Here is a 57,671-nt window from a genome sequence, read left to right as displayed (position 1 = left end):
GGCGATACGGGCGAAAAGCACCCCAGGGGCGACGGCGATGGGGCTGCCGCGGTGCGAAACCGCAGCATGCACGCTCCGAACAACCGCGAAAAAAGCTCCGGAGGCGTTTTTCCGCTCCGACTGTTCCACCTGCCCCGGCGCTTTCGTCGCGCCGAGGAGCACACCCGCCGCGGTCGGCTTCACCGCTCCCACCCGGGCGCCTGTCGCGCCACCCGAGGCGCCGCCGAAGAGTCTCTTTCCCCTCCAGGCCTTCATCCACGCCTTTGTCCACGCCTTTGTCATCCACGTCTTCTTCGCGCAGGCCATTCCAAGATTCCTCCCCGTCACCCTCCGCCGGACTCAGGAGCACGTTCCAGAAATCCTCCGCATCCTCTCCTGGAACATTTCCTCCCCGTAACCCTCCGCCGTGCCGCCTCTCCGTCTCGTTTCCTCCGTACCGCACGGGGTTTCCGACGTCGCACATCCGTCTCCCCCGAGGAACGATTTTTTATCTACATAACACAGATTCGTCACTTTTCCAACATTGTTCGAGACGTCTTCCTTCTGTTATAAACACTATGGTGGAACATGTCGCATGCTCCGTGAGGAAGCGTGACGCCATGTCGGCCGGCATGCGTAAAAACGTCGCGGCGGGAATGCTCCCGGGCGAGAACGCCCAGCGGGGGCGCAGACAGCACCGGTGCTCCGCCGGAATGAGAGGAACACAGGAAAGAAAAGAGCGCAGGAAAGACCGGAACGCAGGCATGACAGACATTCAGGACAGGAGCAAAAGGAATTTCTGCGGAGAAAAAGCGAGGTGGTCGATTCGGGGCGGAACGAAAGACAATATGGCTTGATCCAAGATGAGGTGAGGCGGAGAGGGACAAAACAGGTCGGGAGAGCCAACGGAACAAAAGGTCACGACCTGAGCGGCGAAAACGACACGGAGCGAGACGGGAAAAGGCAAGAAAAGGCGGAACACGATTCGGCGCAAGGCACGACATGGCTTGATTCAAGGAGCCTCTGAAAAATGCCGTGCCGATCTCGGAAAAACGCGATGCATCGGGAAAACGCGATGTAATCGAAAATCGAGAGAGGGCGATTCCTACTTGATCAGGGTTTCCCCAAGATAGAACAAGGCGAGACGAAGAAGCACGAAACAGAGCGGAACGAGAAACGGCATGGCTTTATCCAAGATGAGATGAGATGAGACGAGATGACCCGAGGCAAAGTCGGGCGAGGCAAGGCGCGAGTTGACGCGACGACAAGGGCATCATGCAAAAGGAATCTCTGAATAAGGCTACGTCAGCCCCGCATGGCGCCTCGCAGAGCCTGATGCGACCCGAGTCAAGGGAAAAGCGAAAGGTCTTTATTCAGGGCTTTCAAAAATCTTACGAGAGGAGCGTGTACAATGAAACGGAGAAAGAGTCTGCGGAAGTCTCTTGCGGTGCTGCTCGGTACGGTGGCGGTGCTCCTGGCGGTGTCCGTCGCCTTTGGGGCGACCCTGGCGGAGATCAAAGCGCGGGGAACGCTCAACCTCGGTCTGGAGGACGAGGATTGGGGACGGTTCCACATGTGGAAGAACAACACCGCCTCGGGCTTCGACGTGGATCTGGCGGAGAAGATCGCCGCCGCGGCGGGCGTCTCCCTCAAGATCGTGCCGCTTCCCTGGGGTGACGGTGACGCGGGAAGCGTGAGCGGTGCCTGGAGCCCCGGCGGGTGGCCTCCCTTCGACGTGGATCTCATTCTCTCCGGTGTCACCATCACCCCCGAACGCGCCGCCTACGTGACCTTTTCAGAGCCGTATTTCACGTCAGGGCAGATGGTGCTCTTCCGGAAAGCGGCCCCCATCACCGACGCCGCCGCTCTGGCGGGGAAAAAACTCGGCGTCCAGCAGGCCACCACGAGCGAAAGTGTAGCGAGGGAGCGTTTCGGATCGAGCACGATCTTCATCTTCGCCGCCGTTCCGGAGATGCTCGACGCCCTGCGGGCGGGCGCTCTCGACGCGATTCTTCTCGACAGCCCCTTCGCCCTGACGGAGGCGAAGGAGGATGCGTCCCTGGCCGTGCTGGAGGAGCTGTTCTCCTCCGAGGAGTTCGGCGTCGTGCTCCCCAAAGACGTGGATCCGGCGCTCAAGGCCCTGGTGGATGAGGTGGTGCGACAGGAGAAGGACGCCCTGTGCGAGAAATGGTTTAAATAAGACGCCGAGGCACTGCAACGCAAAGTGCCGTGCCCTCCGGCAGGAGACGGCGAAGGAATGTCGCAACGTCGGAGACTGAGTCTCGTCTGCGGAGACACTTTCCCCCAAAAGGCGGAGAAACGAACGCCTCGGGGAGAAAAAGAGAGGGCGTGCGGAAGCGAGAGAAACCGGAGGAAACCGGAGTAGGAAGAGACGCAGGGACAGGGGCAAAGCCGACCGAGAAGCAATGTGGCTTCTCCCAAGCGTTACGGACACGGGCCCGGTCGGTCCGCACACCAGAAAAAGCGACGCGGAAGGGGCCCGGGGAAAACGGGTCCCTTTCGCGTCGTCAAGGGACACCCAGATTCCCGCACGAAGGGGACATCCATTTCCCGCGGATGTCCGCCAAACGCCATGAAAACCCTTTTGCGCGGGCCTGACGCACACAACTGACGCGCACAACTTTCGCATTCCATCATGACTACGCAGAAATGATTCCTGAATCTGTCGAAATTCCCCGATTCCACGCCCGCTTCGGGAAGGTCATGCGGCGAGAGCGGCTCGGATCAGCGCCTCCAGGGCGGCGTCGGGAAAGCCCCGGCTCCGGGCCGCGGAAAAGGAGCAGTGCAGAATGTCCTTCCAGGCGCCGCCGAGCAGGGAGGGCGCGAGTATCAGGGCCGCCCGCACGAGCGACGCGCTATAGTTTGGGTCCGTGGCCCACCGGAGGCGCGTGCCGTCCTTGCGGGGTACGCCCCAGGAGAGCCCCGCAAAGAAGAGCCAGCAGCAGTCCGCGTTGCGCGCCGCAAGAGGAAAGCACGTGGCGAGGAGCCGGGAGTAATCCGCCAGAAAATGCTCCAGCGATCCGTAGTGCCGGAACGCCGCCTCCACCCGCCGCTCCGCCCCGCCACTCCATTCCTTTGTGGCGCTGCTCCAACAGAGACCGCCCTCGGCCACCCAGCTCCGGGTGCATTTGATACCCGCCAGATTCCAGGTGCGGCGCATCGCCGCGGAACGGAATCCCCCGGTCTCGTGCCAGGTCTGCACCGCCGCGCCGAAGGCGTTGAGCGGCGCCCCCCGGTGAAGGGTACGGGCGCCGTTGCCGACGCGCACCGCCTCGAAGACCAGGCGGGGCATCTCCTCCGGAGAGTCGTCTCTCCGAGAGAGCGCTTCCGCGCTCTTTCGGGGATCCGTTCCCGAATCTCCCGCCGTCTTTGCCGACGCCGTTGCTTTCGTTACCGTCTCTCTCGGGGCCTTCACCACAGCCTCCGTTTCCGCTTTCGTTTCCGCATCTTCCACCGCCTTCGCCGCCGCTTTCGTTGCCGACGCCGTTGCTCCCGTTGTCGTCGCCTTCGTCACCATCACTCCCGTTACCGGAGCGAGGTGCCCGCGGGCTGAGGCGACGAGAGACGCGACACCGAGACCGGCGTTCTTTTCGTGCTGCCCTTTCTGACTGTTCCGCTGGTCCCGTTGCTGAGACATGCGAAAAAGCGACCGCGCTTCCACAGGCACGCCGACGAAGCCGCCCGAGAAGGTCATGCGCTTTGCCTCCCCGCCGACCTTCCCGAACGGGCTTCGCCCCGAAAGAGCGTGGCCCCCGCACGGGGCACCGCCGCCGAAGCCGTCTCGTCACTGCGAAACATCCCCGTCTCGAGCACCGCCTGCAGACGGCGGATCGCATCGGTGAGCGCGTCGAGGCGGCTCTCCATGCGCACCAACAGATAGGCCGCCACCACCACGGAAAATCCGTGCTGGACGAACTGTTGCAAAAGTTCCGTCATGTCTGCCTCCTCCCTCCTTGTCTCCCCCTGTTCCCGGGGCTTTCTTACAAGTCTTTTCTGCAAGTCTTTCCTGACGCTATTCCTGTGGTCCTTTTCCACACGCTATCCCTGTGGGCCTTTTCCATGGACTTTTTTCATACGCCTTCCAGATGAGCCTTCCATGAACCTTTTCTCCAGGCCTTCTCTCCGGCCCGCATAGATAGACGGGGCGGCGATGCCTGGCGCCGCACGAGCACCCGCCGCCCCGCACACGCTTCAAAGGAAACGCATTGAGATCTTTGGCCTTCAGATATGAGGAGCCTCTGAATAAGGCTGCGTCAGCCCTGCGGGGCGCCTCGCAGAGCCTGACGCGACCCGAGTCAAGGAAAAGCGCAAGGCCTTTATTCAGAGCTTCCCTAAGGAGCCTCTGAAACATGCCGTGCCGATTCCGGAAAAACGCGATGCACTCGAAAAGCGAGAGAGGGCGATTTCTGGGTGATCAGGGTTTCCCTAAAAACAGCCAGGACTCCCCGTTCATCGACTCAAAACCATCGACCTCAGGTCCCTCGACACAAACCAAGGAACTCTAAGCCCTAACCCCTTGGCGCCGGGCCAATTGCCCCGAACCCATCGACGCCTCTCTCCTCCGGGCCGCTCGATTCCAGGCCGCTAGGCCACCACTTCCGTGACGTTCCGGGACACGATCTCGGCACGGACGATCATGTCCGGCCCGACGAGAAACAGGTCACTGTCGATGATGGCCTGCATGACCGCCGTCACGTCTCCCTCGGTGAGATCCGTCCGGGGATTGGACAGGGAAAGAACCCACTCCTTTCCCGAGGACAGGCCGAAGATCATGCGCAACGTTCTGGTTTCCATGGAATGTCACCTCCTTTCGTTCGTCAGCTTCGTTCGTCAGCTTCGTTCGTTTCTTGGCTTGCTCGTTCCTTCCTTCCTTCCTTCCTTCCTTCTTTCTTTCCTTCTTTCCCTTTCCTGCCCTCCGCCGTTCCTCGGCGATGCGGCGCAGGACCGCGCCGAGGTTTCCGCTCCCCCTGCCCGCAGCCTGGAAACCGCACTGGAGCGGGGCACATCCCGGAGCCTCTCCCGGAACATTGAAATGCCTTCGGAAGGAAACACGGAAGCATTTCAGAAGGACCGGAAACGCCCGGAGCCGTCCGCGAAAAAAGCGGGCAACGGCGGCGGAGTTTCGGCGAGGCCCTTCACGGGAAGATCCGTCAGGCCGTCACCAGGTCCGTGTCCTGCTTCTGCACCTCCAGCCGGGGATAGAGACAGAGCCCGGCCAGGGCGTTCGCCACGGCGTCTACGTCGTCCGCGGAGGCCTCGGGGTCGATGCCCCGCCAGGAGAGGGTCTTGCTCTTCGGCTTGCCCCACTCGTCGCTGCCGGTCTGCACCTTGAGAATCAGCCGGCTGCCCTCGGAAAGAAAACTCGCCATGCCTTTCACCTCCTTTCTGATGCAAAAATGTGTCGGAACCGTGCGGAGCGTGCCGCGCTTCTTCGCGGAAGGCGCGGAAGCGCTCCGAAGAGCGGGCCTTCGGCGGTGCCGAATTCCCGTCTCCGTTCCACGAATTCAGCCTAAATGACATATTCAGTTCACGCAATACGCATAAATATGTCATTAAAAGGCATTCCCATTTCGTTTTTTCAGTTCTTCTTCCGGCTTTTCCCCGGCTTTTCCCCGGCTTTTCCGAAGTTTTTTGCAGGTTTTCCTTCGGGAAGCGCTGAAGAAGACCGTTCGCTTTCCCTTGACTCGGGTCACATCAGACTCTGCGAAGCACGTTCGGGGCTGACGCAGCCTTATTTAGAGGAAGCTCTGAGGAAGCCCTGAATAAAGACCTTTCGCTTTCCCTTGACTCGGGTCGCATCAGGCTCTGCGAAGCGCCCTGCGGGGCTGACGCAGCCTTATTCAGAGATTTCCAGAATAAAGGCCTTTCGCTTTCCCTTGACTCGGGTCGCATCAGGCTCTGCGAAGCACTTTCGGGACTGACGCAGCCTTATTCAGAGATGCCGCAGGTTTTTCTTCGGATTTTGCAGGTTTGCCCATCGATTTTTCAGAACTCGGAGTGTTCATGCACACGCACCAGAGGCGCACCCAGCGCCTGAGGAACCTCCGCCGGAGCACGCCATCCGGGGTGCGTGACCTGTTCCGATTTCTTTCCGACGCTTCCCTTGGTTCGGCTCCGCCCCGGTTCTTGCCCGGTTTTTTTCGTTCTTTCCGACGCGTTTCCTCCGCCTCCCGGAGAAGAAACAGCCCACCATCCCCGGTCCAAGGCAGTCCCGGCCTCGGCTCCGGCGCGGACATGCCCCCTCCACCGCACTTCCCCCGTCCTTTGGAAATGCACTGCGCCACCGTGAGCCAAAGCGCCCGAAGCGACAGGGTACTGGTTTGACAATCCACGCGAGAAATGCCATGATGCAGAAAATCCATTCCGGGAGGCGGAACCATGAGAGGCACCTTCAGGCTCAGGGACGAGTACGTTTACGCCATGCCGGTGCATTTTTCCGGGCATGCCTTCTATCCCGTGCGCACCGTCTACGGGGACATGACGGGCATCAGCCTTCAGTTTCGGACGGATCCGGAGGCGCTGCTCCCGATTCTTCCCGAGGATTTCGAGCTGCTGGAGCCCCTGGTGAACGTTCAGTTCTCGAACGCCCGGGACGTGGCGTGGATGGCCGGCGGTGAGTACCGGCTCATCCAGGTCACCACGCCGGTGCGCTACCTCGGAAACGGCGAGGGGCTCGTCGGGGAGTACGTGTTCGTCATCTGGGAGAACAAGGCCTGCCCCATCATCGGAGGGCGCGAGGAGGACGGCATGCCGAAGCTCTTCGCGGACATCGCCTGCGAGCGCCGCGTGGAGGATCGCTGGTTCACCGCCGCGAGCTACGAGAGCCGCACGTTCCTCACGCTGGAGATGACCCGTACCCGGGCACTTTCCGAGAGCGAGGTCGCCGCGGCGAATTCCCGGAGCAAGATGAACTATTTCGGCTGGCGCTATCTGCCCAACCTCGGCAGAGGAGGCGCCTCCCTGAGCCACGCCACGCTCTATCCCCAGGAGGCGCGCATGGCCCGCGCCTGGTCGGGAGAGGGACACTGCACCTGGACCAAACTCACCGCGGCGGAACATCCCCTGCAGTGGCCCATCATCGCCACCCTCGCGGATCTTCCCGTGAAGAGCCCCTTCACGGCGATGATGTTCAAGGGATCGGCGCAGCTCAACGTGGGCGATTCGAGAGCGCTCCCCTGACGCGGGGAATTCCGAAAAAAGGGACAGACAGACAGACAGAAAGAAAGAAAGAAAGAAAGAAACAGGGAAGGAGAGACGGAGAGAGGGAGAGAAAGGGAGAAAGAGAGAAAGAAACAGAGAGAAATAGAGAGAAAAAAAGGAAGAAAGGGAGAAAGAGATAAGGAATCTCTGAATAAGGCTATGTCAGCCTCGCAGAGTCTGATGCGGCCTGAGTCAAGGGAAAGCGAAAGGCCTTTATTCAGAGCTTCCATAAGAAAGAGAAAGAAACAGAGAGAAAAAGGAGAGAGAGAAAGAGAGAGAGAGAGAGAGAGAGAAAGAAAGAAAAAAAGAAAGAAAAAAAGAGAAAGAACGAGAGAAAAACAAAGAGAAACAGAGAGAAACAGAGAGAGAAAAAAAGAAAGAAGAAACGGAAAAACAAGACCCCGACGAAAGAAGCGCCAGAAGGGGTGACAATGCGGAGGAAAGGACCGGAGACAGAAGACGGGGAACGGGAAAGAGACAGGAGGCGGACCGGCAAGAAAGGATGGGGGACATGAGCGGATATTTCGAGAACAAGGTGGCGGTGGTCACGGGCGCCGCGTCGGGCCTTGGCCTGGGCATCACGGAAGCGCTGCTCGCCCGGGGAGCCCGGGCGGTGTTCATGGCCGACGTGAATGACGAGAACCTCGCCAGGGAGTCAAAACGCCTCCGGAGCGCCTTGGGTGGAACAGTGCTTGGAACAGTGATCCCCCGGCACACGGACGTCACCAAGCTCGACCAGGTGGAAGCTCTCGTTCGGGACGCGAAGGACTTTGACGGACATCTGGATTTCGTGTTCAACAACGCGGGCATGGGCATGACCCTGCCGACGGAGAAGATCACCTTCGACATCTGGAACTTCGTGGTGAACCTGAATCTCATGGGGGTCGTCCACGGCACCTATACGGCCATTCCGATCATGCGGGAGCAGGGATTCGGCCACATCGTCAACACCGGCTCCATCGCGGGGCGCATTCCCCTTCCCTATCAGGCGGTGTACGCCGCCACCAAGAGCGCGGTGATCAGCATGACGGAGAGCCTGCAGTACGAGCTGGAGGTGGAGGGACTCTCCTTCAGCGTCTTCTGCCCCGCCAACGTCCGCACCGCCATCTTCGGCGAGATGGCCCCTCCGCCGGACTCCATCAGTGTCGAGGAAGCGGTGGAGTACATCTTCGCCGAAATAGAGAAGAAGGCCATCGTGATCGTCCTGCCCGAAGCAGCCCGGGAGTTCGACCGGCTCTACCGGGAAGACTACGAGGAATTCCAGCGCCTCGCCCGGGAAATGGCAGCGGAGCGCCGGGAGAACTACCGCACGAAGGGGACCTACTGCTGAGAGCCTGCCCTTGCAACGGCGAAAGCCGAGGCGGAAAAGACGCATGAACAGGAGTCAGGGGGTAGGAAGACCCATGAAGGAAGAAAGAACGAAAGGCGAGGAGACGGCCGTGACGCCGGAGCGACGAAACGCGCATTCCTTCGTGCAGCCCGGGGGATCTCCGCCGCTTCTGCGACATCTCCCGTCGCTGCGGCGCCTGCGAGGGCTCTCGGACGCGACGGACCTTCCCCTCGAAGTGGTCATCCTCCTCGTAGGCGGGCTCGCCCTGACCCTCGCGGGGGCGCTGCTCTTTTCCGCCGCCTCCGGCGCGCTCCCCTGGTACGAGAACGGGCTGTACGGGCTGCTCCTCTTCTTCTTCGCCGTGCAGATCGTCACGCTTGGGAAAACGCCCTTCGGCGACGCCCGCCGGACAAAACCGCTGCTCGCGCTGGGAATCGCCGTCGCCTCCGTGGGCATCGTCACCTGCTTCGTTCCGGACCTGCTCGGCGAGATGCCCCGGATGCTGCTCGCCCTCTGCCTCGGCCCGGGGGGTGCCCTTTTGCTTCTGGAGATGCTCTTCTCCCGGGAAAAGTGCCGCGCCTGGCTGGAACAGGGGGGCGTCCTCCGGCGCCTCGTCGCCGCGGCGGGGGCGGTCTACGCGCTGTCGATTCTTTTGGGGCTGCTGGTCTGGAAGAAGGATCTGTTCGCCACGCCGCTGACGGCCCTCGTGGCGCTCGCCTTCGGCGGCGCGCTCTTTCTTCTCGCCTTCGTCCTCGAAAAGGTCTACCGCCTCTATCCCGAGGCGGGAATTCCCCGGAGCGGTCCGGGGGCGCTGCCGGCGGACCGGGCGCTGCTGCTCCTCACGGGGGTCTTCATGGTCCTTCTGGGGGTGCTCTTGATCCCCGTCAACCTGGGCCTGCTTCCCTTTTCGGGAAGCGCCCAGCTCGGTCTGCTGATGGTGCTCTTCGCCCTCCAGATGCTCGCCGCGGGAAGCACTCCCGTCGGGGCGTTTCCCAGGTCGCGGTTCATGATCATCCTGGGGCTCCTCTTCGCCGCCCCGGGCATCGTCTCCTGCATCGTTCCGGGCGTTCTCGTGCCGTTTCTCACCGTCCTCGTGGGGGTGTGCAACATCCTGGGAGGCGGGCTCACCCTGGGCAAGCTCTGCCTTTCCCTCCTGACGGCGCGAGGAGCGCCGCACGCCCCGGGGACGGGCATCTCTCCGGACAGGGGTCCGGACACGGGCACTTCCCAGGGCACCGACACATCCCCGGCGGCGGAGACTTCTCCGGGAACGGACGCCTCTCCGGACGCCGGCGCATCCCCGAAGGCGCACCTCTCCGCGCCCGGCCCCGTTCCGCCTCTTCTGGTGAAGCTCACCACCACCCAGGTGACGATGAACCTGCTCTCCATCCTGTTCGGCACGTCCATGCTCGTCTCGGGCGTCATCCCCGGATGGATTCTCGGCCCCGTCCTCGCCGCCAACGGCGGCGCCCTTCTCTACCTGCTGCACATCCTGACGCTTTTGGATCGAATGCGCTCAGGCCGCGCCGACACCCCCGCGGCCTGAGCGACCGACCTCCTGCCTCCGGCGCCGCTATCGCCGCGCACGGTGGCGTTTTCCTTCCCCGCGGCGGAAGCGACCGCCTGCTGCCCCTTGCGGAGGCGCGGAGGTGAGGCGCCCCAGACCTTCCGTGTCCGCCGCGCCTTCCACGCCTTACGCCTGCACCAGCCTGCATTCCGGCGAGAGGGCCCTCCGGGCCGCCTCCGCTCCGGCCCGGGCGAGGATCTCGCCCAGAAGCGGCGCAGCCCCCGCCCGGAAAAGAACACCCTGGGGCGCACCAGCGCCCGCTGCCATGGCGGGCCCCCGGGGCAGGGCCGCCGCAGTGCGTTCGTCCGCGGGCACGGGGGGCGGCGGCGGAAAGAGACCACCCCGGGAGAGCAGGTGGTGCTGCCCGATGAGAACCGGCGGCACCGCGTCCCAGGCGAGGTCGGCCCGTTCCGCCCGGGCGTACCAGTAGCAGAAGTCCTTCTCCCGGAAAGGCAGATCCTCTCCGCGCACCGCCCCGAGAGCGGGCCATCCGCCCAAGCGCTCCACCGCGTAATGCACCGCCGGGTCGTCAAAGTACACGGAGGTCCAGGTCCCCACCCCCCGGCAGGCGGCGAGCGCCCGGTGCCACGCCGCCCGAGCCCGGTCCTCCTCGCTGCCCCGGATCTGCTCCAGCAAATCCGCCGGACGGGGCATGAACTTGCAGCTCCGGATATGGGCCGTGAGGGCGGCGCGGATCTCCTCCAGGGTGCAGTCCGCCAGAGCGTTGAACATCACCGTCAGCGCGCCGTCCGGAGGCAGGGGGCGCCCGTACACTTCGGCGGTGCGCCCCAAAAGCGTCACGAACTCGCGGAAGTCCTCGGGAGTCATTTCCGCGTTCCTCCGGCCCCAAGAATGCGGTCCACCACGCCCGCCACCCAGGCGGCAAAGGCCTCTTCCCCCCCGGGCCGGGGGGGCTCTCTCTGGTCCCCCCGTCTGGTTTCTGGGTCTGGTTTCCTGAGTCTGGTTCTGGAGGCAGCAGGCGCACCACCCAAGGGCACATCCTGCCCGGGGTGGGGCATCTCCCGCCCGGAGTGAGGCACCTGTCGCACGACGTCGGGCGGGTCCTGCCCCGGAGAGGGCGCGTCGCGCACAACCCGGGGCAGCTCCCGCGCTCCTCCGCCTCTGGGGCACCGCAGCGGCGACAGCGGCGACAGCGGCGACGAAAATGCCGCAAAACGGGGCCTCTCCGTCTTCGCCGTCGCTTCCGCACTTCCCGCCGCGCCGCAGGAAACGCCGGGCCGCACCGCCCCGGGCGACGTTTCCGCCGCTTTCGGCTCCGCGCCCAAAGGAACGACGCCGCCTGCGGCTGTCCACGCCAACGTCTCCGGAAGGCTGAACGCGCCATCCTCGCCTGCGTTAGGGGTTTCGGCCGCATCTTGGCTTTCGGATATCTTTCTGCGTGCGATCACGGCTTCACTTTCGGTTGCCGTTTTATCTCCGTAGACCCAATAGAGATTGCTGATGCGGCAGCGTCCGGCCCTGCGGGGTTCGCGCACCACATACCCCCGCTCTTCCAGCACCCGCAGCCCCTCCACGACGGATCTTCGGGCGCACCCCGCCTTGGCGGCGATGGTGGCCAGCGAGGGGTAGCAGCGCCCGTCCCGGTCGGCAAAACGGCAGAGCGCCGCGTAGATGCTCTTCTGGTGGGCCGTGAGGGTCTCGTCGTCCAGCACGGCGTTTCCCACCCGGGAAAACCAGCCGCCCTGACGGGCCGCGTCGGGCCGGTCGCCCACCTCTCCGACCCGCCCGGCGCTTTCGCGGTCACCCGCCGCACTCACGGAAGCGCTCCTCTCCGTTCCGAAGAGGCCACGCGGAATGCCCACCCGGCGTCCGCCCTCTCCGCCCGAACCACTCCATTCGCTCCATTTGTTCCACCTGTTCCACCTGTTCCATTCGTTCCGGTTTGCGAATTCACGCCGCTTGCCGCACTCACTGCGGTTGCCGCATCCGATCCGGCTTCCGCCTCCATTTCAGCGATGCAGCCGGCGCGGGGTACCTCGGCGCGACGGCATGGAAACCCCCTCTCTCTTCCCCGGCGGGCGAGAAGCCGCGTCGGCGAAAGTTCCAGCACCTCGGCGATGCGGAACAGCAGCAGCACCGAGGGACGGCGCTCCCCCGTCTCGATGCGGGAGAGATTTCCCTGAGAGAGCGCACACTTTTCGGCCAGTTCCACCTGGCTCAATCCTGCTTTGATCCGGGCCCGCCGGATGTTCTCGGCCAGTGCGGACAGATGGGTGCGGCATTTCGTGTCGTCGAAAGACATGGACATCACCTCCGGAGGCATCGTATAATCCTTTTCGACATTTTTCAATACGCATAGACATGCTCTATGACAAAATATGTTTACGTTATGCCGAAAAAGAGTATACTGAACGGAGGAACATGGCCGCGCAAAGAAGACGCATGATGGACAGCGCACGGTGCGCCGTGACGTAAAGGAGGTGATCCGCGTGTCCTCAGTGGGAGAACGGATCCGCTATGCCCGGCGCAACGCCGGAATGGGACAGCAGGAACTCGCCCGGGCGCTGGGCACCACCCAGGCGAACGTGAGCCGCATGGAGCGGGGGGAGCGTCGCTTCACCCTGGAGATGCTCAAGGCCCTGGCAAACGTGCTGGGCTGCCCGCTTTCCTTTCTCGCGGGCGACGAGGACATCGCCCCGGCGCCACCGCCGGAACGGCGGGTGAGCGAGAGCGAGGCGCTCTTCGACGAGCTGGCCCGCAAACATCCCGAAGTGGGACTCCATCTGCGGAGTCTCGCCAAGGCACGGCACGAACTCACCGAGGAAGACTGGGATTTTCTGGTGACGCATCTCAAGCTGGCCCTCGGCTATGTGGACGCATCGCTCAAGGCCCGCCGGGCGGAGGGCAGCTTCTGATGTCCCCGTCCCTGACGGCGCTGCCCGACCGGCCGCCCCACGGAACGCACCGCATCGGGTGCACAGGGAAACGCCGCGGACTCGAGGAAATGCCGTCCAACGCGGCGACCGCGAAAAAACGGAATGGTCAGAATCCGGCTCTCTCCGAGGGCGGACGTTGCATCGACGAAACCGCCCTCCGGCGCGATGCGGCGGCTTGCCGGCGGGACCCAGCATTCCGGTGCGGAGGCACCCCATGACGTGGGCGGAGGTGACGGCGCGCAAGCTCTGGGTGCGCCTCGGCAGTCCGGAACCGCCCGTGGATGTGGGCGCGGTGTGCCGGACGCTCGGAGTCGAGATCTGGGTCGTCTCCTGCGGCAGCGCGCTCTTCGACGCTGTGTACACGCCGCGCACCCGGGACGGGCGGCGTCTCGTCACCGTGAACGGGGCACTGAGCCGGGAGCGACAGCGCTTCAGCGTGGCCCACGAGCTGGGGCACGCCCTGCTGGCGGGACACGCCGCCAGAGCGGCGGGGGCAGCGTGGAATCTGGAGCGATCGCCGCTCCGCGAGACCGAAGCCAACCGCTTCGCCGCGGAACTGCTCATGCCCAAGCTGCTTCTCGTCCGGGAACCGCGGCGCCTTGTTCCGCCCGTGAAGGAGCTGGCGGCGCGCTATCTCGTCTCCCGGGAGGCCATGCGAATCCGCCTGGTGCAGCTCGGCCTGATGCCGTCCTGCACCGACGGAGATACCAGTCCCCCCAAGGGGGCGGAAAGCCTCGGAAACACCGACGACTGGGACTTCCACTCCTGACAAGAGCGGGCATCGGGTCCTCGTGATTTCGGGACTTCTTGCTCCAGCCAAAAGGACCGTGCTATACTTTCTTTAGAAAAAGAGATGACGCAAGGGTGCTGTGAAACACGGGCGTTGTTTTTTCTTCTCCCTCCGGAGGCGCTGACGTTTTCGCCGGGGGAAAAACTCTGTTCAGGGGGGGCTGTTCATGGAAAAGGCGTTGCGGCACAGGCGGTTCGGTTTGCAATGGAAACTCGTCCTCTTCATGCTTCTGGCGGTGCTTCCGGTCACGGCGGTCCTCATCGGCGCAACGGCCTATCTGGAGCACAAAAACGCCCTTGGCGACGCGGAGACGCTTGCCCTGGCAAAAGCCACGGAGTACGCGGCGGATATGAAGGCCGCCCTCGAGGTTCCCCTCGACACCGTTCGGGCCCTCGCCTCGGCCATCGGAGGCTTGCAGGAGGCGGGGTATGCGACGCGAGAAATCGTGGACCTCATGCTCCGGCGCACCATCGAGGAAACGCCCGAGCTTTTCGCCCTCTGGAGCTGCTGGGAGCCCGACGCCTTCGACGGCAAGGACCGGGAGTTCGCCGGCACGGAAGGACACGACGCCTCGGGACGCTTCATTCCTCTGTGGATTCGCGCCGGCGGCGCCCTGGAGCGACGGGCCCTTGAAGGCTACGACCAGCCCGGCCCTGGGGACTACTATCTCAAGGCCCGAGAGCGTGCCCGGGAGACCATCGTCGAGCCCTTTACACGGTCCGCCGGAGGGCGAACGGTCCTCGTGACAAGCCTCGTCGTGCCGGTCCTCTCCGGCGGCAGAGTCATCGGCGCGGTGGGGGCGGACCTCGCCCTGGAGGACCTTCAGAAGATCACCAAAGAGATGCGCCTTTACGAAACGGGCTTTGGCAGGCTCGTCACCAATAACGGCATCGTGGCGAGCCACTCCGATACGACCAGGATCGGAAAGCCCACGGGAGAGCTGACCACGCCCCAGGGCGAGGAGTACCTCCGCAAACTCCGCGCCGGCGAGGCTTTCTTCGAAAAAGCCTGGTCGGAGGCGCTCAAGAAACAAACCCTGAAGGCCACGGTGCCCGTTCGGGCGGGACGAACGGACATTCCCTGGAGCTTCAGCGTCGTCCTCGCCGAGGAGGAGGTCATGGCCCGGGCGACGGGCCTTCTCAAAACGATCCTCTCCCTCGCGGCGGGGGGTATGCTCCTTCTCGTCTTCTTCGTCTGGTTCGTCGCCCGGCGTCTCGTGGGGCCGCTCCGCCGCGTGGCGGTCCTGGCGGAGCGAGCAAAACAGGGAGACCTCTCCATCCGCCTCGAGGACTTCGGCGTGGCGAGCCGGGACGAACTCGGCGAGATGGCCGTTGCCTTGGCAGAGATGATCGCCGCCCAACGGGGAACCATTGGGACCATCGAGGGGGAATCGGAGCGCCTCGCAACGGAGACAGAGACCTTCGCGAACATCGCCGAGGCCGTGAAGGAACTCATCGCAAAGGCGGAGGAGCGCAGCAACGAGGTCGCTTCACAGATGGAGAACCTCGCCGCGGCGGCCCAGGAGATCAACGCCTCCGTGGAAGAGGTGGCGAGCGGCGCCCAGGCGGCGGCTCAGCGGAGCACGGAGATCGCCGGCGAAGTAGACCGCTCCCACAAGGCGGGTGAAGAGGGGGCCGAGGCAGTCCTCGCAGTGGAGCAAAGCGTTCTGCGCCTGGCCGAGGAATCCAAGACGTCAGCGGAGCGCGTGCGAGGCCTTGGAGAGCGAGCCCGGCAGATCCAAGGATTCGTCGGCCAGATCTCGCAGATCGCAGACCAAACGAACTTGCTCGCTCTGAACGCCGCCATCGAGGCGGCCCGGGCGGGCGAGGCGGGGCGGGGCTTTGCGGTGGTCGCCGAAGAGGTGCGAAAATTGGCGGAGGAATCCAACGGCGCGGCCCGGCGCATCACCGATCTGGCCGGAGAGATCACAAAGGATCTGGATCAGGTTGTCTCCGCGGTGGAGCACAATGCCAAGGAATCCCGGGAGGCCGCCGCCCTGGCGGAGACGACCCGCAAAACCATCGGAGGAATCCTCGCCTCGCTGAGGCAGATCACCCTCGCCACCCAGGACCTTGCGGCGGTGTCGCAGGAACAAGCCGCATCGAGCGAGGAGATCGCGAGCACCGTGCAGAACATCGCCCTTCGGGTGGGAGAGGCCACAGCGGCGACAAAGGCCGTGAGCGCCGTGATGAATGACGTCATCGACGAAGCACAGCGCGTCGCCGCGGGAGCACAAGAGCTCACCTCCATTTCCAGCGAACTCAGGAGATCCCTGGAGGGGTTCTCCTTGAGCGAGAAAACGCCGGCTCTTCCGGGGCCTCGACGCTGAGGCAACCTGCGGAACACACGTCATTGCAGTCCATCCACAGAGCGAGGCGGGGGCGTGGCCGCCCCCGCCTCCTTTTTTTATCGCCCCTGTTTTTTATCGCCCCTGCACGGCGGATCTCCCGCAAAAAACCTTCCGCGGGCAGCGTCTTTTGCGCGGCGAGGACGCACCGCCGACCCCCCTCCTCACCAGGAGCACCTGGAGAACGAAGCATGCCAAAAACAAAAAAATGATGTACACTTATATTTGGATAACTTGACTTACCTGGTTGGACGAACGGTTGCGCTGACACAGACGCTCGACAAACGATAAACGACGCACGAGAAACACCGGCACGCGCACCGAAACGAAAAACAGCCGTTTCCTGAGGACCCGCCGGGAAAATGCGGGCCTGCCACAACACCGGGCGAGAACACCCGGCGAGGAAATTCGTAAAAAACACAGGGAAGGAGGAACCTCCATGACCGTGTTATTCCGTGTCCGTAAAGGAAATGCGTTGCCCCGGAGCAAACCCGGCACCCCGCTGCCGAACGCCGTTCATCTGGGCGCCGGGTGGAAACTGCCGACGGAGGGTGAACGGCGATTCCTCGCGACCCTGCTCCCCGCGTCGGGGAGTGCGCCGTCGCACCTGCGGCGGCGGCGCCCCAGCTTTCGGGGAATTCTTCGCCGCCTGGGGGGACTTTTGCCGCGACGCCCCTTTCTTCCCTCCCCCTCCCCAAGGGCGGAATGAGCACGGAACCGAGCGAAGGGGAAACGCCCGGACGGAGATGTTCCCCGGGCCGGGCGGAAACCTCCCGGGACGAAACAGAAACACTTCCGGGGCCGGACAAGGCCAAGCTCCAGGGCCGGAACAGGCGGACTCCCGGCTCTGAGCCCGCATTGCCGAAAGATGAGCCTCGGGCCTCATGTCATACGGGACATCTTGTGTTATACCGTTTTAAACAACGTGACACACGATGCGGTGATAAAATCCGCCGACGAGTCGATGATGCTTCGCCACAACAGGGAGAAAGAGCAGCGGCGAACACCACCATGCGGCGATGTTCTTCGCCGGGACAAGCCTCCTTCCCTTCGGTCGCATCTTTTCCCCGGAAGACGACCCCCTTTTCCGCCGCAGACGCTACTTGACATTGACAGCGTGTCAACGTTTATCCTTGTCCGAAAGGAGGGCGTGACTCCGGTCCCTTCTCCCATAAACCCGGAGACACGTTCTCTCAGGCCTGGCGGCATGCCCCCGGGAGAGCGTAACGGCGCAGGCAGCGCGACGACGCGATGCGGTGCGGTGCGGCACGACGCCCAAGAGAGAACCCCCGAAAGGACGATGCGTCATGAACGACGTGCTGAAACCCCGCAACAAGGAAACATGCGGCGACGGGGAAACGACGGACGACGCCGGGATGTTCGCGGAACAGCCGGCGAAACAGGCGAAAACAGACGCGGGTGAAGGAACGCCGGGCTCCCCGACCTTCGACATGTTCTCCGAAACTCCCGCAGACCTTCTCTTCGACCGGGCCTCCGGCACTCCTGCAGGCGAAAACGCCCCCGACGCCGGAGAGAGCGAGAAAAGCCGGGCCGAACTGTTTCTCGAGGCGGGCATCGACAAACTCCTCTCCGAAATGGACGTGGCCGCCGTCGAGAGCGACGGCACGGTCAAGCCCGTGGACGCCACCTTCGACGTGCAGGTCTCCAAGGACCGCCTCAAGGCACTGGTGGATCTCTACCCCGCCTCGGGAGGCGGCAAAACGCTGGATTATGCGGCCATCTGCGACCATCTCCTGGAAATGGGCATCAAGGAGATCGCCGAGGAGAGCCTCTCCGAGGGAGTGCACCTCTGCAACACCACCGGGGAGATCCAGCGCCGGGTGGTCGCCGCCGAGGGCATTCCCCCACAATTTCCCCGGGAGGCGCGCCTCGAAATTCTCTTTCCCCTGGAAGGACGCAGGCCGCCCCGCATGGAACACGCCGAGGCGAAGGTAGACTACCGGGACAAGGGAGAGATCTTCTCCGTCGAGACGGGGGAGCTGCTCGCCATCCTTGAACCCGCCATTCCGGGCGAACCGGGACGGGACATCTTCGGCAACGTCATCGAGGTCCCCGCCCCGCCCAAATCACCCCTCACCATGGGAGACGGCGTCGCCTCCGAGGACGGCAAATTCTTCACGGCCGCCACCACGGGGCAGCCCATGTTCCGGGGCAACCGCCTCCTGGTCAAGCCCGTGGTGGTGGTGCGCGGCGACGTGGATCTGAGCGTGGGCAACGTGCTCTTCGACGGCAGCATCATCGTCCGGGGCCACGTGCGCGAGGGATTTCTCGTCAGCGCCGGAGTGGACGTGGAGGTCTTCGGCAACGTGGAGTCCGCCTCCATCAAGGCCGGGCGGGACGTGCACATCCACGGGGGCATCCTGGGCGAGACAAGCGACATCGACGCCGGAGGCAAGGTGACCATGCGCTTCATGGAAGGCGGCATCGTTGCCGCCGACGAAGAAGTGATCGCCAAGTCCCATCTCATGCACGCCCGGGTCCACTCCGGCAAGAGCGTGATTCTCGAAGGACGGCGCGGCTCCGACAAGGGCGTCCTCGGCGGCTCCGTGGTGGCCCTGGAGCGGATCGACGTCGTCGCTGCGGGCACTCCCATGGGCACCCGCACCCTTCTTGCAACGGGCATCGACTTCCGCACCCGGGCGAGAATCGAGGCACTGGAGGCGCGCATCCGGGAACTTCAGGAAATGGCGGCGAAAATCTCCGAGGTGATGAAGCGCAGCGTCACCCGCTTCGTCAAGGACGGCCGCATCGTCCTTCCCCCGGACATCCAGACCAAGATGGAGCTGCTCATCCAGCACTACAACGCCTCCATCCGGGAGCTGCACCACCTGCAGGACGAGCGGACCGCCCTGCGGAACAGCATGGAACAAAAGATACGGGGCGGCGGCTACATCAAGGTGAAGCAGAAGCTGCACCCGGGCGTCATCGTGGAGATCCGCGGCACCCGCCGGGAGATCAAGGACGAGCTGCGCTTCGTCTCCTTCCGGTTCGACAGCGACACGGGCTCCATCGCCATGGGTTCGTACCGGTAGACACCGCAGTCCCCACAAGAGCGCAAGACCTCCGCGCAGGCACATTCAGGCAGCGCCCCCGTCCGACGACGGGGGCGCTGTTTTCGCGGAAAAGCCCTTGACCTTGACAGCGTGTCAGGGTTTAGCATGTCCAAAGAAATGGAGTGCATCGCACTGCCGGGCGGAGTGCGCACGCAAACACCCCGCACACAACCGACGACGAGGGAGAGATACTGCATGCAGCACAGCGAAGATCCACATTATGGAAACATGAGATTCGTGGCTGCGGGAATTTTTCTGGCGCTTTTTCTCTGCCTCGGGGTGGGAACACCGGATTGGCACAGCGTTTTCCGCACCGCTTCCGCCGAAGCGGCGGTGAAGTACGTCACGCAGGGCGGCGCGGGAGCACGGGACGGATCGAGCTGGGGCAACGCCTTCGGCGAGGCGGAGCTCCCCGCCGCCATTCAGGGCGCCACGGCGGGGGACGAGTTCTGGATCGCCAAGGGCGCCTACCGCCCCTCGGTGACAAACGACGCCGACGCCACCTTCGAGCTTGTGGAGGGCGTGGCGCTCTACGGCGGCTTTTCCGGCACCGAAACTGCCAGCGCGGACCGGAACTGGAGCGCCAACGTCACGGTTCTCACGGGTGACCTGGCGAACGACGATGTGGGCAAAGTGAACGGCGTCACCCTCAGCGCCGGCCAGATACGGGGCATCAACAGCAAAACCGTGGTCACGGCGGACAGCAGCATCACGGACAGCACCGTACTCGACGGTCTCACCGTCACCGCCGGAAGAAACACCGCGGGAGAGGGCGGCGGCATGGTCAACACGGACGGCAGCCCCAAAATCACCAATTGCACCTTCGCGGGAAACACCACTCTCCTGGCCTACGGCGGCGGCATCTTCAACGACGGAGGCAGCCCCACCATCACCGACTGCACCTTCTCAGGGAACAGCGCCCTCTACGGCGGCGGCATGGTCACGGACGGCGGCAGCCCCAAAATCACCGACTGCACCTTCGAGGAAAACACCTCCACAACCCTCGGCGGCGGCATGCTCAGCATGAACAGCACCGTCACCGTCGCGGGCTGCATCTTCACGGGGAACAGCGCCTTCTACGGCGGGGGCGGCATGGTCAACGCGAGCAGCACCGTCACCGCCACGGACTGTGTCTTTTCGCAAAACTCCGCTCCTGTGGCTGACGGCGGCGGCATGGTCAATCTGAGCTGCACCGTCGTCACCGTCACGGACTGCACCTTCTCAGGAAACAGCGCCATGAGCAGTGGTGGCGGCATGATCAACTCGGACAGCACCGTCACGATAACGGGCTCCGTCTTTTCACGAAATTCCGCTTCTGAGATGGACGGCGGCGGCATGGTCAACATGAACGGCACCGTCGTCACCGTCACGGACTGCACCTTCTCAGGAAACACCGCCATGAGCGGTGGCGGCGGCATGGTCAACGACAGCAGCGACGCCGTCGTCACAAACTGCACCTTCTCCGGAAACACCGCGACCGACTATGGCGGTGCCGGGATGGTCAACCTCAGCAGCAACCCCATCGTCACCAACTGCACCTTCTCGGGGAACAGCGCCACCACCTGCGACGGCGGCGGCATGGTCAACGACAGCAGCGACGCCGTCGTCACAAACTGCACCTTCTCCGGAAACACCGCGAGCGAGGGCGCCGGCATGGCCAACACGGACAGCAGTCCCACGATCGCCAATTGCATCTTCTGGAACGCCTCCGCCGCGGACGAAATCTCCGAGACGGGCTCCGGCTCCGCAACCGTGACCCACAGCGTGGTCCGGGGTGGCTACGTGGGCACGGACATCATCACCATCGACCCGAATCTCGGCCCCCTGGCGTGGCACGGCGGCGTCACCGAGACGATGGCCCTCCCCGCAGGCAGCTCCGCCCTCGATGCGGGGCTGGGCACGGGAGTGCACACCATCGGCGGAACCACTGTCACCGTCCTCTCCGCGGACCAGCGCGGCGTCTTCCGCCCCCAGGGCGCGGGCGTGGACATTGGCACCTACGAGTACTGGGCGGGAAAGGCGATTCTCGCCGTGGAGACCGAGGGCTCCGGAACAGTGACGCGAACATCCCCGGGAAGTGCCTTCGGCACACAGGGCAACCAGTGGTCCTACGACACAAACACGATGGTGACCCTGACAGCCGCCGCCACCGCACCCTGGTCCTTCGCGGCATGGAGTGGTGACGTCTCGGGGACGAACCCCGTGACCACCGTGACCATGAACGGGGACAAGCGCGTCACCGCCCTCTTCGTCCGGGGCTGGACCATCACCGCCTCGGCGGGCCCCGGCGGAACCATCGCTCCCGCGGGAAACGTGACGGTGCCGGAGGGCACGGACCAGACCTTCACGGTCACTCCGGACGCGGGCTACGCCGTGGCGGACGTCACCGTGGACGGTGTCTCCATGGGAAGCGCAACGACCTACACGTTCCCCAACGTGACGGCGAACCACACCATCGAAGCCGCCTTCACCGCCGCACCCACGGCGACGCCGACACCGCCGGACCCGACGGCGACGCCGTCACCGACGGGCGGTCCCACGCCGTCGCCCTTTCCTTCGCCGGACCCGAGCATTCCCCTGCCCGAGATAACCCTCACCCTCACCCTCGTGTCGGGGGGAACGGTCATCGCGGGACCCGTGTTCATCACCGATCCGCAAGCCCTGACACGTCTCTTCGACGCTCCCTCCCTGCTCGAGGCACTCTTCGACTTCGCCCCCGAGGCGGTCGCTGCGGGAATGTACAACCGGGAGGCATCGGAGCTTTTCTCCATCCTGGCGCAGCTCGATCCCGGCGTAACGGAGCTGACGCTCCTCGTGGACATTTCCATGGGGGGCGTCTCTCCGGGCTATTCGGCGACGGTCTTTCTGCTGGTCCGCACCTTTGACGATCAGGGCAACCCCACGGGATTCACGCTTCTCCCCCGCGAGGAGGACGCGTCGGTCTTCCGCCGCAGCGCCACCGACGAGACCTGGCGGGTGGCCATTGCGGACGGCGGGGCCACCGACGGCGCTCCCGAGGCGGGGCGCGTTCTGCCGAATCTCGCCGCGGTGGTGGAAGTGGTCCGGGGCGAGGCACCCACAGGCGGCGGCGGTGGCGGCGGCGGATGCGACACCGGAGCCGGCGGCGGCAACGGCTTCTTCGGCGGCGCGCTTCCCGTGCTGCTCCTTCTGGCCGTTCCGCTGGCCCTGCTGCTGCAGCGCTAGAAGAAACGGCCACGCGTACTCGGACGAGAGGAAGAAGAGGTGGAAGGAGCGCGGAGAAAAGGAAACTTTCGGAAATCCAGGAAAGGCCCTTGAAGCATCTTCGCTGTGAAGTACTTTTGGTTGCGAAACGCCTTCGTTGCGAAGCACTCCATCAGCCTTCGACGTGACCGACACTCCGGGGGGTGCGAAAAGAGCACCCCCCGGAGAAAAACTCTTGCCGCGACAAGGTGCCTTTCAAGGAAACCCGACAGTACAGGCCATGAAAATGGCGCGGGACGTCCTGTGGACGCCCCGGAGCGTCGTCGCCTGCTCGATATGGAAGCACACCCTCCGTGCTCTTCCTCTTCTCTTGCCTTTGCCTTCACCTTCGCCCTCGTGTCCACGGTCTTCTGCGCCGCCTTTTTTCATTTCTTTCGAATGCTTTACACAAAAGGCATCTTGACATTCACCCAGTGTCAAGGTGTATAGTCCAACCGGCCTCAATCGAGACATCGTTATACATGGAGCAAGGACAGCCGCCTTTTCCCGCACAACGGAGCCACGCACCGGGCACGGCCGAAAGCGGGAAAGCCATTTTGCGTCGTCATTTGTTCTTCATTGCAGCACGCACGGCTCTTCGAGCCGGAACCGGTCCGAAAAGCGTGCGTATGAAGAGGAAAGGAAGCGAACCACATGACCTGCGGCACCTCCTTCCCGAAAAAGGCGGCCTTCACACTTCTCGGCGGCGTGCTGACGCTGCTCTTTTCTCTCGGTCTCGGCATGACCGGTCTTCCGGTATCCGCCCTTTCCGGTTCCGCCGCCGAGGCGGCGGTGAAGTACGTCACGCCGGGCGGCGCGGGAGCAAAAAACGGATCGAGCTGGGCAAACGCCTACGGCGAGGCGGAGTTCCCCGCCGCCATCCAGAGCGCCACTGCGGGGGACGAGTTCTGGGTCGCCGCAGGAGCCTACCGCCCCGCTGTGACAAACGACGCCGACGCCACCTTCACCCTCAAAAACGGCGTCGCCCTCTACGGCGGCTTCGCGGGCACCGAGACAGCCCGCACGGGCCGGAACCCGAGCGCCAACGTCACGGTCCTCACGGGTGACCTGGCGAACGACGATGCGGGCAAGGTGAACGGCGTCACCGTCAGCGCCGACCAGATACAGGGCACCAACAGCAAAACCGTGGTCACGGCGGACAACAGCATCACGGACACCACCGTGCTCGACGGATTCACCGTCACCGCCGGAAGCAACACGGGCACGGGAGACGGCGGCGGCATGCGCAACAACGGCGGCAGCCCCACCATCACCAACTGCACCTTTGCAGGGAACACCGCCGATTATGGCGGTGGCATGTACAACAACAGCGGCAACCCCACCGTCACGAACTGCACCTTCTCGGGAAACAGGACCGGCTTCGGCGGCGGCGGTATGGGCAGCGACGGAACCAGCAGCCTTACCGTCACCGGCTGCGTCTTCTCCGGGAACACCGCGACGGGTGGCTACGGCGGCGGTCTACACAACGCAGGCACCGGTACCTCCACCGTCACGGACTGTGCCTTCACGGGGAACAACGCCGCGGGCGGCGGTGGCGGTGGCATGTACAACGGCAGTGGCAGTCCCACCGTCACGGGCTGCACATTCTCCGGGAACACTGCGACGGGCGGCGGCAGCGGCATGTTCAATGACGGAAGCAGCCCTTCCGTCACCGACTGTCTCTTCGCGGACAATGCCACCTCCGACGTCGGCGGTGGCATCTACAACGGCGGCGGCAGCCCTTCCGTCACAGGCTGCACCTTTTCAGGAAACAGCGCCGCAAACGGCGGCGGTATGTGCAATTACAGCAGCAGCAGTCCCACCGTCACAAACTGCACCTTCTCCGGAAATACCGCAACGGACACCGGCGGCGGCATGCACAACACGGAGGGCAGCACCCCCACCGTCGCAAACTGCACCTTCACGGGCAACACCGCCGCGGGCAGCGGCGGAGGCGGCATGTACAACGCGGGCACCGGCACCTCCACCGTCACGGGCTGCACCTTCTCGGAAAACAGTGTCACCAACAGCGGCGGCGGTGTGTTCAACGTCGGCCGCACGTCCTCCTTCGTCAACTGCACCTTCGCGAACAACAGCGCGGGCGAGGGCGGCGGCGTCTGCAGTTCCGGCGCCACCACGTCTCTCGTCAACTGCACTCTCGCGGGCAACGCCGCAACGAACGGCAAGGGTCTGCACAACATGGGCGGCACCGTCACCGCCACGAACTGCATCCTCTGGAACGTCTCCGACGGAGAGATCTCCACGGGAGGAGGACACACCACCACCGTGACCTACAGTGTGGTCCAGGGGGGCTACGCGGGCACAGGAAACGTCCTCACCGATCCGAACCTCGGCGCTCCGGCGGACAACGGCGGAACGACCAAGACCTGCGCCATTTCCGCGGCCAGCTCCGCCGTCAACGCGGGCACGGCGACGGGCGCCCCCGCCACGGACCAGCGCGGCGTGTCCCGCCCCCAGGGCGCGGGCGTGGACATCGGCGCCTACGAGTACACCTTCGGCAAGCTCCTTTCCATCACCGTCTCGGGTGACGGAACCGTGTCGCGGAACCCCGCGGGCACGACGCTGACGCCGGACACCACCTGGGAGTACACGGCGGGCACGGCGGTGACCCTCTCCGCCGACGCCGTAAACCCCTGGTACTTTGCGGAGTGGAGCGGCGACGCCTCGGGGACGAATCCCGTGACCACCGTGACCATGAGCGAGGACAAACACGTCACGGCCCGCTTCGCCAGGAAATGGACCATCGTCGCCTCGGCGGACGCGAACGGGATCATCGCTCCCGCTGGCAACGTGTTTGTCCTTCCCGGCGCGGACCAGACCTTCACGGTCACCCCGGACTCGGGCTACACCGTGGCGGACGTGACCGTGGACGGCGTCTCCGCAGGCACTGCAACGACCTACACGTTCCTTGACGTGTCGGCGGACCACACCATCGCCGCCAGTTTCATCCGGGCCTGGACGATTACCGCTTCGGCGGGCCCGGGGGGCAGCATTGCTCCCGCAGGAAGTGTGACGGTTCATGAGGGCTCGGACAAGATCTTCACCATTTCCCCCGACGCGGGCTACGCCGTGGACGACGTCACCGTGGACGGCGCCTCCGCCGGCGCCGTAGCGACCTACACGTTCCTCGGTGTGTCGGCGGACCACACCATCGCCGCCAGTTTCGACGCCACCTCCGGACCGACGGCGACACCGACGCCCACAGCAGCACCGACGGTGACACCGACGGAGCCAACGGCAACACCCACCTCGGGGCCGACGCCCACGCCGACGGGCGGTCCCACGCCGTCGCCCTTCCCCTCGCCGGACCCGGACATCCCTCTGCCGGAGGTGACGCTCACCCTGACGCTCCTGTCGGGAGGGACGATTCTCGCGGGGCCTGTGGAGATCACGGATCCGGGGACACTTGAGGAGGTTCTCGCCTCTTTCGCCCTTCTCTCACAGGTGCTTGCGTTCGACCCCGATGCCATTGCGGCGGGAGAGTACAACCTGGACCTGGTGCGTTTCTTCTCCGTTCTGGCCCAGCTCGATCCGGGCGTCACGGAGCTGGTCCTGCTGCTGGAGGTCACCACGGGAGCGATGGCGGAGGGGTATTCGTCAACGGTGTTCCTGCTGGCCCGCACCTTCGACGACCAGGGCAACCCCACGGGGTACACGGTGCTGCCCCGGGAGGAGGGCACGTCGGTCTTCCGCCGCAGCGCCACCACCGAGACCTGGCGGGTGGCCATTGCGGACGGCGGGGCCACCGACGGCGCTCCCGAGGCGGGGCGCGTTCTGCCGAATCTCGCCGCGGTGGTGGAAGTGGTCCGGGGCGAGGCACCCACAGGCGGCGGCGGTGGCGGTGGCGGCGGATGCGACATCGGAGCGGGGGGCGGAAACGGCGTCTTCGGCGGCGCGCTTCCCGTGCTGCTCCTTCTGGCCGGTCCGCTGGCCCTGCTGCTGAGGCGCTAAAGAAGCGACCGCACCACACACAGGCGATCAGACAAGCGCGCCGGGACGGTTTGTCCCGGCGCCACTTTTTTCGACTGCGCCGCCGGCTTTCAAACCGAACGGACACCTCCCCGTTCTTCCTCGCCTTCGTGTCCACGACGTACTGTTCTCAACCATGCGGACACTCCGTTTTTGCGTTTCTTTTTGAATTCTCCTGAATGTCATGTGACAGAAATTTTGATCTCCTCCTTGACATTGACAGCGTGTCAAGGTGTATATTCCAACTTGGTTCAATCGAGACATCGTTATGCATAGAACAAGGGCAACCGCCTTTTCCCGCACAAGGGAGTCATGCACCGGGCATTTCCGAAAGCGAGGAAGCCGTTCGTTCGCATCGTCGCTCGTTCTTTCATTGCAGCACGCATGGCTCTTCGAGCCGAAAGCGCCCCGAAGAGCCATCCAGACGAAGAGGAAAGGAAGAAAAAACCATGAACCACAGCACCTCCTTCCCGAAAAAGGCGGCCTTCACACTTCTCGGCGGCGTGCTGACGCTGCTCTTTTCTCTCGGTCTCGGCATGACCGGTCTTCCGGTATCCGCCCTTTCCGGTTCCGCCGCCGAGGCGGCGGTGAAGTACGTCACGCCGGGCGGCGCGGGAGCGAAGGACGGCTCGAGCTGGGACAACGCCTACGGCGAGGCGGAGCTTCCCGCCGCCATCCAAAGCGCCGACGCGGGGGACGAGTTCTGGGTCGCCGCAGGAGCCTACCGCCCCTCTGTGACGAACGCCACCGCCGCCACCTTCACCCTCAAAAACGGCGTTGCCCTCTACGGCGGCTTCGCGGGCACGGAGACGACCCGCGGCGGCCGGAACTGGAAAACCAACGTCACGGTCCTCACGGGAGACCTGGCGAACGACGATGCGGGCAAGGTGAACGGCGTCACCGTCAGCGCCGGCCAGATCGTCGGCACCAACAGCTGGACCGTGGTCACGGGCAGCGGCACCACGTCAGCCACCGTGCTCGACGGTTTCACCGTCACCGCGGGAAGCGGCGGCACGGGAGGCAACGGCGGCGGCATGTACAGCAGCAACGGCAGCCCGACCGTCACCAACTGCACCTTCTCGGGAAACACCGCCACCGCCGGCGGCGGCATGTATAACACCGGCAGCAGCCCGACCGTCACCGACTGTACCTTCTCGGGAAACAGCGCCGGAGCCCAGGGCGGCGGCATGTTCAACAACGGGAGCAGCCCGACAGTCACCAACTGTACCTTCGCGGGAAACACCACCAACGTCGGCGGCGGCATGTGCAACTACAACGGCAGCAGCCCGGCAGTCACCGACTGCACCTTCGCAGGAAACAACGCCACCTACGGCGGCGGCATGCTCAATTCCAGCAGCAGCCCGGCAGCCACCAACTGCACCTTCTCGGGAAACACCGCCGGCTCCTACGGCGGCGGCATATACAACAGCGTGAGCAGCCCCACCGTCATCAACTGCACCTTCTCGGGAAACGCCGCCGCCAGCAGCGGCGGCGGCATATACAACGCCCTCAGCAGCCCGACAGTCACCAACTGCATCTTCTGGGGCACCGGCGGCACCGGAGGCCAGATCGTCAACGTATCCGGTTCGTCGCCCGTCGTCACCTACTCCGTCACCGACGTGGCCGGCACGGGGAACACCACCGCCGACCCGATGCTCGACTCCCTGGCATGGCACGGCGGCGTCACCGAGACCATGGCCATCTCCGGCGACAGCGCCGCCTTCGGCGCGGGAACGGCTACGGGCGCCCCCACCGCAGACCAGCGCGGCGCATCCCGCCCCCAGGGCGCGAGCTTCGACATGGGCGCCTACGAGTACTGGGCGGGGAAACAGGTCCTCGCCGTGGAGACCGAGGGCTCAGGGACGGTGACGCAAACGCCCGGAGGAACTCCCTTCGGCACGTGGAGCAACCAGTGGTCCTACGACACGGGCGACGGAGTGGCCCTTTCCGCCGACGCCGCCGCATCCTGGTATTTCGTCGCATGGAGCGGCGATATCTCGGGGACGGACCCCGTGATCACCGTGACCATGAGCGGGGACAAACGCGTCACGGCCCGCTTCGCCCGGAAATGGACCATCACCGCCTCGGCGGGCACGGGAGGGGCCATCGCTCCCGCGGGCAATGTTTTCATCCTTCCCAGCGCGGACCAGAGCTTCACCGTCACCCCCGACGCGGGCCATACCATCGCCGACGTGACCGTGGACGGCGCCTCCGCCGGCGCCGCCGCGACCTACACCTTCCTCGGCGTGTCGGCGGACCACACCATCGCCGCCACCTTCACCGCCAACCCGACGCCCGCTCCGGAACCGACGGGAACTCCCGCCCCCACCTCTCCTCCATCGCCCACCGGGACGCCCTCGCCCACGGACGGCCCAACGCCCTCGCCCTTTCCCGCCCCCAACCCGGACATTCCCCTGCCGCCGGTGACGCTCACCCTCACCCTCGTGTCGGGGGGAACGGTCCTCGCGGGACCGACGGAGATCACGGACCCGGACGAGCCGGAGGCGCTCCTCGCCTCCCCTGCCCTGCTCGCGCAGGTGCTGGGCTTCGACCCCGACGCCGTTTCGGCGGGGCAGTACAACCTGGACATGGTGCGCTTCTTCTCCCTGCTCGCCCAGTTGGACCCGGGCATAACGGAGCTGACGCTCCTCGTGGAGATCTCCATGGGAGAGCCCGCCCCAGGCTATCCGGCGACGGTCTTTCTGCTGGCCCGCACCTTCGACGGCCAGGGAAACCCCACGGGCTTCGAGGTGGTGCCCCGCGAGGAGGGGTCCTCCGTCTTCCGCCGCAGCGCCGCAGCGGAGACCTGGCGGGTGACCGTCGCCGACGGCGGCGGGACCGACGGCGACCCCGAGGCGGGACGCGTTCTGCCGAACCTCGCCGCGGTGGTCGTCGCGGCCGGATTTGGCGCCACGCCCACCGCGGCTCCCTCGGGTGGCGGCGGCGGATGCGACACCGGAGCCGGCGGCGGAAACGGCGTCTTCGGCGGCGCGCTTCCCGTGCTGCTCCTTCTGGTCGTTCCGACGGTTCTGCTGCTGAGGCGCTAAAGAAGCGACCGCACCACACACAGGCGATCAGACAAGCGCGCCGGGACGGTTTGTCCCGGCGCCACTCTTTTCGACTGCACCGCCGGCTTTCAAACCGAACGGACACCTCCCCGTTCTTCCTCGCCTTCGTGTCCACGACGTACTGTTCTCAACCATGCGGACACTCCGTTTTTGCGTTTCTTTTTGAATTCTCCTGAATGTCATGTGACAGAAATTTTGATCTCCTCCTTGACATTGACAGCGTGTCAAGGTGTATATTCCAATTTGGTTCAATCGAGACATCGTTATGCATAGAACAAGGGCAACCGCCTTTTCCCGCACAAGGGAGTCATGCACCGGGCATTTCCGAAAGCGAGGAAGCCGTTCGTTCGCATCGTCGCTCGTTCTTTCATTGCAGCACGCATGGCTCTTCGAGCCGAAAGCGCCCCGAAGAGCCATCCAGACGAAGAGGAAAGGAAGAAAAAACCATGAACCACAGCACCTCCTTCCCGAAAAAGGCGGCCTTCACACTTCTCGGCGGCGTGCTGACGCTGCTCTTTTCTCTCGGTCTCGGCATGACCGGTCTTCCGGTATCCGCCCTTTCCGGTTCCGCCGCCGAGGCGGCGGTGAAGTACGTCACGCCGGGCGGCGCGGGAGCAAAAAACGGATCGAGCTGGGCAAACGCCTTCGGCGAGGCGGAGTTCCCCGCCGCCATCCAGAGCGCCGACGCGGGGGACGAGTTCTGGGTCGCCAAGGGAGCCTACCGCCCTGTAATTCCCGCAGATCCGTCAAGCGTCACCACCACCGAGCAAGAAGCCACCTTCACCCTCAAGGACGGCGTCGCCCTCTACGGTGGCTTTTTTGGCACCGAGACGGCCCGCGCAGACAGAAACCCGAGCGCCAACGTCACGGTCCTCACGGGAGACCTGGCGAACGACGACACGGGCAAGGTGAACGGCGTCACCTCCACCGTCGGCCAGATCGTCGGCACCAACAGCAAAACCGTGGTCACGGGCAGCGGCACCACGTCCACCACTGTCCTCGACGGATTCACCGTCACCGCCGGAGACAGCAGAACAAGCGGGTACGCGGGCGGCATGATCAACGATGGTGGCAGCCCCACCATCGAAAACTGTGTTTTTTCCGGCAATGCAGCGAATTATAGCGGCGGCATGTGCAATCGCAACAACAGCAATCCCGCCATCACAAACTGCACCTTCTCAGGCAACAGTTCGAATACCCACGGCGGAGGCATGCGCAACTACAGCGGTTGCAGCCCCCATCTCACAAATTGCTCTTTTCTGAATAACCATGCAGGCACCAACGGTGGTGGACTCTACAACAACGGCAACAACCCCGTCATCGAAAACTGCACTTTTTCCGGAAACACTGCGACAGGCGCCGGCGGTGGCATGTACAACACCGGCAGCGGCGCCACTCCGGATATCGGCAGTTGCACCTTTTCGAACAACAGCGCCGCAAACGGCGGCGGTATGTACAATTACAGCAGCAGCAGTCCCACCGTCACAAACTGCACCTTCTCCGGAAATACCGCAACGGATACCGGCGGCGGCATGCACAACACGGAGGGCAGCACCCCCACCGTCGCAAACTGCACCTTCACGGGCAACACCGCCGCGGGCAGCGGCGGAGGCGGCATGTACAACGCGGGCACCGGCACCTCCACCGTCACGGGCTGCACCTTCTCGGAAAACAGTGTCACCAACAGCGGCGGCGGTGTGTTCAACGTCGGCCGCACGTCCTCCTTCGTCAACTGCACCTTCGCGAACAACAGCGCGGGCGAGGGCGGCGGCGTCTGCAGTTCCGGCGCCACCACGTCTCTCGTCAACTGCACTCTCGCGGGCAACGCCGCAACGAACGGCAAGGGTCTGCACAACATGGGCGGCACCGTCACCGCCACGAACTGCATCCTCTGGAACGTCTCCGACGGAGAGATCTCCACGGGAGGAGGACACACCACCACCGTGACCTACAGTGTGGTCCAGGGGGGCTACGCGGGCACAGGAAACGTCCTCACCGATCCGAACCTCGGCGCTCCGGCGGACAACGGCGGAACGACCAAGACCTGCGCCATTTCCGCGGCCAGCTCCGCCGTCAACGCGGGCACGGCGACGGGCGCCCCCGCCACGGACCAGCGCGGCGTGTCCCGCCCCCAGGGCGCGGGCGTGGACATCGGCGCCTACGAGTACACCTTCGGCAAGCTCCTTTCCATCACCGTCTCGGGTGACGGAACCGTGTCGCGGAACCCCGCGGGCACGACGCTGACGCCGGACACCACCTGGGAGTACACGGCGGGCACGGCGGTGACCCTCTCCGCCGACGCCGTAAACCCCTGGTACTTTGCGGAGTGGAGCGGCGACGCCTCGGGGACGAATCCCGTGACCACCGTGACCATGAGCGAGGACAAACACGTCACGGCCCGCTTCGCCAGGAAATGGACCATCGTCGCCTCGGCGGACGCGAACGGGATCATCGCTCCCGCTGGCAACGTGTTTGTCCTTCCCGGCGCGGACCAGACCTTCACGGTCACCCCGGACTCGGGCTACACCGTGGCGGACGTGACCGTGGACGGCGTCTCCGCAGGCACTGCAACGACCTACACGTTCCTTGACGTGTCGGCGGACCACACCATCGCCGCCAGTTTCATCCGGGCCTGGACGATTACCGCTTCGGCGGGCCCGGGGGGCAGCATTGCTCCCGCAGGAAGTGTGACGGTTCATGAGGGCTCGGACAAGATCTTCACCATTTCCCCCGACGCGGGCTACGCCGTGGACGACGTCACCGTGGACGGCGCCTCCGCCGGCGCCGTAGCGACCTACACGTTCCTCGGTGTGTCGGCGGACCACACCATCGCCGCCAGTTTCGACGCCACCTCCGGACCGACGGCGACACCGACGCCCACAGCAGCACCGACGGTGACACCGACGGAGCCGACGGCAACACCCACCTCGGGGCCGACGCCCACGCCGACGGGCGGTCCCACGCCGTCGCCCTTCCCCTCGCCGGACCCGGACATCCCTCTGCCGGAGGTGACGCTCACCCTGACGCTCCTGTCGGGAGGGACGATTCTCGCGGGGCCTGTGGAGATCACGGATCCGGGAACACTTGAGGAGGTTCTCGCCTCTTTCGCCCTTCTCTCACAGGTGCTTGCGTTCGACCCCGATGCCATTGCGGCGGGAGAGTACAACCTGGACCTGGTGCGTTTCTTCTCCGTTCTGGCCCAGCTCGATCCGGGCGTCACGGAGCTGGTCCTGCTGCTGGAGGTCACCACGGGAGCGATGGCGGAGGGGTATTCGTCAACGGTGTTCCTGCTGGCCCGCACCTTCGACGACCAGGGCAACCCCACGGGGTACACGGTGCTGCCCCGGGAGGAGGGCACGTCGGTCTTCCGCCGCAGCGCCACCACCGAGACCTGGCGGGTGGCCATTGCGGACGGCGGGGCCACCGACGGCGACCCTGAGGCGGGGCGCGTTCTGCCGAATCTCGCCGCGGTGGTGGAAGTGGTCCGGGGCGAGGCGCCCACGGGCGGGCCCACCGGCACGGGCGGAGGTGGCGGCGGCGGATGCGACACCGGGACGGGGGGCGGAAACGGCGTCTTCGGCGGCGCGCTTCCCGTGCTGCTCCTTCTGGTCGTTCCGCTGGCCCTGCTGCTGCAGCGCTAAAGCTCTAGGCAGTGATGCGGTTGCGGCCTCCCGCCTTGGAGAGGTACATCCGGCTGTCCACCTCGCGGACCATCTCGCCGGGAGACTGGTATTCCGGGCTGAAGACGCCCACACCGGCGCTCACGGTCACGATGCCGTGGGGACTGGCGGCATGCGGAATACCCAGGGCGCGCACCTCCGCAAGGAGGCGCTCCGCGGCGTGCCGGGCGTCGTCTCCGTCGGCGCCGCGGAGGATGACCAGCAGTTCCTCTCCGCCGTAGCGATAGACATCGCCGCAGGCCCCCACGTTCTCGGTCATCACCCGGGCGATCTCCCGGAGCACCCTGTCGCCTTCGTCGTGGCCGTAGGTGTCGTTGTACGGCTTGAACCAGTCCACGTCGCAGAGCACGAGCGCGAAACTCCCCTGCCCCAGCAGCGCCCGGCGGAACGCCTCGTCGAGGTCCCGGTCGAAGGCCCGGCGGTTGTAGATGCCCGTCAGCCCATCTCGGAAGCTGAGTTCCTCCAGCTTAAGGTTCGCCGCGGCAAGCTCGCTCGTGCGGGCGGCGATCTTTTCTTCCAGAAGGCGATTCGCGTCCCGGACGGCAAAGCCCATGTCGCGGAAGGCTCTCCCCAGAAGCCCCACTTCGTTCCGCGCGGACGCCACCGCCAGGAAGGCCCCGCCCGAAAGAGCGGCGTACTCACCCCGGGACAGCGCCCCGGAGACGTTGCGGAGCACACCCAGCGGCTCGGCGACGCTTCGCCTGAGTACCAGGGTCACCACAATCATGAAGGCGAGAAAGAGCAGCACGCCGAACACGAGGACGAGCCGGGCCGACTCGTGGGCCCGGGCGAGCAGCTCCGCCCGGGGATAGGCGGCGACGAAGAACCATTCCGGCCCGGGCATGCGCGCCACGGCGAGATAGAGATCGCGGCGCTCGTCCCGGACGATGCGGGGCGCCTCGCCCTCTCCGGGCGCGTTCGCGGAAACGAGGGCGTACTGAGCGGCGAGGTCCGGATCGTCGAGCTTGTCGATGCTCAGGATTCCCCCCTCTTCCTTTGCCTTGTGCAGCCGGTCGGGATGGGCCACCAGCTTGCCGTCCGACGTGACCACGAAATTGTAGGCGCCCTCGGCATCGTCCATCTTCCGCGCCACCAGGCGCTCCATGAGATCGTCCAGGGTGACGTCCACGCCGGGCGTAACCAGATGCCGCCCCTCATAATCCACGGGAAGCTGGTAGGTGATCATCCAGTGTTCCGCGGTGAGATCATAGTAGAGCCCGGTCCAGCCGGGCTTCCGCTCGGGGTTGAACTCCTGGAGCGTGGATCTGATCACCGCGCCGTCGGTCATGACCAGGTCGGCCCGGGCGGTGAGCCCCCAGGGCTCCTCGGGCCAGTAGATGACCATGCCGTTTTCGGGCATGGAGACGTAGAGGTTGGCGAAACGATCGATCCGGGCGGGGCCAAGGCGGGTGACGAGAAAGTACGACAGGAGCAGGCGGCGGCGGAAATCCTCGTCGAGCGTCTTCTGGTTGTTTCCCACAAAGGCGGAAATGCCCCGGAAAAACAGCCCCTTCGCCGGGGCCGTGCCGTCGAAATATTTCCGGCGGAGCCGGACGGCCCCGGCGTCGTCCCGGAAAAAGTAGGTCCAGAATTCCTCCTCGGAGAAGGAAACGTCCGAACGGTAGAGGTCGAGGAACTCCTTCGCGAGGATGCGCAGGTCATCCCGGGCGAGATCGAAGAGAAAGCGCTCACTCTCCACGCGCCCCGCGGCGAAGTCCGCCAGGTTCTCCAGCGTCTGCTCCTCCCGGGCGACAAAAAGAGTCCAGTACCCCAGGCCGGTGATGACCACCATCAGCAGCACCGCCCACAGGGAGACCCGCAGCGCCACTTCCTTCGCCAGCGACCCGGCGAAACCGCCGAAGCCCTCTTCCCGCACGGGGGGGCTCGGCGCGTTTTTCCCTTCCCCGGCCCGGCCAGCCTCCGGGAGCGTTTCCTCCACGCCTCGCCCGTCTCCGGGATTTTCAAACGCCGAAGCGCCGCGGATCGTTCCGTTCTTTTCCGTCATTCCTTCTCCCTCTGTCATTGCATCACTCTTCGCCATTCCGTCTCTCTTCGTCATTGCGTCGCTCTTCTCCATCCCGAATCCTCTCTCTTTTTCTCGCTCCCTGTTCTTCCGGTGTCCCTCGCGCTCCATGTCTTCAGTCCTCATATCTACGAACCTTCCGGTTTTCAGATCCTCAGACACCCTGCTCCTTCAGAGTCCCGGACCTTCAGGCCCTCCGGTCTTCCGGCTCGGGTTCGCGGATTTTCAGGCTCCCGGATCTGCAGCCCCTCCGCTCTTCAGGTCCGCAGGTCCTCCGGTTCACGAGTCTCTCAGGCTCCGCTTGATCGTCCCCACGCAGCAATCGAGGAAACATGCGCAGGACAGTCATGGGAGTCTGCAGCCCACGCACAGGTCGGGCACGTCTCTTCGCCCGGCAGGGCAAAGACTTTCAGCTCACACGAAGCACATCTCAGCACCCACCAGGAGCCTACTCCGGAACCATTTAAGTCTACCGGAAAGGACGGAAAAAAGAAAATTCCCTTCTTGAAACACCAACGGAGGAAGGGATAGACTAGCTCCATACACCCCAGGAGGCTTCGCCCATCATTCCCGAGGCGAACTCCCCCAGGAGATAGACTAGCTCCACACATACCGGGCGGATTCGCCCCTGAGGCGCCGTCGGTCATCCTTGGCGCGCTTTTCCGAGGGAGACGCGTGGCGGAATTCAGCCTCGTGGAGCGTGTCCCTCCGGCCACCTGCGAACGAAGACGACCGCGGAAACAAACATCTTTCCGCAGGTGAGGATGAGGCGGGAACGAGCACGGGGCGGGAGGCAGCGAAACGACAGGCCTTCCGGTCAGGGAAGAGGCAAAAACATGCGGAAAGAACGACGAGGAGGAACATGACGGCGATGACGCACAACGGAACGACGACAGAAGCCGCAGCGGCGCGGAGCGGAGGCCCTCGGAAACCGCTGCGGCTCCTTTTTCCCCAGTGGCAGGGGTCGGGCGACACGCTGGCGCTCCACCGGGGCGCACTGCTACTGCGGGAGCGATTCTTCGCAGACGGAGCGTGCCTGGAAGTTCCCGTTCCGACCGGAGGAGAACAGCGCCTGGAGGCGGGCATCCACGGACGCTCCGCCCTGCTGGAACAGTTGCGAACGGCACGGGAGCTGCTCGCGAAAGAGGCTCCGAAGCGGATCTTCACCATCGGAGGGGACTGCGCGGTGGAACTCGCTCCCCTGGCGTATCTGAACGCCCGCTGCGGCGGCGACCTGGCGGTGCTCTGGTTCGACGCCCACGGTGACCTGAACACCCCCGAGTCGTCTCCGAGCGCCGCCTTTCACGGCATGCCGCTCCGCTGTCTCCTCGGCGAGGGAGATCCGGCCTTTACGGCCCTCTGCACGCCCTGGCTCGAACCGTACCAGGTGGCCCTTGTGGGCACCCGGGACCTCGATCCGCCGGAGGAAGCCTACGTACACGCCGCGGGCATCCAGGTCATTCCCCCCGCACCGCCCGGAGCGTGCCTGGAGTCCATCGGGCGTTTTCTCGAAGGCACAAAGGCCTCGTCGGTCTACATCCATCTGGACCTGGACGCCATGGACCCGGCGCGCTTTCCCCACTGCCTCTGCCCCACTTCGGGAGGATTCGCCCCGGAGGAGTTGCTGGCGATCCTCGGCGCGCTTTTCCGGGAGAGGCACGTGGCGGGCTTCAGCCTCGTGGAGTTTGCCCCTCAGGAACCCCGTGCGGCGGACTGCCTGGCGTCCTTTGTCGCCCTGGGCGACTCCCTCCGCTCCCTGTAACCTCCCCGCCGCCGCCTCCTCCGGGAGCGGAGCGGCGGCAGCGTTTCCCCGTCAGAAGCGCCGGAACAGGAACAGAAGCGGCGCCAGCAGCAGTGCCGCCGGAAGCGAGACCGAGGAAATGCCGCACCCCGACCCGCCTCCACCCTCGGGTGTTCCCGTGGCGGCGACGGGGGCACCGAGCAACACCGACGCCCGACGGAGCGAGACGAATCCATCCTGCACGCCATCGAGGTCGAAAGAACCGCCGTCCTCGAAGGTCCATTCGAGCTGCGTGTCCCGGGCGACGAACCCGCGGCTCTCCGGGCTCTCCGCCTCGTCACCCACTCCCGCCTCCCACTGCCCCGTCTCGTTGTTCCAGAAGAAGAGCGACCAGCGGTAGGACACGCCTCCCTGCTCGTCCCTCTCCGAATCGAGGACGACCTTGAACTCTTTTGCATCGTCCAGCATTTTCAGGCGTATCTCCCACGCCTCGCCCACCTGCACGACCTGCACGCCGTCGGCGTCGATAGTGTTACCCAGAATCAGCCACAGGAACCACTGCGGAAAGACAAACCCCTTCGGCAGCGCCCCTTCGAGGACGCGGAGCCCCTCGGGAATGGGCGTGGGACTCGTCACCCAGGACCCTCCCTCCAGCACGGGCGTGGGCTCCAGAAGATCCGACGGCGTGGGCAGCGGCGACACCGACGGTGACGGTGAGGCCGAGGGAGACGGCGTCGCGGAGGGTGAAGAAGACGGTGTGGGCGAGACGGACGGCGTCGGCGACGGAGATGCCGTGGGAGATGCCGTCGGCGACGGTGTCGCGGAGGGAGCGGCTCCCCAGGAGACGAGGTTTCCGCTGAGGTCGTACTGGTACACCTTGCCGTCCCCTGTTCCGGTCACGAGAATCCGCCCCGAGCCGGGATGATAGGTGATTCCCTCGCACCAGGTGGACGTGCCGGCGAACACCGTTCCGCTCGTCGGATCCCCCGTTCCGAAGCGGACGATCTTGTTGTTCTCCGTGTCCGTCGTGTACACGAGCCCCGTGCTCCCCACGGCGATGCCGTCCAGGGAACGGTTGAACGGGGACGACGTCTCCCCCTTCAAGGTCCAGTTCGAGCCATCGTGCATGTAGACCTGGCTGGCCCAGCTCCCCGAAGAACCCGACGTGAACACCAGGTAGGGCTTGGCCCCCGTGTCGGCGGCGTTGCCCCCTACCCGCTTCGGGTTTGTCATTGTCCCTGCGGGCTTGTCGGAGATCTTGGTCCAGTTCACGTCGTCGCTGATGTTGAACTGCCATTTCCAGACGGCACCGTTGGCATCCACCACAAAGAAAAGGCGTGAACCTCCGGGAGGGGAGCCTCCACTGGCCATGCTCTTCGGCGGCGCGGCGAATCCATCTCCCGCGGAGGGAAGCGCCAGCTTGCCGTTGGATTCGCCGGTCTCCAGATCGTGGAGATAAATGGCGTCGGTGCGGAGGAGGTAGTATTCCCCCCGTACTCCGTCCACGGCGGAACCAAGAGGCGGTGTCGCGTCCCCGAGGCCCCGGCTCCCCGCAGCCCCGCCGCCGCCTCCACCGGAGGTGCGGCACACGTCGGGGCTGGCACAGACGAAGCTCGTGTCCCGCGTTCCATCCGCGAAGTAGCGCACCGCCTCCCATCCTCCGGCGGCCAGGCAGGCCCCGGCCTGGGGTTTGTGCACGACGATGAAGCTGCCGTCCCCGCTCGCGGGGTCGATCAGATAGGGGGACCCGAGTCCCTGGGGCCCCGAGGCCTCACAGGGACCACACGGCGCCCCTGCGCCAAAAAACAGCATCGCCACGACACCGCAAAGAACGCACAGCACACCGGGACGAACCGAACGCCGCATTCCCCATCTCCCTTCCCGGGCGATCCCGACAAGGATCACCCGCTCCGCAGACACACTCCAGGCAACACATTCCATTCCACACCGACAGCACACGACACACCTGTCCCTGCGGAATCGTTCCCCGCAGGTTCCCGTTTCGCCCTCGGCAGCTCCGTGCGTCACTGCCGTTCCCCCATGCCGCGACCTTGCCGCACGCATGGAGTTTGCACTCCGAAAAGAGAGGAAAAACCGGAAAGAGAGCGTCACCTCGAAAAAAACGACGATCCGAGGAACGATGCGACCGGACATCGGCGTTTTTTCTTTTAACTCTTTTTCATGCTACTCCACAATGACAGAACGACATCGAAGCTGTCAAAAGCAACGGCAGCGCCTTTGCGTCTCTCGGCGGTCGAAAAAGCCCCTCTTTTCACCTTTTTGCTCATGCACCGTCATGCGCAGCACGACACAGAGCCCTCTTCGCCGCCGGAAAGGCGGAACGAGGGGCGCACGCGCGGCGGCACCAAGGAGCGGCGGAGACACCGTTCTTCCGGCTCCGCTTCTTAAGGTATAATTCGAACAGAAGGGTGTCACGGACGCTCGTTGCCGTTCTTGGAAATTCTTGAAAAAAAGGAGGCCAAGCCATGAAAACAACCAAAGGACACCCCCAGTGCAGGGATGTCCTTGTCTCTATTGCCGGCGAGGGAACATCCGTCAAGAGAGTCTGCCTCTCCGAGAAGAGACGCAGCATCATAAAGAAAATCATGGAGACCCGCAAAGCCGCCTTCGATGCCCTCGCCAACTATTGAGTGGCTGACGAGAGACAACATCTGAGAAGGCATCGCTTTCCTTCAGGCGGAATACAGGGAAGACCCCATCCGCGTCATCAACTTCGGTCCCATTGAATACATCCTCAATCTCGAAGGACTTGCCTACCTTTTCGGAGACGATCCGTTGCACATCCCCGCCGCCAGGATCAGGAGATCATCAAAGAAAGGACATCCGCTCCTCGACGGAAACAAGCGTCTGGGAATGTTCCCCGGCAACTACTTTCTCGAGCTGAACGGCATCGCTCTCACGGCAGACGACGAGAGCTTCTTTGAGGTCGCCATCGGTCTTGCCTGTGGCGATTTCGACATCGAAGGCCTGTACGGATGGCTCGCCGGCAACACTGCTCCCGCACAAAACCCCTGAGTTTCTCCCCGAAATCGATCGCGGCGACGGGAACACCCCGATCGCACGTGGATCAGGGAGATCGCGGATCAAGGCACCCACCGAAGCGGCTACAGTTCCGCTCCGAAGGTGGGGAGCAGGGACTCCAGGTCGAGTTCCTCCAGAGAGTCGCGCCGGGCCGCCTGAAGCTCCCGCAGGGCCTCGAGCTCCGCCCGGGCGGCCCAGCGGGCCGCCGCCTTGTCCCCCGGCGAGGGGTCCGGATTCGCCAGGGCCGCGCCGATCACCCGGGAGAGAATGCGAAGCTGCTCCTCCGGCGTGCGTCCCTTGGGCACACCGATGGTCACGTGCCCTCCCACGATGTAGCGCCGCCCGTCCGGCCCCGTGGCGTAGCGGTAGACCACGGGCCATCCCATGCCCCCCGTGGAGACCGCATGGGCCGCCTCGTGGGCGAGCACGTCCTTTTCTATCTCCCGAAAACGACGGATCCGGGGATCCAGTTCCTCCGGAATGTTCTCTCCGCTTCCCGGCAGCGAAAGCGGCGCCGTTCCCTCGTCCTCCTTCGCACTGCGCCGTTGTTCCTGCGGGCGCCGCGCGGCACCCGCCGCGAGAATCGCCGCGCTCAGATCCATGGCACGGGCACCTCCTTCCATAAAAGCCTTGCTCTTCCGGCGCGCTTCTCCCCCCTCGGAGCCGGAGCAAAAACCGGCATTGATGTCGAGGCCGGAGCCGGAACAAGTCGGATTCAGAGCCAGAGTCGGAATCGGCGGCAGCATCAGGATTGAAGCCAGGGCCGAAGCCGGAATCAGCACCAGAGTCGAAATCAGAGGAACCTCTGCATAAGGCTGCGCCAGCCCAGAAAGTGCCTCGCAGAGCCTGATGCGATCCAAGTCAAGGGAAAGCGAACGGTCTTGTTCAGAGCTTCTCAGCATCAAAGGCGCTACGGAAGTGCGCCGGGGCGATGCTCTCCTCCATTTCCTATCAGTATAGCAGAGCAGCGCGCTTTTCCAAAGAATCCGCACAGACATCCCCCTCCGCACATTCCGCGCATTCCGGGCATGCTCCGCATGGCGCAACGGCTTATCAGGGGAATCCGCACTCCCGCGTCCGGTAACCGCGCATGCCGCGCATGCCGCAACGGATCTCCCGCCGGCGACACTCTCCCCCACCCAGAAGAAAAACCTGCGCCGGGTCTCCGGCCCGACGCTTCCCCGCCCGCCCATCGCATCCTTTCCAGATCGAACACAAAAAGGCACTCTTGGAAAAGTGTGGCTAATCGCCGCAGACGGCCGCCAAACACCATGAAAACCTTTTTGCACAACTTGACGCACACAACTCCCGCCCGGAGCATTCTCTCCAGATCGCAAGGGGAAATCTGCGCTGGACCTCCCGTAAAAAGAGCGGTAAGGTAAAGACAACTGCCGCGCACACCATTGCCCTTCCGGGGTGGCAACGGCAGGAACGGGGCGTGGACATCGGCGGCGCCAAAAAATCCCGTTCTTCCGCTCCGTGCATTGAAACGCCCCACCCGGCTGAGCCGGTCGGATGCCTGTCCCCACCCCAAAGGGAGTTCCGGGCGTCTTCGGTCACCCGCAGGAACGCACGGGGCGGGCGGCGCACTCCCCGAGGCGGAGGAAGCGGAAACCCGATGACACAATGCTGACGAAACACGTTTCGACGACGGAACTGGAGGCGCGGCACCGGACTCCTCTTTGAGATCCGCGCCCCGAGGTGGCCAGGAAAAGGCCCGGCGACACGCACCTTACATGCCGACATGCTCGCGACCTCTCGGGCTTTTCGCCGACCCCGGTCGCGACGATTTTCCTTCAGGAGGCGGAAACACATGCGCATCGACGTGGAACAGGCGGTCTTCGAACGGTTTCCCGGCTTTCGCCGGGCCGTGGTGGTGGCGAAGGATCTGGACAATTCGGGCGAGCCCGAGGCCCTTGTGGCGCTGTTGCGGGAGCAGGAGCGCCGCATCCGGGAGGACGCGACCCTTGAGGACTACAAGAACCACCCCCACATCGCGGCGTGGATGCAGGTCTTCCGCGACATGGGGCTCAATCCGAACCGCCACGCCCCCTCCATCGCGAACCTGATCAAGCGGGTCCGCTCGGGAAAGGATCTCCCCTTCGTGAACAAGATCGTGGCGATCTTCAACGCCGTGAGCCTTTCCTACGTGGGTTCCTGCGGCGGCGACGACCTGGGCGTCGTCACGGGAGACCTGCGCCTGGGCTTCGCCACCGGGAGCGAGACCTATGTTCCCCTGGGCCAGCCGGACCAGTCGGAGCACCCCGTTCCGGGGGAGGTCATCTACTACGACACAGGCAACGGCAACGTGTTCTGCCGCGTCTGGTGCTGGAAGAACGGCGACACGAGCAAGATCACTCCCGAAACCCGGGCGGTGGCCATCAACGTGGACGGCATGACTCCCGTGACCGCCGCGGACGTGCTCGCCAAGGCGGAGGACGTGGCAACCCTGGTGCGCACCCACTGCGGCGGCACCACCTCGATCCACCTCCTCGATCCGGAACATCCGGGCTTCGAGATCGCCTGAGGCGCGCCTCTCTCTCGCGTCGCCCGTCGGCAACAAAGGCGGTTTTCGAAAAGCGAGAGGCGCAATCATGCGCCTCTCGCTTCCTTTACACGCCGCTACACGCCGCCGATCCGATAGTCGAAGGAGAACCCCTCCTCCTCGGCGATGCGCTTCACCACCTCTCGCACGGCCTCACAGCGAAAGGTGAAGGAATAGGTCTCTCCGAAGAGACGCAGCGTTTCCTTGATATCCCCAGTACGTCCCTCTTTTCCCGAGGAGGTCTTCCACGTGCGTACCCCTACCCCGGCGAAGTCGTCCCCTGCGCCAAAACCGCTCCCCGACTCCTCGAGACGTTCGCTGTAGCGCACGCTCCTGGCCGCCTCGTCCACCCGAAAAGCGGCGCGGAAAAAGAGTTTTTTTCTGGAGAGAAAGGCCTTCCGCTCCGCAAGAAGCGCCTTCAGCTCCCAGATGTCCTTCTTGCGCACAAAGGTCTCTCCGAGATTCGGCACTTCCCGACGCACCGCGTCGATGATCTTCTGCTCCAGCATGGACGTCACCCTTTCTGTCCTCGCTCTTCGAATCTCCTCGGACTGTCACGTGAAACGCAACGGAAGTGGGCCAGCTCCCGATAGACCTCCGTGCTCCATCCACCACTCGCCCACCGCTTTCACGTCGCCTCTGTCTTCGCACGAGCAAGAAGGGCAGGACGAAAACGGAAAAAAATGCGGCGCGGGGAGACCACACACGGAACGCGTTTTTCGCCTCCCCCGGACATCAGGGTCCTGCATGCATGCCGCACCGCCCGCCGCGCAGCGCGCCGCGTCTCAGCGCGCAAGGGCGTCCAGGACCATCTTGAGGGCGGTGACGCAAATGATCCCCGCCAGGATCCACCGGATCCAGGTATTGCCCTTCGCCACGGAAAAACGGGCGCCCAGCACGGCCCCGGCCATGCCACCCACGGAGAGAATGAGCCCCACGGGAACGTTCACCGGCGGAGCCGGAGCTGGAATCAAGTCGGATTCAGAGTCGGAGTCGGAACCGGCGGCAGCATCAGGATTGAAGCCAGGATCGGAGCCGGAATCAGCATCAGAGTCGAAATCAGAGGAACCTCTGCATAAGGCTGCGTCAGCCCCGAAAGTGCCTCGCAGAGCCTGATGCGACCCGAGTCAAGGGAAAGCGAACGGTCTTGTTCAGAGCTTCCCAGAATCAAAGGCGCTACGCAAGTGCGCCGAAGCGATGCTCTCCTCCATTTCCTATCAGTATAGCAGAGCAGCGCGCTTTTCCAAAGAATCCGCACAGACATCCCCCTCCGCAGCCTCCGCGCCCGCCCCGCTCCGCACGGGTGTCGCACACGGCGGAACGCCGCCCTCTGCCGCACGACGACGCATGAAGAAAAGACGGGACAAAAGTCTCACTTGCGCGCAAACGGGACGCCCCTTATCCTTAAAAAACACAGTGGAAGGCGCACCAGGGGCGGCGGCCACCTCTCCGGGGCCGCGGAAACGGGTTGCCCTGCGGCAGGAAAGATCGTTCCGAAACCAACGGGAGGCAAGACGAGGGAATGAACAGAGGAAGACTTCGTTCGGGCCTGACGATCCTGGGAATTCTGGCGGCGGTGTCCGCGGCGATCATCGTGACCACGGCGCTTCCGGCGGTCTCGCCCTTCGGAGCGGCGGAACGGCATCTGACCATCGCCACGGGCAGCAGGGGAGGAACGTATTTTCCCGTGGGAGAGATCCTCGCCACGCACTTCAACGCCGCCCTGGGCAAGGGGGGCTTCCGCTGGTCCGCCCGGCTCTCCGGGGGCACCGCGGAAAACCTGGAGCTGCTGAAGAAAGGCGACGCGGCGATGGCCATCGCCATGGCCAATCTCACCGGGTTCGCCGCCACGGGAACGCTGCACTACCAGGGGAACCGGATTCCGAACCTCCGCTACGTTCTGGGGCTGTGGCCCGACGTGACGCAGTTCGTCTGCCGCGCCGGCGCGAAAATCAAGACCTGGAGCGACCTGAGGGGAAAGAGGATCGCCGTCGGCCCGCCCGGCTCGGGAACGGAGTTCTCCAACGGCGTGCTCCTCCGGACGCTCGCGGGGCTTTCCTGGAGCGACATCGTTCCCGTCCGGCTCGGCTACGACGAGGGAGCGCAGGCGCTCCGGGAAGGTCGGATCGACGCCTTCAACGCCGAGGCGGGCATTCCCACGAAAGCCGTGGCGGAGCTTCTGGAGACCCCGGCGGCGGTGACCCTTCTCGAATTTTCCGAAGACGACATGGCAAAACTCGCCGCCGAGGCTCCCTTCTACACCCGGGTGGTCATTCCCGAAGGAACCTACCCCGGGCAGACAGAGCCCCTCGGCGTGGCGGGCGTCAGGTCCGCGCTTCTAGCGGACGAAAGCCTTCCCGAGAACGTGGTGTACGACATGCTCACGGTCATCTACGCCCGAAAAGAAGCAATGGCGAAGGAGCACGCGGCCTTCACCAAGGTGGACTACGACAACCCTCTGGCGGGGCTTTACGGGGCGCCGCTTCACCCCGGAGCAGTGCGCTTCTTCACCGAAAAGGGCGTGCACATCCCCCCGGAGCTGCTGCCCTGAGGCCACTTCCCCGCGGCCTAGTGCAGAAGGGCGTCCAGGACCATCTTGAGGGCGGTGACGCAAATGATCCCCGCCAGGATCCACCGGATCCAGGTGTTGCCCTTCGCCACGGCGAAGCGGGCGCCCAGCACGGCCCCGGCCATGCCGCCCACGGAGAGAATGAGCCCCACGGGAACGTTCACCAGCCCTCCGGCGAAGAAGAGCACCAGGCTCACCGCGGTATAGAGGAAGACGATGAAGCTCTTCGCCCCGTTTCCCGACACCAGGTCGTACCCCGCGACCCCCGCGAGCCCCCAGGAGAGGAAGAACCCGACTCCGGCCTGGATGAATCCGCCGTAGACGCCGATGGCGGCGAAGAGCGCCCACACCGCCCACTTCGGCCAGGTGACGACCTTCCGCTCCTCCCACATGCGGGGCTTCGCCACCAGGAGCACCGCCATGACGGAGATGAGCACGCCGATGGCGAGGTTCAGCGCCCGCTTGTCAATCTGAATGGCCAGAAACGCCCCCAAGGCGGAGCCCGCGGAAGCGGCAATGCCCAAGGGGAGAACGTTGCGCAGGGAGAGCACGCCCTGACTGCGGAAGGTCCAGGTGCTCGCGGCGCACTGAAGAAAGATGCCGATCCGGTTCGTGGCGTTCGCCACGGCGAGATCCATTCCCATAAAGGTCAACAGCGGCAGCGTCAGAAGCGATCCCCCGCCTCCGACAGTGTTCAAAAATCCCGCCACCACCCCGAGGGCCAGAAGTCCCGCCACGTGCGTCAGTTCGAGTTCCACGCAGTTCTCCCCTTCTTTCGCCGATACGATACGATGTGATAACGGTGCGGTCGATCCATGACGCCATGACGCGGCCTTCAGCTCTTCAGGGCGGAGAGCTGACCGCCCTGGCGGGATAACGGCCGGTCGATGGCGCGGCCTTCAGGCATGGCCGTTCATGGCATGATCGCCAACGGCGCAACCGTCAATGGTGGTCGCCAAATGTGTCGTTGCAAACGTCACGACAGCCATGGGGCATTCGTTTTGTAGACACATGCCGCAGTGCGCCACATTTTCTCAAAACCGCCAGGGCCTTCCGACAGTGCCACATTCCGTGCGGATTTTCTCCGGCGGAAAGAGCTTTTTCGTATTGTACCGCAGGCGGGGAAAAACGCACGGACCAATGCGGAGGCGACCGAAAACACCGGTGCGCCTTCGGAGACAAACACCGGAGTGGCGGCAACACCCGTGCTGCCGAGAGGTGCGAACGGGGAGGCGTGCGCCTCCCCGTTGTCGCTTCTTGGGTCATCACTTCTTGGGAAGTCCTGAATAAAGACCTTTCGCTTTCCCTTGACTCGGGTCGCATCAGGCTCTGCGAGGCGCCCTGCGGGGCTGTCGCAGCCTTATTCAGAGATTCCCTTGGATTGTCACGCCAAACGCAACGGAGATAGAGCCAGCTCCCGATAGACCTCCGCCGGAGTGCGCCATCTCCGGGGCGCACCGTGTCTTTCGGGCGCGTCCTCTATGTCGCGGAAGTCACTGCCTGCCGCCCTCGGGCACCCGTCCGGGGCGCACTGTGCCTCTCGAGCGCCCGCTACGTCGCCTTCGGCAGCGCGCGAAGAGATCCGGACGTTGCGGGAACGGAAGCGGAAGAGGAAGAGATCCCGCCCGTGCGGAATACGGCAAGCCGATTCCGAATGAGTTCCGTCCCCTCGGAGACACTCGACGCCTCCCGGGCGACACTCTCCGCCGCCTTGGACGTCTCGTCCGCCGCGTCCTTGATGGACTCCAGGTTCTTGGCCATCTCTCCGGTTCCCTTGGCGGCCCGGTCGATGCCCTCCGCCATTTCGGCGCTCGCCGCGGCCTGCTCCTGCGCCGCCGCGGCGATGTTCTGCATGACGTCGTCCACCCGGGCGATCTCGGCGAGAGCCTGCTTCAGCTCTTTCTCCGCCTCCGCGGCCGCGGCCACGGTCTCCTTCATGATGCCTCCCGCCTCGGCGGTGACATCCAGGGAGCGCTTCGTGTCCGCCTGGAGCGAGCTGATGAGGCTCTCCACCTGCTTGGCCGCTCCATTGGATTCCTCCGCCAGTTTTCGCACTTCCTCCGCCACCACCGCAAATCCCCGCCCCGCCTCGCCCGCCCGGGCCGCCTCGATGGCGGCGTTCAGGGCAAGCAGGTTCGTCTGGTCCGCGATCTGTTTGATGGTAGTGACAAACCGCGTGATGGAACTCACCGACGTGGCCACGCGATCCATGCTTTTGAAGGATTCCTCGGCCTTTTCGCCCATGGCCTGAACTTTTTCGATGACGCCCTCCACCCGGGCGACGGCCCGCTCGCTTCCCGCGGCGGTTCCCGAGGCCGCCTCGGCGCCTTCCGACGCGGCGTTCGCCGCGCTCGCCGCACCGGAGGAGATCTCCTCCACTCCCGCGTTGGTCGAGGCCAGCGCTTCGGCGTTTCGCCCGGAAAGATCCGCCACGGCATCGATGGAACTCTTCACTTCCTCCATGGAGGCCACGGCTTCCTCCGACAGGGCCGCGAGAGATTCGGCGGAGCCCGCCGCATCCTCCGCGGCGGAGCGCACGTCCTCCAGGGCGGCGCCGAGCGAGGACGCCATCTCGTCCAGGGAACGGGCCATGAGGGCCACTTCGTCCGCCCCGCCCTGGGCATTCCCCTCGGAAAAACGCACCGTCAGATCCCCCGAGGCAAAGGTGCGCATCCGCCCGGTGAGGGTGCTCAAAGGACGGGCGATGCTTCCCGCGAGGAAGAACATCACCGCGCAGAGCAGCACGATTCCCAGGACGGCTCCTGCGGCGGTGACGCGCCCAAGGTGGTCCACCCCCGCGAAGATCGCCGCCTCCGGCGCCAGCACGACCACGCTCCAGGGCGTTTCCGTGCGTCCCACCGAGAGGGGAACGTGCACCTTGAAGACATCGCTCCCGAACGCCGCGGAATATTCCCGCAGGGTGAACGTCTCTCCCCGGGCGATGCGCGCCAGCGTCGTCGCCGCGTTGGGCGCGGCAATCTTCGGATCGGTGATCTTCTTTCCGACCAGTTCGTCCTTCGGATGCCCCGCGAGCGTGCCGTCTCCGGCGATGACCGTCAGGGTACCGCTGCCGAAGATGCGGGTTTTCTTCACCATCTCCTGGATGGTGTCGGTGGCGATATCCACCCCCGCGACGCCCAGGGCTTTTCCGTCCACGACGATGGGAACGCAGAGGCTCACGAGAAGCACGTTTTTTCCCCCCACCGCGTAGACAAAGGGCTCCATGATCACCTCTTTCCCCGTGTCCAGGGAGCGCCTATAGTAGTCCCAGGCCTCGGGATTGTCGTAGTCCACGCAGGGTTCGAGAAGGAGGCTCCCCGAAGCGCGGTTCCAGTAGGCGACAAGGCGCCCCGACGCGTCGTGCCCCGGCGCGCCGGAGAACTCCCGGTCCTTTCCGTCGAAGGCGTCGGGCTCCCAGACGGTCCACACGCCCAGATAGGACGGAGTGGCCTCGGCGAGGCTCTTCATGACCGAAAGAGCCACCTCGCGGGAGGGAGAGCCCGCCGTGCGCATGCCCGCCAGCGTCGCCGCGAGGGAGCGGGCGGATCCCATGGCATCGTTCAGCGTGTCGCCGAAACGCCCCGCGTAGACCAGCGCGGTCTGCTCCGCCCGGTCCAGGGCGTCCCGAACCGCGAGTTTCCGCGCCTCCACGGCCACATAGCCGATCATGGCGGCGAACACCGCCACCACGAGAGGCAACACTCCGACCAGTATCTTCGTCCGAATCCGCAACCCTTTCCACATGGTGCGTCCTCCACTCTTTCGTCTCCGGCGCTTCGCGCCCTGCCGCGGGCGTTCCTGCGCCCACCTTGCCCCACCCTCGTCCGCCTTTGCCCGCCTTCCCAGATTCGCACAGGTCCGCTTGCGCCGCCTGCTCCTCCGGCTCTTCCCGCCTCCGTCTCCCCCGCTCTTTCGTGCGTGCGTCGCCTCCGTCAGGCCAGGACCCCTTCGAAAGGGCCGCCGGGAGAAGACTCTTCCTTTCTTTCCTTTCTTTCCTTTCTTTCCTTCCTTCCTTCCTTCCTTCCTTTCCTTCCTTCCTTCCTGCCTGCCTTGCCTTTTTACCTTACCTGCTTGCGGCTTTGTTGCTGTCTGCTTGCCTGCTTACGACCTTGTTGCCTTGCCTTTTACCTTGTCTGTCTTGCGGCCTTGCTGCTCTTCATTCCCTGCAATGCCTGCGGAAACAGAACATCTCGCTCTCTTTTTCATCCGTGGTCAGCATAGCATTCTTTTGCAACAAAAATGTGAATACACAATGAGAGTTACTTCCTCTCCTCCGAACTCTCACAGTGTCTTCAATATCTCGGAGTGCTTTCTCCGCCGCCGGCTACGCCTCCGGACCCGAGCCGGACACCGCATCACGTCCTCGGTGCTTCCCGGCATTTGACCCGCTTTCTCAGGACCGACCCGACGCCGCGCTCTGCCCCCGACCTCCCGGAGTCGGACATATCCTCTTCCGGTTTCCGGTCGCGGCTCCGGCCCCAGGTCCCGCACGCCATCCTCGCGCAGGGGGCGTTCTTCGCGCCCGGGCGCGCACATCACTCTCCTCGGAAGAAACGACACCCGGGCAAGGAACCGGTCGATCCGGAAGCGGACAACTCTCCGCTTTCTTCGTCTGCATGAAGACGTCGCCCCTGTTCGTCATAGGGAACATTTTTCGCGTTCCGCTCCGGGGGGAACACACTGTCCGGTTCCATGAGGCGGCTTGCTTCGTTGACGTGTTTTCGGCGCAGTGCTAGGCTTCGGGTGAAGTGTCCCGGCACAGCGCGGCGATCTCCGGAAAAACCCCCTGGAACATCACGAAATCCGCCCAGGGATTTTTTCGTTTTCACCCCGCACTCTTTCGGCTCGGTTTACAGGAAAAACACAGGCAGCTCGGGAGAACGGTTTCCGGCAGCGACCGCCCGGAAGGGCGCGTCCGGCGCATTGCGAGGGAGGTTTCGCCATGGACACGAAACAGCGCAAAAACAGCACCGGCGGCAACAAGAACGGCGGGGGCGGAAACGGCAAGAACACCCCTCCGAAGAAGGCGGCACCGCCCCAGGCTCCGGCGCGGGCGCGGACGGGACACCCAGTGATGCTCTTTCCGGTGGTGATGCTCCTCTTCTGGGCGGTCCTCTCCGTGGTGCTGCGGGCACCCGAGACACCACCCGCACCGGAAGAACCCGCCGCCATCCCCGCGCCCCAGGCAGCCGAGGACGCCCTCTCGCAGGAAACCGCTCCGGCGGAGCCCTACGCCTTCTCCAAGGCGGAGGTGACGCGCTTCGCCCGAGAGGCGCTCGCCGAGCATCCCCGCATGTCCCTCACCGTGGCGCTCATGGCGGACGGCAAAACCGCCTGGGAACTCGCCTTCGGCATCGCCGACCGCGAAACAGGGCGGCCCGCCGCGCCGGATACCATCTTCGGCATCGGCTCGGAGAGCAAGGTCTTCGCCGCCGCCGCCGCGATGAAGCTCGTGGAGGAGGGCAAACTCGACCTCGACCGTCCCGTGACGGACTACCTGCCGGACTTCGCCATGCGCTCCCCCGAGGCCAAGGATCTCACGGTGGGCATGCTCCTGGACCATTCCTCGGGCTTCCCCGGCTCCACCTACCGGGGCGGCTTCACCTCCCGCCCCCGCCCCTCCTATCCGGCGGACGTGCGGGCCTCGCTGGAACAGAGCCGCCTCAAGCACGCCCCGGGGTACATGCACGTGTACTGCAACGACGGTTTCACCCTCTTCGAGCATGTCCTTCGGGCCGTGACGGGCGTTCCCTATCCGGAGTACGTGGCCCGGGAGGTCTTTGCTCCCCTGGGCATGACGCACAGCAGCTTTCCCCTGGAGCCGCTTCCCGAGGGAAGCTATGCCAAGGGATATCCCGACGACGGAGACCTTCTTCCCCTGGAATACACCAATCCCTGCGCGAGCGGCGGCATCCGCTCCACCGCGGGGGACCTGGCGAACTTCCTCGCCATGATCGCCGGCGGCGGCGCCTGGGGAGACGTGCGCATCCTCTCCGAGGAATCCGTCGCGGCCACGGCGAAAGACCGTACCGAGGGGAGCTTCCGCCTCGTGGACACCAAGGTCGTCCGCTATGGTCTGGGATGGGATTCGGTGGCGCAGCCCGGACTGGGTGTCCTGGGACATGCCGCCCTTGCGAAGAACGGCGGCACCGCCTACTATTTCTCCCAACTGATCGTGCTCCCCGAGGCGAATCTCGGCGTGGCGGTGCTCAGCGCCAACAGCGCCGGCGTGAACCTCGCCGCCCTGGCGGAGCTGGCCCTTCTTGCGGCGCTGGTGGACCGGGGAACCCTCGCAGCCCTTCCGGCCCCGCTCTCGCCGGATCTGCTCCCCGAGGCGACGCCCGCCCCGGAGGACATCGAGAGATACTCGGGCTTCTTCGCCAACCACGAGAAACTCTACTTCCTTCAGGCCGACGCAAAGGGCGGACTGGACCTGCGCGTCCGCAGCGGCGATGCCTGGGAATCCGCTGCGGAGGGACTGCACTACCGGGAGAACGGACGCTACTCCGGAAACAAGGGCGCCCGCTATCCCGAATATTTCTTCGTCCGGGGCGACGGCAGGGACTACATCGCGGCGGAGATGCCCTTCGGCCACGGACATTACACAGACGCCATGCCCATCATGCAGCGCCTCGTCCCCGGAGCGCCCCTCTCCCCGGCCTGGAAGGCACGCCTGGACACGGCCTGGCTCGCCGCGGACGAACCGGCGGCATCCCTGCTGTGGCCGTCGGGACCGGACCCGCGGCTCCGCCTCCACGCCGTGGAGGGGCTCGACGGGCATCTCTTCGTGCAGAGCGACGTGACCGGCGGCGGATTCCAGCACGTGAACGCCGCCCGGGGCGACGACACCCACGCCCTCATGGACTTGCTTCTTCCCACCGCTTTGGGACGTGACCTGAGCGACCTGGAGATTCTTCCCAAGGGCGACAAAGAGTGGCTCCGCTTCCAGGGGTACACGTTCCGCCCTCTCGACTCCGTGTCCAAGGCCCCCGCACAGGGGGAGATGCTCTTTTTGGGCGGCGGCGACGACATCCGGTGGCTCTTCCTTCCCCCCGAGAGCGGCACGGTGGCCATTGAAGGCTCCCCCGAGGCGGACCTGCGGTGGGTTCTCTGGGACGCGCACTTCGTCTGCGTCGGCGAGGGATGGGGCGCGGCGGAACTCGCCCTCCCCGAGGGCGGCGCCTATCTGGCCGTCTGGGCCGCGCCGGGAAAGCCCTTCAAGGTCGTCTCCGCGCCAAAGCCGTAAGAGACGGAGGGACGTGCCCGCTCCGACGATATTCCGCCGTCGTCGGAAATGCCTGTGCATGCAAATGCAAGGCCGCCCCTTCGGGGAAATCTTTTGCCCATGATGCACCGTACACGGACCGGCGACGATCCGAAAGAGTGTGTGTTGCCTGCGAAGAGGCGCACCTCTTGAGAGCACGTTAGAACACGTTCTTTCCGGGACCACGTCATACCGGAGGAAGCACAACGACTCTATGCTGGGAGAGGAGACACCATGAGAGACTTCACCTACGAAAATCCCACGAAAATCGTCTTCGGCCGCGGCGCGGAACTCGCCGCCGGAGCCGAGGCGGCGCACCTCGCGAAAAAAGTGCTGCTCCACTACGGCGGCGGCAGCGTCAAACGAAGCGGCCTTCTGGACCGCATCCGGGGCTCGCTCGAAGAGGCGGGGCTCGCGGCGGTCGAACTCGGAGGAGTGCAGCCCAATCCCCGGCTCTCCCTGGTGGAGGAGGGCATCGCCCTCTGCCGCCGGGAGGGTGTGGACCTGATCCTCGCCGTGGGGGGCGGCAGCGTCATCGACTCCGCGAAGGGCATCGCCCTCGGCGTCCCCTACGACGGCCCCGTGTGGAACTTCTACGACGAGACGGCCGTTCCCGAAAGGGCCCTGCCCGTGGGAGTGGTGCTCACCATTCCCGCCGCGGGAAGCGAGACGAGCCCCACCTCGGTGGTGACCAACGAGAAGGGGTGGTACAAGCGGAGCTGCAAGGGCACGATCCTCCGCCCCCGCTTCGCCCTGCTCAACCCGGAACTCACCTTCTCCCTCCCCGCGGACCAGACGCGCTACGGCGCCATGGACATGCTGGCCCACGTGCTGGAGCGCTACTTCACCAACGACCGCGACGTGGAACTCACGGACCGGCTCTGCGAGGGCACCATGAAGACCATCCTCGCCAACCTCCCCCGGGCGCTGGCGAAGCCCGACGACTACGCCGCCCGGGCGGAACTCATGTGGAGCGCCACCAACGCCCACTCGGGCATCCTCGACACGGGACGCCTCGGCGACTGGGGCTCCCACAAGATCGAGCACGAACTCTCCGCCATCTACGACGTTCCCCACGGGGCAGGGCTCGCGGCGGTCTTTCCGGCGTGGATGCGCTTCGTCCTTTCCCACGACGTGCCCCGATTCGCCCAGTTCGCCCACCGGGTGATGGACGTAGACATGAATCCCTTCGACCTGGAGGACACCGCCCTGGAGGGCATCCGCCGCCTGGAGGCGTGGATCCGGGGCTGCGGCCTGCCCCTCACCCTGGCGGAGCTGGGCGTCCCCGCGGACCGTCTGGAGGAGATGGCCGCCAAAGCCGTGGAGAAAGGGCCGGTGGGGGCCTTCGTCCCCCTCGGCAAGGACGAGGTGCTCGCCATTCTGAATTCGCTGCGGTAAGGCCTGATTCCCGGGCTCCACGCCCCCTAGGAAAACGAAAGCCCCCTCGGTGCATCCTCAAGTCAGGGGAACCTCTGAAAAATGCCACGCCGACCTCGAAAAAACGCCATGCGGTCCAATCGAGGAAGAAAAACCCTTTACTCAGGGTTTCTCAAGGACGAAAGAGCGTCAGAAGAGCGGTCCGGAGCGTCCGGTCTATAAGGAGACGACGGAGGAGAACGAAAAGGAGGCGACGGCAGTGACGACGAAGAAAGCTTATGTAGTGGGAACCTGCGACACCAAGTACGAGGATCTCGCCTACGTGCGGGATCTCATCGCGGCCCAGGGCGTTCCGACCCTGCTGGTGGACGTGGGCATCCGCGCCCCCAGGGGAAAGCCCGACGTGACCAACCGGGAGGTGGCGGCCTTCTCGCCGACGGACCCAAACTTTCTCGACACCGCCGACGACCGCGGGCGCGCCGTGGCGGACATGGCCGCCGCCTTCGCGGCCTTTCTCGCGAGCCGCACCGACGTGGGGGGCGTCCTCGGCCTCGGCGGCTCCGGAGGCACCTCCCTGGTCTGCACGGGCCTGCGCACCCTCCCCATCGGCGTGCCCAAGATGATGGTCTCCACCGTGGCATCGAGCAACGTGGCCCCCTACGTGGGCCCCAACGACATCTGCATGCTCTATTCCGTGACGGACGTGGCGGGCATCAACCGCATCTCCCGGGTGGTGCTCGCCAACGCCGCCCACGCTCTGGCGGGCATGATCCAAAACCCCGTTCCGGAGGGACAGGACCGCCCAGCCCTGGGCATGACCATGTTCGGCGTCACCACCCCCTGCGTGGACATGGTGCGCAAGGCCCTCGAAACGGAATACGACTGCCTGGTCTTCCACGCCACCGGCACGGGAGGCCAGTCCATGGAGAAGCTCGCCGACTCGGGGCTCCTCGCGGGCGTGCTGGACATCACCACCACGGAAGTGTGCGACCTGCTCATGGGAGGCGTCTTTCCCTGCACGGAGGACCGCTTCGGCGCGGTGATCCGCACCCGCACTCCCTACGTGGGCTCCGTGGGCGCCCTGGACATGGTGAACTTCGGCGCCCGGGACACCGTTCCCGAGCGCTACCGGGACCGCCTCTTCCACGTGCACAACCCCCAGGTGACGCTCATGCGCACCACCCCCGAGGAAAACCGCCGCATGGGCGAATGGATCGCGGAGCGGCTCAACCGCATGGAGGGGCCGGTGCGCTTCCTCCTCCCCGAGAAGGGCGTCTCCATGATCGACGCGCCGGGCCTTCCCTTTTACGATCCCGAGGCGGACGCGGCCCTCTTCGAGACCCTGAAGGCCAACGTGGTGCAGACTCCGTCGCGACAACTCGTCTCCCTGCCGCACAACATCAACGATCCCGAGTTCGCCGCCGCTCTCGTGGCGGCCTTCCGGGAGATCGCGTAGACCTCGCCGCAACGCGGCAGATCCGGGAACACAGAACAGGAACATTGGGAAAGGAGAGGACATCTCATGGCAAGATGGAACAAGGCGGACCTTCTGACGCGCTTCCGCGAGATGGCGGAGCGGCGGATTCCCATCATCGGCGGCGGCGCGGGAACAGGCATGTCCGCCAAATGGGAGGAGGCGGGAGGCATCGACCTCATCGTCATCTACAACTCCGGCAAGTACCGCATGGCCGGGAGGGGCTCCCTTGCGGGGCTGCTCGCCTACGGCAACGCCAACGACATCGTGCTGGAAATGGCCCGGGAAGTGCTCCCCGTGACGAAGAAAACCCCCGTGCTGGCGGGCATCAACGGCACGGATCCCTTCGTCATCTGGGACGTTTTCCTTCGGCAGCTCCTCGACCTGGGCTTTGCGGGCGTGCAAAACTTCCCCACCGTGGGACTCATCGACGGGGTCTTTCGGGCCAACCTGGAGGAGACCGGCATGGGCTACGCCCTTGAGGTGGAGGCCATCCGCCGGGCCGGCGAAATGGGGCTTCTCACCACCCCCTACGTCTTCTCCGCCGAGGACGCCGCCGCCATGGCCGCCGCGGGAGCGGACATCCTCGTCTGCCACATGGGGCTCACCACCAAGGGAAGCATCGGCGCCGCCACGGCGAAGACGCTGCCCCAGTGTGCGGAACTCATCGACGCCTGGGCCGAGGCGGCCCTGCGCGTCCGCAAGGACGTGCTCGTCCTCTGCCACGGCGGCCCCATCGCCGAGCCCGAGGACGCGGCGTTCATCCTCCGGACTTGCAAACACGTGCACGGCTTCTACGGCGCCAGCAGCATGGAGCGCCTTCCCGTGGAAAAGGCCATCAAGGCCCAGACCGAGGCCTTCAAGAACATCAGCTTCTAGAGCCGGGCAGGCCGGTCACGTTGCACAAAAACGCCGCCGGGCCCTGGCGCGGCGGCGCGGTTACGTCATTTTGTCTTCGGCTGCAGGTTGCCTGTGAAATGGCACGCGACGAAATGCTGCGGCTCGTGTTCCCGGAGCTTCGGCAGCTCCCTGGAACAGATTTCCTGGGCGTAATGGCAGCGGGGCATGAAACGGCACCCCGGAGGAGGATTCACGGGGCTCGGCACATCGCCCTCCAGAAGAATCTGTTCCCGCGCCACGTTGAGCTTCGCCACGGGAATCGCCGAAAGAAGCGCCTGCGTGTAGGGATGCAGGGGCTTTCTGAAGAGTTCCCGATATTCTCCCGTCTCCACGATTTTTCCGAGGTACATGACCGCGATCCGGTCGGAAACGTGCTTGACCACGCTCAGGTCGTGGGAGATGAAGAGATAGGTGTAGGAAAACTCCTTCTGCAGGCGGTGGAGCAGGTTCAGGATCTGGGCCTGGATGCAGACGTCAAGGGCCGACACGGGCTCGTCGAGAACGATGAACTCGGGTTCCAGCGCAAGCGCTCGCGCGACGCCGATACGCTGCCTGCGTCCTCCGTCGAGTTCGTGGGGATAGGTGTTTTCCAGGCGTTCCGCAAGCCCCACAACGTCCATGAGATATCGGATGCGTTTCTGCATGTCCTCCTTGCTCTTGCAGAAGCTGTTCACCCGGAGAGGTTCCGCGATGAGTTCCCACACGGGAAGACGAGGGTTCAAAGAAGCGTAGGGGTCCTGAAAAACGATCTGGAGTTTTTTGCGCATCTCCTTCATTTTCGCTTTTCCCAGACCGGTGATGTCCGTCCCCTTGCCATCCTCGGCGTTCACCCGGATCTCTCCCGCGGTGGGCTCCAGAAGACGGATCAGGCAGCGTCCGAGCGTCGATTTGCCGCAGCCCGATTCCCCCACGAGCCCCAGGGTCTCCCCCCGATTGATGAAGAGGTCCACGTCATCCACCGCATGCAGCGTGCCGCGCTTGGTGGAGAAATATTTCTTCAGCCCCCGTACGTCGATATAGGGAGTGGTTTCCTGTGTCGTCTTCATCCTAGTTCTCCCCTTCGTTTCCGGCGTTCTTCTCCGGATGCTCCCGGAGCATTTTCGCCCGTACCGGACAGGCCACGAAGTGCCCCGGCGCGACTTCTCTCATGGCGGGTTTCTCCAGACGGCAGGCTTCCACCGCGAAACGGCACCGGGGATGGAAGGTGCAGCCCTGGGGAAGGTCCATGGGATCCGGCATCAGTCCGGGAATGACGTTGAGCTCCTCCTTGTCGTCCTCCAGGTCGGGGACGGAGTCGAAGAGCCCCACTGTATAGGGATGCACGGGACAGGTGAAGAGGGATGCCTTGTCCGCATATTCCACCACCCGTCCGGCGTACATGATGGCCACGGTATCGCAGATATCCGCCACGATGCCCATGTCGTGGGTGATGAGGATCATGGACGCGCTGAACTGCTGCTTGAGCTTTTTCATCAGGTTCAGCACCTGGGCCTGAATGGTCACATCGAGCGCCGTGGTGGGTTCGTCCGCGATCAGGAGGCTCGGGTCGCACACCAGGGCGATGGCGATGA

40 protein-coding genes (2 of these 40 cut by a window edge) are annotated in these 57,671 nt (G+C 64.7%); 23 read left to right on the top strand and 17 right to left on the bottom strand.

Annotated elements, in window-relative coordinates:
* Positions 1-306 carry the 5' end (the start) of a TolB family protein gene (locus K349_RS15865; RefSeq protein WP_025745670.1) on the bottom strand. Its footprint begins 942 nt before the window's first position, so 306 of the gene's 1,248 nt are visible here — the first part of the coding sequence; its start codon is at positions 304-306; the stop codon falls past the left edge of the window.
* A gap of 1,084 nt (positions 307-1,390) precedes the next feature.
* On the opposite strand from K349_RS15865, the gene K349_RS0100465 reads away from it, so the two are divergent.
* Positions 1,391-2,179, top strand: a complete 789-nt coding sequence (locus K349_RS0100465) for a substrate-binding periplasmic protein (protein ID WP_025745667.1) — start codon at positions 1,391-1,393, stop codon at positions 2,177-2,179.
* Between the two features lie 522 nt (positions 2,180-2,701).
* Here the strand turns inward: K349_RS0100465 and K349_RS0100455 are convergent.
* The 4 genes from K349_RS0100455 to K349_RS0100435 all read right to left on the bottom strand — a co-directional run bounded on the left by K349_RS0100455 (position 2,702) and on the right by K349_RS0100435 (position 5,369).
* Positions 2,702-3,694: a glucosaminidase domain-containing protein gene (locus tag K349_RS0100455; protein WP_025745664.1), complete on the bottom strand. Its 993-nt coding sequence runs from the start codon at positions 3,692-3,694 to the stop codon at positions 2,702-2,704.
* A complete protein-coding gene (locus tag K349_RS19920) occupies positions 3,691-3,936 on the bottom strand; it encodes a YvrJ family protein (protein ID WP_025745662.1) in 246 nt (81 codons plus the stop codon). The genes K349_RS0100455 and K349_RS19920 overlap by 4 nt, the downstream gene beginning before the upstream one ends.
* 648 nt (positions 3,937-4,584) lie before the next feature.
* Complete coding sequence (locus tag K349_RS0100445; protein WP_025745660.1) at positions 4,585-4,794, bottom strand: DUF2922 domain-containing protein; 210 nt, start codon at positions 4,792-4,794, stop codon at positions 4,585-4,587.
* Between the two features lie 356 nt (positions 4,795-5,150).
* Complete coding sequence (locus tag K349_RS0100435) at positions 5,151-5,369, bottom strand: DUF1659 domain-containing protein (RefSeq protein WP_025745656.1); 219 nt, start codon at positions 5,367-5,369, stop codon at positions 5,151-5,153.
* Positions 5,370-6,378: 1,009 nt separating this feature from the next.
* On the opposite strand from K349_RS0100435, the gene K349_RS0100415 reads away from it, so the two are divergent.
* The 4 genes from K349_RS0100415 (at position 6,379) to K349_RS0100400 (ending at position 10,076) form a co-directional block, all read left to right on the top strand.
* The gene (locus K349_RS0100415) at positions 6,379-7,179 is read left to right on the top strand and encodes an acetoacetate decarboxylase family protein (protein ID WP_025745653.1); all 801 of its coding nucleotides are present in this window, start codon (positions 6,379-6,381) and stop codon (positions 7,177-7,179) included.
* Positions 7,180-7,359: 180 nt separating this feature from the next.
* On the top strand, positions 7,360-7,629 hold the full coding sequence (locus K349_RS18960; RefSeq protein ID WP_157367215.1) for a hypothetical protein: 270 nt from the start codon (positions 7,360-7,362) through the stop codon (positions 7,627-7,629).
* 82 nt (positions 7,630-7,711) lie between these two features.
* On the top strand, positions 7,712-8,530 hold the full coding sequence (locus K349_RS0100405; RefSeq protein WP_025745649.1) for an SDR family NAD(P)-dependent oxidoreductase: 819 nt from the start codon (positions 7,712-7,714) through the stop codon (positions 8,528-8,530).
* A 73-nt stretch (positions 8,531-8,603) separates the two neighbouring features.
* Complete coding sequence (locus K349_RS0100400) at positions 8,604-10,076, top strand: hypothetical protein (protein ID WP_025745647.1); 1,473 nt, start codon at positions 8,604-8,606, stop codon at positions 10,074-10,076.
* 147 nt (positions 10,077-10,223) lie between these two features.
* On the opposite strand, the gene K349_RS17570 is transcribed toward K349_RS0100400, so the two are convergent.
* From K349_RS17570 to K349_RS17565, 3 genes are read right to left on the bottom strand one after another with little or no spacing between them, the layout of a single operon-like run.
* The gene (locus tag K349_RS17570) at positions 10,224-10,925 is read right to left on the bottom strand and encodes a DUF6475 domain-containing protein (protein WP_051464148.1); all 702 of its coding nucleotides are present in this window, start codon (positions 10,923-10,925) and stop codon (positions 10,224-10,226) included.
* Positions 10,922-11,875 carry a helix-turn-helix domain-containing protein gene (locus tag K349_RS0100390; protein ID WP_169731272.1) on the bottom strand — a complete coding sequence of 318 codons (954 nt, stop codon included), beginning with the start codon at positions 11,873-11,875 and terminating at the stop codon, positions 10,922-10,924. The genes K349_RS17570 and K349_RS0100390 overlap by 4 nt, the downstream gene beginning before the upstream one ends.
* The gene (locus K349_RS17565) at positions 11,872-12,360 is read right to left on the bottom strand and encodes a helix-turn-helix domain-containing protein (protein ID WP_025745640.1); all 489 of its coding nucleotides are present in this window, start codon (positions 12,358-12,360) and stop codon (positions 11,872-11,874) included. Before K349_RS17565 ends, K349_RS0100390 begins: the two co-directional genes overlap by 4 nt.
* Positions 12,361-12,547: 187 nt before the next feature.
* Here K349_RS17565 and K349_RS17560 point away from each other — a divergent pair, with 187 nt between their 5' ends.
* From K349_RS17560 to K349_RS0100315, 9 genes are all read left to right on the top strand, one after another.
* Positions 12,548-12,973 (top strand): helix-turn-helix domain-containing protein, encoded by a 426-nt coding sequence (locus tag K349_RS17560; RefSeq protein WP_025745638.1) that lies wholly within the window; start codon positions 12,548-12,550, stop codon positions 12,971-12,973.
* Between the two features lie 235 nt (positions 12,974-13,208).
* Entirely contained in the window at positions 13,209-13,763 is a 555-nt protein-coding gene (locus K349_RS17555) for an ImmA/IrrE family metallo-endopeptidase (protein ID WP_025745634.1), read from the top strand.
* A gap of 187 nt (positions 13,764-13,950) precedes the next feature.
* Positions 13,951-16,113 (top strand): methyl-accepting chemotaxis protein, encoded by a 2,163-nt coding sequence (locus K349_RS0100365; protein WP_025745631.1) that lies wholly within the window; start codon positions 13,951-13,953, stop codon positions 16,111-16,113.
* 457 nt (positions 16,114-16,570) lie between these two features.
* Positions 16,571-16,840, top strand: coding sequence for a hypothetical protein (locus K349_RS0100360; protein WP_025745629.1), 270 nt, complete (start codon positions 16,571-16,573; stop codon positions 16,838-16,840).
* 598 nt (positions 16,841-17,438) lie between these two features.
* Positions 17,439-19,184, top strand: a complete 1,746-nt coding sequence (locus K349_RS0100355; protein ID WP_025745627.1) for a DUF342 domain-containing protein — start codon at positions 17,439-17,441, stop codon at positions 19,182-19,184.
* A 216-nt stretch (positions 19,185-19,400) separates the two neighbouring features.
* Entirely contained in the window at positions 19,401-22,409 is a 3,009-nt protein-coding gene (locus tag K349_RS0100350) for a right-handed parallel beta-helix repeat-containing protein (RefSeq protein ID WP_025745625.1), read from the top strand.
* 672 nt (positions 22,410-23,081) lie between these two features.
* Entirely contained in the window at positions 23,082-26,399 is a 3,318-nt protein-coding gene (locus K349_RS0100335) for a right-handed parallel beta-helix repeat-containing protein (protein WP_025745621.1), read from the top strand.
* A gap of 467 nt (positions 26,400-26,866) precedes the next feature.
* Entirely contained in the window at positions 26,867-29,464 is a 2,598-nt protein-coding gene (locus K349_RS19410; protein ID WP_025745619.1) for a right-handed parallel beta-helix repeat-containing protein, read from the top strand.
* A gap of 467 nt (positions 29,465-29,931) precedes the next feature.
* Positions 29,932-33,126, top strand: coding sequence for a right-handed parallel beta-helix repeat-containing protein (locus K349_RS0100315; RefSeq protein WP_025745617.1), 3,195 nt, complete (start codon positions 29,932-29,934; stop codon positions 33,124-33,126).
* 4 nt (positions 33,127-33,130) lie between these two features.
* Here K349_RS0100315 and K349_RS0100310 read toward each other — a convergent pair whose 3' ends face one another.
* On the bottom strand, positions 33,131-35,224 hold the full coding sequence (locus tag K349_RS0100310) for a sensor domain-containing diguanylate cyclase (RefSeq protein WP_169731271.1): 2,094 nt from the start codon (positions 35,222-35,224) through the stop codon (positions 33,131-33,133).
* A gap of 826 nt (positions 35,225-36,050) precedes the next feature.
* Between K349_RS0100310 and K349_RS15830 the strand changes: the two genes are divergently transcribed.
* The gene (locus K349_RS15830) at positions 36,051-36,950 is read left to right on the top strand and encodes an arginase family protein (RefSeq protein WP_157367214.1); all 900 of its coding nucleotides are present in this window, start codon (positions 36,051-36,053) and stop codon (positions 36,948-36,950) included.
* A 51-nt stretch (positions 36,951-37,001) separates the two neighbouring features.
* Here the strand turns inward: K349_RS15830 and K349_RS0100300 are convergent, their stop codons facing one another.
* The gene (locus K349_RS0100300) at positions 37,002-38,795 is read right to left on the bottom strand and encodes an NHL repeat-containing protein (RefSeq protein WP_157367213.1); all 1,794 of its coding nucleotides are present in this window, start codon (positions 38,793-38,795) and stop codon (positions 37,002-37,004) included.
* 620 nt (positions 38,796-39,415) lie between these two features.
* On the opposite strand from K349_RS0100300, the gene K349_RS18950 reads away from it, so the two are divergent.
* Both K349_RS18950 and K349_RS0100290 read left to right on the top strand, forming a co-directional pair.
* Positions 39,416-39,580: a hypothetical protein gene (locus tag K349_RS18950; protein ID WP_157367212.1), complete on the top strand. Its 165-nt coding sequence runs from the start codon at positions 39,416-39,418 to the stop codon at positions 39,578-39,580.
* Between the two features lie 145 nt (positions 39,581-39,725).
* On the top strand, positions 39,726-39,965 hold the full coding sequence (locus K349_RS0100290; RefSeq protein WP_025745609.1) for a hypothetical protein: 240 nt from the start codon (positions 39,726-39,728) through the stop codon (positions 39,963-39,965).
* A gap of 89 nt (positions 39,966-40,054) precedes the next feature.
* Here K349_RS0100290 and K349_RS19255 read toward each other — a convergent pair whose 3' ends face one another.
* Positions 40,055-40,573, bottom strand: coding sequence for a putative metalloprotease CJM1_0395 family protein (locus tag K349_RS19255; protein ID WP_169731270.1), 519 nt, complete (start codon positions 40,571-40,573; stop codon positions 40,055-40,057).
* Positions 40,574-41,784: 1,211 nt separating this feature from the next.
* Between K349_RS19255 and K349_RS0100280 the strand changes: the two genes are divergently transcribed.
* The gene (locus K349_RS0100280; RefSeq protein WP_025745605.1) at positions 41,785-42,498 is read left to right on the top strand and encodes a B3/B4 domain-containing protein; all 714 of its coding nucleotides are present in this window, start codon (positions 41,785-41,787) and stop codon (positions 42,496-42,498) included.
* Between the two features lie 95 nt (positions 42,499-42,593).
* On the opposite strand, the gene K349_RS0100275 is transcribed toward K349_RS0100280, so the two are convergent.
* Complete coding sequence (locus K349_RS0100275) at positions 42,594-43,034, bottom strand: ribonucleoside-triphosphate reductase (RefSeq protein WP_420834449.1); 441 nt, start codon at positions 43,032-43,034, stop codon at positions 42,594-42,596.
* A 267-nt stretch (positions 43,035-43,301) separates the two neighbouring features.
* Positions 43,302-43,454, bottom strand: coding sequence for a hypothetical protein (locus tag K349_RS18945; RefSeq protein WP_157367211.1), 153 nt, complete (start codon positions 43,452-43,454; stop codon positions 43,302-43,304).
* A gap of 584 nt (positions 43,455-44,038) precedes the next feature.
* Here K349_RS18945 and K349_RS0100265 point away from each other — a divergent pair.
* A complete protein-coding gene (locus K349_RS0100265; RefSeq protein ID WP_025745600.1) occupies positions 44,039-45,067 on the top strand; it encodes a TAXI family TRAP transporter solute-binding subunit in 1,029 nt (342 codons plus the stop codon).
* Between the two features lie 17 nt (positions 45,068-45,084).
* Here the strand turns inward: K349_RS0100265 and K349_RS0100260 are convergent, their stop codons facing one another.
* The gene (locus tag K349_RS0100260) at positions 45,085-45,843 is read right to left on the bottom strand and encodes a sulfite exporter TauE/SafE family protein (RefSeq protein WP_157367209.1); all 759 of its coding nucleotides are present in this window, start codon (positions 45,841-45,843) and stop codon (positions 45,085-45,087) included.
* 793 nt (positions 45,844-46,636) lie between these two features.
* On the bottom strand, positions 46,637-48,829 hold the full coding sequence (locus K349_RS0100255; RefSeq protein WP_025745596.1) for a methyl-accepting chemotaxis protein: 2,193 nt from the start codon (positions 48,827-48,829) through the stop codon (positions 46,637-46,639).
* A gap of 1,198 nt (positions 48,830-50,027) precedes the next feature.
* Here K349_RS0100255 and K349_RS0100245 point away from each other — a divergent pair.
* The 4 genes from K349_RS0100245 to K349_RS0100230 all read left to right on the top strand — a co-directional run bounded on the left by K349_RS0100245 (position 50,028) and on the right by K349_RS0100230 (position 56,079).
* On the top strand, positions 50,028-52,331 hold the full coding sequence (locus K349_RS0100245; protein WP_025745592.1) for a serine hydrolase domain-containing protein: 2,304 nt from the start codon (positions 50,028-50,030) through the stop codon (positions 52,329-52,331).
* Positions 52,332-52,583: 252 nt separating this feature from the next.
* Entirely contained in the window at positions 52,584-53,747 is a 1,164-nt protein-coding gene (locus K349_RS0100240; protein WP_025745590.1) for an iron-containing alcohol dehydrogenase, read from the top strand.
* Between the two features lie 238 nt (positions 53,748-53,985).
* Positions 53,986-55,182 (top strand): Tm-1-like ATP-binding domain-containing protein, encoded by a 1,197-nt coding sequence (locus K349_RS0100235; RefSeq protein WP_034264082.1) that lies wholly within the window; start codon positions 53,986-53,988, stop codon positions 55,180-55,182.
* A gap of 66 nt (positions 55,183-55,248) precedes the next feature.
* A complete protein-coding gene (locus tag K349_RS0100230) occupies positions 55,249-56,079 on the top strand; it encodes a phosphoenolpyruvate hydrolase family protein (RefSeq protein ID WP_025745587.1) in 831 nt (276 codons plus the stop codon).
* A 65-nt stretch (positions 56,080-56,144) separates the two neighbouring features.
* Here the strand turns inward: K349_RS0100230 and K349_RS0100225 are convergent, their stop codons facing one another.
* Positions 56,145-57,146 carry an ABC transporter ATP-binding protein gene (locus tag K349_RS0100225; protein ID WP_025745585.1) on the bottom strand — a complete coding sequence of 334 codons (1,002 nt, stop codon included), beginning with the start codon at positions 57,144-57,146 and terminating at the stop codon, positions 56,145-56,147.
* A gap of 1 nt (position 57,147) precedes the next feature.
* Positions 57,148-57,671, bottom strand: the final stretch of a protein-coding gene (locus K349_RS0100220; RefSeq protein WP_025745583.1) for an ABC transporter ATP-binding protein. Its footprint extends 529 nt past the window's final position; only the last 524 of its 1,053 coding nucleotides appear in the window; its start codon lies off the right edge, out of view — the gene reads right to left on this strand; the stop codon is at positions 57,148-57,150.

The sequence above is a fragment of the Aminiphilus circumscriptus DSM 16581 genome (assembly GCF_000526375.1).
GTDB classification, from domain to species: domain Bacteria; phylum Synergistota; class Synergistia; order Synergistales; family Aminiphilaceae; genus Aminiphilus; species Aminiphilus circumscriptus.
This window is presented reverse-complemented; position numbering and strand designations above follow the sequence as displayed.

What these genes read in the sequence shown, in the direction of transcription:
- K349_RS0100465 (WP_025745667.1), top strand. Translation starts at nt 1,391, where the DNA reads ATGAAACGGAGAAAGAGTCTGCGGAAGTCTCTTGCGGTGCTGCTCGGT.
- K349_RS0100455 (WP_025745664.1), bottom strand. Translation starts at nt 3,694, where the DNA reads ATGACCTTCTCGGGCGGCTTCGTCGGCGTGCCTGTGGAAGCGCGGTCG.
- K349_RS19920 (WP_025745662.1), bottom strand. Translation starts at nt 3,936, where the DNA reads ATGACGGAACTTTTGCAACAGTTCGTCCAGCACGGATTTTCCGTGGTG.
- K349_RS0100445 (WP_025745660.1), bottom strand. Translation starts at nt 4,794, where the DNA reads ATGGAAACCAGAACGTTGCGCATGATCTTCGGCCTGTCCTCGGGAAAG.
- K349_RS0100435 (WP_025745656.1), bottom strand. Translation starts at nt 5,369, where the DNA reads ATGGCGAGTTTTCTTTCCGAGGGCAGCCGGCTGATTCTCAAGGTGCAG.
- K349_RS0100415 (WP_025745653.1), top strand. Translation starts at nt 6,379, where the DNA reads ATGAGAGGCACCTTCAGGCTCAGGGACGAGTACGTTTACGCCATGCCG.
- K349_RS18960 (WP_157367215.1), top strand. Translation starts at nt 7,360, where the DNA reads ATGTCAGCCTCGCAGAGTCTGATGCGGCCTGAGTCAAGGGAAAGCGAA.
- K349_RS0100405 (WP_025745649.1), top strand. Translation starts at nt 7,712, where the DNA reads ATGAGCGGATATTTCGAGAACAAGGTGGCGGTGGTCACGGGCGCCGCG.
- K349_RS0100400 (WP_025745647.1), top strand. Translation starts at nt 8,604, where the DNA reads ATGAAGGAAGAAAGAACGAAAGGCGAGGAGACGGCCGTGACGCCGGAG.
- K349_RS17570 (WP_051464148.1), bottom strand. Translation starts at nt 10,925, where the DNA reads ATGACTCCCGAGGACTTCCGCGAGTTCGTGACGCTTTTGGGGCGCACC.
- K349_RS17565 (WP_025745640.1), bottom strand. Translation starts at nt 12,360, where the DNA reads ATGTCTTTCGACGACACGAAATGCCGCACCCATCTGTCCGCACTGGCC.
- K349_RS17555 (WP_025745634.1), top strand. Translation starts at nt 13,209, where the DNA reads ATGACGTGGGCGGAGGTGACGGCGCGCAAGCTCTGGGTGCGCCTCGGC.
- K349_RS0100365 (WP_025745631.1), top strand. Translation starts at nt 13,951, where the DNA reads ATGGAAAAGGCGTTGCGGCACAGGCGGTTCGGTTTGCAATGGAAACTC.
- K349_RS0100360 (WP_025745629.1), top strand. Translation starts at nt 16,571, where the DNA reads ATGACCGTGTTATTCCGTGTCCGTAAAGGAAATGCGTTGCCCCGGAGC.
- K349_RS0100355 (WP_025745627.1), top strand. Translation starts at nt 17,439, where the DNA reads ATGAACGACGTGCTGAAACCCCGCAACAAGGAAACATGCGGCGACGGG.
- K349_RS0100350 (WP_025745625.1), top strand. Translation starts at nt 19,401, where the DNA reads ATGCAGCACAGCGAAGATCCACATTATGGAAACATGAGATTCGTGGCT.
- K349_RS0100335 (WP_025745621.1), top strand. Translation starts at nt 23,082, where the DNA reads ATGACCTGCGGCACCTCCTTCCCGAAAAAGGCGGCCTTCACACTTCTC.
- K349_RS19410 (WP_025745619.1), top strand. Translation starts at nt 26,867, where the DNA reads ATGAACCACAGCACCTCCTTCCCGAAAAAGGCGGCCTTCACACTTCTC.
- K349_RS0100315 (WP_025745617.1), top strand. Translation starts at nt 29,932, where the DNA reads ATGAACCACAGCACCTCCTTCCCGAAAAAGGCGGCCTTCACACTTCTC.
- K349_RS0100310 (WP_169731271.1), bottom strand. Translation starts at nt 35,224, where the DNA reads ATGACGAAGAGAGACGGAATGGCGAAGAGTGATGCAATGACAGAGGGA.
- K349_RS15830 (WP_157367214.1), top strand. Translation starts at nt 36,051, where the DNA reads ATGACGGCGATGACGCACAACGGAACGACGACAGAAGCCGCAGCGGCG.
- K349_RS0100300 (WP_157367213.1), bottom strand. Translation starts at nt 38,795, where the DNA reads ATGCGGCGTTCGGTTCGTCCCGGTGTGCTGTGCGTTCTTTGCGGTGTC.
- K349_RS18950 (WP_157367212.1), top strand. Translation starts at nt 39,416, where the DNA reads ATGAAAACAACCAAAGGACACCCCCAGTGCAGGGATGTCCTTGTCTCT.
- K349_RS19255 (WP_169731270.1), bottom strand. Translation starts at nt 40,573, where the DNA reads ATGGATCTGAGCGCGGCGATTCTCGCGGCGGGTGCCGCGCGGCGCCCG.
- K349_RS0100280 (WP_025745605.1), top strand. Translation starts at nt 41,785, where the DNA reads ATGCGCATCGACGTGGAACAGGCGGTCTTCGAACGGTTTCCCGGCTTT.
- K349_RS0100265 (WP_025745600.1), top strand. Translation starts at nt 44,039, where the DNA reads ATGAACAGAGGAAGACTTCGTTCGGGCCTGACGATCCTGGGAATTCTG.
- K349_RS0100255 (WP_025745596.1), bottom strand. Translation starts at nt 48,829, where the DNA reads ATGTGGAAAGGGTTGCGGATTCGGACGAAGATACTGGTCGGAGTGTTG.
- K349_RS0100245 (WP_025745592.1), top strand. Translation starts at nt 50,028, where the DNA reads ATGGACACGAAACAGCGCAAAAACAGCACCGGCGGCAACAAGAACGGC.
- K349_RS0100240 (WP_025745590.1), top strand. Translation starts at nt 52,584, where the DNA reads ATGAGAGACTTCACCTACGAAAATCCCACGAAAATCGTCTTCGGCCGC.
- K349_RS0100230 (WP_025745587.1), top strand. Translation starts at nt 55,249, where the DNA reads ATGGCAAGATGGAACAAGGCGGACCTTCTGACGCGCTTCCGCGAGATG.
- K349_RS0100225 (WP_025745585.1), bottom strand. Translation starts at nt 57,146, where the DNA reads ATGAAGACGACACAGGAAACCACTCCCTATATCGACGTACGGGGGCTG.